Origin of the sequence: Streptomyces sp. NPDC049040 (genome assembly GCF_043197715.1) — a bacterium.
GTDB lineage: Bacteria > Actinomycetota > Actinomycetes > Streptomycetales > Streptomycetaceae > Actinacidiphila.
Genome location: NZ_JBICTO010000003.1, coordinates 126,643 through 184,111, shown reverse-complemented (window position 1 = coordinate 184,111; position 57,469 = coordinate 126,643). Strand labels below are relative to the sequence as shown.

At 72.8% G+C, this 57,469-nt stretch carries 44 protein-coding genes (2 of these 44 running past the window's edge); 28 read left to right on the top strand and 16 right to left on the bottom strand.

Features of this window, described 5'->3' with window-relative positions; genetic code table 11:
- A protein-coding gene (locus tag ACGFMP_RS10095) for a TIM-barrel domain-containing protein (protein ID WP_393671564.1) crosses the window boundary here: on the top strand, window positions 1–1,841 show its 3' portion. It extends 175 nt beyond the left edge of the window; the window shows 1,841 of its 2,016 coding nt (coding positions 176–2,016); the start codon falls outside the window, past its left edge; it ends in the stop codon at window positions 1,839–1,841.
- The gene (locus ACGFMP_RS10090; RefSeq protein ID WP_393671563.1) at window positions 1,838–3,658 is read left to right on the top strand and encodes a beta-xylosidase; all 1,821 of its coding nucleotides are present in this window, start codon (window positions 1,838–1,840) and stop codon (window positions 3,656–3,658) included. Before ACGFMP_RS10095 ends, ACGFMP_RS10090 begins: the two co-directional genes overlap by 4 nt.
- A gap of 69 nt (window positions 3,659–3,727) precedes the next feature.
- Here ACGFMP_RS10090 and ACGFMP_RS10085 read toward each other — a convergent pair whose 3' ends face one another.
- The 3 genes from ACGFMP_RS10085 to ACGFMP_RS10075 form a co-directional block, all read right to left on the bottom strand.
- Window positions 3,728–4,636, bottom strand: coding sequence for a SigB/SigF/SigG family RNA polymerase sigma factor (locus tag ACGFMP_RS10085; RefSeq protein WP_393671561.1), 909 nt, complete (start codon window positions 4,634–4,636; stop codon window positions 3,728–3,730).
- Between the two features lie 65 nt (window positions 4,637–4,701).
- Entirely contained in the window at window positions 4,702–5,685 is a 984-nt protein-coding gene (locus ACGFMP_RS10080; protein WP_393671560.1) for an acetylxylan esterase, read from the bottom strand.
- Window positions 5,686–5,974: 289 nt separating this feature from the next.
- A complete protein-coding gene (locus ACGFMP_RS10075; protein WP_393671559.1) occupies window positions 5,975–6,550 on the bottom strand; it encodes a GNAT family N-acetyltransferase in 576 nt (191 codons plus the stop codon).
- Between the two features lie 252 nt (window positions 6,551–6,802).
- Between ACGFMP_RS10075 and ACGFMP_RS10070 the strand changes: the two genes are divergently transcribed.
- The 3 genes from ACGFMP_RS10070 to glgC all read left to right on the top strand — a co-directional run bounded on the left by ACGFMP_RS10070 (window position 6,803) and on the right by glgC (window position 9,783).
- The gene (locus ACGFMP_RS10070; RefSeq protein WP_393671558.1) at window positions 6,803–7,228 is read left to right on the top strand and encodes a nitroreductase family deazaflavin-dependent oxidoreductase; all 426 of its coding nucleotides are present in this window, start codon (window positions 6,803–6,805) and stop codon (window positions 7,226–7,228) included.
- Window positions 7,229–7,289: 61 nt separating this feature from the next.
- Complete coding sequence (glgA, locus tag ACGFMP_RS10065; protein WP_393672128.1) at window positions 7,290–8,456, top strand: glycogen synthase; 1,167 nt, start codon at window positions 7,290–7,292, stop codon at window positions 8,454–8,456.
- A 109-nt stretch (window positions 8,457–8,565) separates the two neighbouring features.
- Window positions 8,566–9,783, top strand: coding sequence for a glucose-1-phosphate adenylyltransferase (glgC, locus tag ACGFMP_RS10060; RefSeq protein WP_393671557.1), 1,218 nt, complete (start codon window positions 8,566–8,568; stop codon window positions 9,781–9,783).
- Window positions 9,784–9,804: 21 nt separating this feature from the next.
- Here glgC and ACGFMP_RS10055 read toward each other — a convergent pair whose 3' ends face one another.
- Window positions 9,805–12,891: a GH92 family glycosyl hydrolase gene (locus ACGFMP_RS10055; RefSeq protein WP_393671556.1), complete on the bottom strand. Its 3,087-nt coding sequence runs from the start codon at window positions 12,889–12,891 to the stop codon at window positions 9,805–9,807.
- A 316-nt stretch (window positions 12,892–13,207) separates the two neighbouring features.
- On the opposite strand from ACGFMP_RS10055, the gene ACGFMP_RS10050 reads away from it, so the two are divergent.
- The 4 genes from ACGFMP_RS10050 to ACGFMP_RS10035 all read left to right on the top strand — a co-directional run bounded on the left by ACGFMP_RS10050 (window position 13,208) and on the right by ACGFMP_RS10035 (window position 17,348).
- Entirely contained in the window at window positions 13,208–14,050 is an 843-nt protein-coding gene (locus tag ACGFMP_RS10050) for an ATP-binding cassette domain-containing protein (protein WP_393671555.1), read from the top strand.
- Entirely contained in the window at window positions 14,047–15,090 is a 1,044-nt protein-coding gene (locus ACGFMP_RS10045) for an ABC transporter permease (RefSeq protein WP_393671553.1), read from the top strand. The genes ACGFMP_RS10050 and ACGFMP_RS10045 overlap by 4 nt, the downstream gene beginning before the upstream one ends.
- A gap of 111 nt (window positions 15,091–15,201) precedes the next feature.
- Window positions 15,202–16,191, top strand: a complete 990-nt coding sequence (locus tag ACGFMP_RS10040) for an ABC transporter substrate-binding protein (protein WP_393671551.1) — start codon at window positions 15,202–15,204, stop codon at window positions 16,189–16,191.
- 149 nt (window positions 16,192–16,340) lie between these two features.
- Complete coding sequence (locus ACGFMP_RS10035; RefSeq protein WP_393671549.1) at window positions 16,341–17,348, top strand: LacI family DNA-binding transcriptional regulator; 1,008 nt, start codon at window positions 16,341–16,343, stop codon at window positions 17,346–17,348.
- A gap of 196 nt (window positions 17,349–17,544) precedes the next feature.
- Here the strand turns inward: ACGFMP_RS10035 and ACGFMP_RS10030 are convergent, their stop codons facing one another.
- The gene (locus tag ACGFMP_RS10030; RefSeq protein WP_393671548.1) at window positions 17,545–18,381 is read right to left on the bottom strand and encodes an aldo/keto reductase; all 837 of its coding nucleotides are present in this window, start codon (window positions 18,379–18,381) and stop codon (window positions 17,545–17,547) included.
- 384 nt (window positions 18,382–18,765) lie between these two features.
- Between ACGFMP_RS10030 and ACGFMP_RS10025 the strand changes: the two genes are divergently transcribed.
- Both ACGFMP_RS10025 and ACGFMP_RS10020 read left to right on the top strand, forming a co-directional pair.
- Window positions 18,766–19,806, top strand: coding sequence for a LacI family DNA-binding transcriptional regulator (locus tag ACGFMP_RS10025; RefSeq protein ID WP_393672127.1), 1,041 nt, complete (start codon window positions 18,766–18,768; stop codon window positions 19,804–19,806).
- A 78-nt stretch (window positions 19,807–19,884) separates the two neighbouring features.
- Window positions 19,885–21,966 (top strand): SpoIIE family protein phosphatase, encoded by a 2,082-nt coding sequence (locus ACGFMP_RS10020; RefSeq protein ID WP_393671546.1) that lies wholly within the window; start codon window positions 19,885–19,887, stop codon window positions 21,964–21,966.
- A 239-nt stretch (window positions 21,967–22,205) separates the two neighbouring features.
- Here the strand turns inward: ACGFMP_RS10020 and ACGFMP_RS10015 are convergent, their stop codons facing one another.
- Entirely contained in the window at window positions 22,206–22,817 is a 612-nt protein-coding gene (locus ACGFMP_RS10015) for a LysE/ArgO family amino acid transporter (protein ID WP_393671545.1), read from the bottom strand.
- Window positions 22,818–22,885: 68 nt separating this feature from the next.
- Here ACGFMP_RS10015 and ACGFMP_RS10010 point away from each other — a divergent pair, with 68 nt between their 5' ends.
- The gene (locus ACGFMP_RS10010) at window positions 22,886–23,815 is read left to right on the top strand and encodes a LysR family transcriptional regulator ArgP (protein ID WP_393672126.1); all 930 of its coding nucleotides are present in this window, start codon (window positions 22,886–22,888) and stop codon (window positions 23,813–23,815) included.
- Here ACGFMP_RS10010 and ACGFMP_RS10005 read toward each other — a convergent pair.
- Both ACGFMP_RS10005 and ACGFMP_RS10000 read right to left on the bottom strand, forming a co-directional pair.
- Window positions 23,796–24,746, bottom strand: a complete 951-nt coding sequence (locus ACGFMP_RS10005; protein ID WP_393671543.1) for a GNAT family N-acetyltransferase — start codon at window positions 24,744–24,746, stop codon at window positions 23,796–23,798. The two genes, ACGFMP_RS10010 and ACGFMP_RS10005, sit on opposite strands and share 20 nt — an antisense overlap.
- Before the next feature lie 97 nt (window positions 24,747–24,843).
- On the bottom strand, window positions 24,844–25,104 hold the full coding sequence (locus ACGFMP_RS10000; RefSeq protein ID WP_393671541.1) for a hypothetical protein: 261 nt from the start codon (window positions 25,102–25,104) through the stop codon (window positions 24,844–24,846).
- Window positions 25,105–25,212: 108 nt separating this feature from the next.
- On the opposite strand from ACGFMP_RS10000, the gene ykgO reads away from it, so the two are divergent.
- Window positions 25,213–25,335, top strand: a complete 123-nt coding sequence (gene ykgO, locus ACGFMP_RS09995; RefSeq protein WP_033172643.1) for a type B 50S ribosomal protein L36 — start codon at window positions 25,213–25,215, stop codon at window positions 25,333–25,335.
- Between the two features lie 313 nt (window positions 25,336–25,648).
- Here the strand turns inward: ykgO and ACGFMP_RS09990 are convergent, their stop codons facing one another.
- On the bottom strand, window positions 25,649–26,347 hold the full coding sequence (locus ACGFMP_RS09990; protein ID WP_393671540.1) for a TetR/AcrR family transcriptional regulator: 699 nt from the start codon (window positions 26,345–26,347) through the stop codon (window positions 25,649–25,651).
- A 42-nt stretch (window positions 26,348–26,389) separates the two neighbouring features.
- On the bottom strand, window positions 26,390–27,859 hold the full coding sequence (locus ACGFMP_RS09985) for an MFS transporter (protein ID WP_393671539.1): 1,470 nt from the start codon (window positions 27,857–27,859) through the stop codon (window positions 26,390–26,392).
- A 265-nt stretch (window positions 27,860–28,124) separates the two neighbouring features.
- On the opposite strand from ACGFMP_RS09985, the gene ACGFMP_RS09980 reads away from it, so the two are divergent.
- Window positions 28,125–28,850: a class I SAM-dependent methyltransferase gene (locus tag ACGFMP_RS09980; protein WP_393671538.1), complete on the top strand. Its 726-nt coding sequence runs from the start codon at window positions 28,125–28,127 to the stop codon at window positions 28,848–28,850.
- 49 nt (window positions 28,851–28,899) lie between these two features.
- Here the strand turns inward: ACGFMP_RS09980 and ACGFMP_RS09975 are convergent, their stop codons facing one another.
- Window positions 28,900–30,405 (bottom strand): PHB depolymerase family esterase, encoded by a 1,506-nt coding sequence (locus ACGFMP_RS09975; RefSeq protein WP_393671537.1) that lies wholly within the window; start codon window positions 30,403–30,405, stop codon window positions 28,900–28,902.
- Window positions 30,406–30,680: 275 nt separating this feature from the next.
- Between ACGFMP_RS09975 and ACGFMP_RS09970 the strand changes: the two genes are divergently transcribed.
- Window positions 30,681–31,508 carry a 3-hydroxybutyrate dehydrogenase gene (locus ACGFMP_RS09970; protein ID WP_393671536.1) on the top strand — a complete coding sequence of 276 codons (828 nt, stop codon included), beginning with the start codon at window positions 30,681–30,683 and terminating at the stop codon, window positions 31,506–31,508.
- Between the two features lie 83 nt (window positions 31,509–31,591).
- A complete protein-coding gene (locus tag ACGFMP_RS09965) occupies window positions 31,592–33,577 on the top strand; it encodes a helix-turn-helix domain-containing protein (protein WP_393671535.1) in 1,986 nt (661 codons plus the stop codon).
- A gap of 103 nt (window positions 33,578–33,680) precedes the next feature.
- Here ACGFMP_RS09965 and ACGFMP_RS09960 read toward each other — a convergent pair whose 3' ends face one another.
- Entirely contained in the window at window positions 33,681–35,282 is a 1,602-nt protein-coding gene (locus ACGFMP_RS09960; RefSeq protein ID WP_393671534.1) for an FAD-dependent monooxygenase, read from the bottom strand.
- 352 nt (window positions 35,283–35,634) lie between these two features.
- On the opposite strand from ACGFMP_RS09960, the gene ACGFMP_RS09955 reads away from it, so the two are divergent.
- From ACGFMP_RS09955 to ACGFMP_RS09945, 3 genes are all read left to right on the top strand, one after another.
- Window positions 35,635–37,158 (top strand): MerC domain-containing protein, encoded by a 1,524-nt coding sequence (locus ACGFMP_RS09955; RefSeq protein ID WP_393671532.1) that lies wholly within the window; start codon window positions 35,635–35,637, stop codon window positions 37,156–37,158.
- Between the two features lie 162 nt (window positions 37,159–37,320).
- The gene (locus ACGFMP_RS09950) at window positions 37,321–37,728 is read left to right on the top strand and encodes a cupredoxin domain-containing protein (RefSeq protein ID WP_393672125.1); all 408 of its coding nucleotides are present in this window, start codon (window positions 37,321–37,323) and stop codon (window positions 37,726–37,728) included.
- A gap of 39 nt (window positions 37,729–37,767) precedes the next feature.
- Entirely contained in the window at window positions 37,768–38,199 is a 432-nt protein-coding gene (locus ACGFMP_RS09945) for a hypothetical protein (protein ID WP_393671531.1), read from the top strand.
- Between the two features lie 13 nt (window positions 38,200–38,212).
- Here the strand turns inward: ACGFMP_RS09945 and ACGFMP_RS09940 are convergent, their stop codons facing one another.
- Window positions 38,213–39,058: a UbiA family prenyltransferase gene (locus ACGFMP_RS09940; protein WP_393671530.1), complete on the bottom strand. Its 846-nt coding sequence runs from the start codon at window positions 39,056–39,058 to the stop codon at window positions 38,213–38,215.
- A gap of 712 nt (window positions 39,059–39,770) precedes the next feature.
- On the opposite strand from ACGFMP_RS09940, the gene ACGFMP_RS09935 reads away from it, so the two are divergent.
- The 3 genes from ACGFMP_RS09935 to ACGFMP_RS09925 are packed head-to-tail and all read left to right on the top strand — an operon-like array spanning window position 39,771 to window position 42,359.
- Window positions 39,771–40,823, top strand: a complete 1,053-nt coding sequence (locus ACGFMP_RS09935; protein ID WP_393671528.1) for a type III polyketide synthase — start codon at window positions 39,771–39,773, stop codon at window positions 40,821–40,823.
- Between the two features lie 10 nt (window positions 40,824–40,833).
- Window positions 40,834–41,346: an isoprenylcysteine carboxyl methyltransferase family protein gene (locus ACGFMP_RS09930; RefSeq protein ID WP_393671527.1), complete on the top strand. Its 513-nt coding sequence runs from the start codon at window positions 40,834–40,836 to the stop codon at window positions 41,344–41,346.
- Window positions 41,343–42,359 carry an NAD(P)/FAD-dependent oxidoreductase gene (locus tag ACGFMP_RS09925; RefSeq protein ID WP_393671526.1) on the top strand — a complete coding sequence of 339 codons (1,017 nt, stop codon included), beginning with the start codon at window positions 41,343–41,345 and terminating at the stop codon, window positions 42,357–42,359. The genes ACGFMP_RS09930 and ACGFMP_RS09925 overlap by 4 nt, the downstream gene beginning before the upstream one ends.
- 51 nt (window positions 42,360–42,410) lie before the next feature.
- Here ACGFMP_RS09925 and ACGFMP_RS09920 read toward each other — a convergent pair whose 3' ends face one another.
- Window positions 42,411–43,964, bottom strand: coding sequence for a glycoside hydrolase family 43 protein (locus tag ACGFMP_RS09920; protein WP_393671525.1), 1,554 nt, complete (start codon window positions 43,962–43,964; stop codon window positions 42,411–42,413).
- Complete coding sequence (locus ACGFMP_RS09915) at window positions 43,961–47,221, bottom strand: glycosyl hydrolase 115 family protein (protein ID WP_393671524.1); 3,261 nt, start codon at window positions 47,219–47,221, stop codon at window positions 43,961–43,963. Before ACGFMP_RS09915 ends, ACGFMP_RS09920 begins: the two co-directional genes overlap by 4 nt.
- A gap of 251 nt (window positions 47,222–47,472) precedes the next feature.
- On the opposite strand from ACGFMP_RS09915, the gene ACGFMP_RS09910 reads away from it, so the two are divergent.
- Window positions 47,473–48,564: a LacI family DNA-binding transcriptional regulator gene (locus ACGFMP_RS09910; protein ID WP_393671523.1), complete on the top strand. Its 1,092-nt coding sequence runs from the start codon at window positions 47,473–47,475 to the stop codon at window positions 48,562–48,564.
- Here ACGFMP_RS09910 and ACGFMP_RS09905 read toward each other — a convergent pair.
- Window positions 48,486–49,331: an MIP/aquaporin family protein gene (locus ACGFMP_RS09905; RefSeq protein WP_393671521.1), complete on the bottom strand. Its 846-nt coding sequence runs from the start codon at window positions 49,329–49,331 to the stop codon at window positions 48,486–48,488. The genes ACGFMP_RS09910 and ACGFMP_RS09905 overlap by 79 nt on opposite strands.
- Before the next feature lie 228 nt (window positions 49,332–49,559).
- Here ACGFMP_RS09905 and ACGFMP_RS09900 point away from each other — a divergent pair, with 228 nt between their 5' ends.
- From ACGFMP_RS09900 to ACGFMP_RS09880, 5 genes are all read left to right on the top strand, one after another.
- Window positions 49,560–51,779, top strand: a complete 2,220-nt coding sequence (locus tag ACGFMP_RS09900; RefSeq protein WP_393671520.1) for an NADP-dependent isocitrate dehydrogenase — start codon at window positions 49,560–49,562, stop codon at window positions 51,777–51,779.
- Window positions 51,780–51,971: 192 nt separating this feature from the next.
- On the top strand, window positions 51,972–53,060 hold the full coding sequence (locus ACGFMP_RS09895) for a sugar ABC transporter substrate-binding protein (RefSeq protein WP_393671519.1): 1,089 nt from the start codon (window positions 51,972–51,974) through the stop codon (window positions 53,058–53,060).
- A 300-nt stretch (window positions 53,061–53,360) separates the two neighbouring features.
- Window positions 53,361–55,589, top strand: coding sequence for a hypothetical protein (locus tag ACGFMP_RS09890; protein WP_393671518.1), 2,229 nt, complete (start codon window positions 53,361–53,363; stop codon window positions 55,587–55,589).
- Between the two features lie 96 nt (window positions 55,590–55,685).
- Window positions 55,686–56,876 carry a sensor histidine kinase gene (locus tag ACGFMP_RS09885; protein ID WP_393671517.1) on the top strand — a complete coding sequence of 397 codons (1,191 nt, stop codon included), beginning with the start codon at window positions 55,686–55,688 and terminating at the stop codon, window positions 56,874–56,876.
- Window positions 56,873–57,469: the 5' portion of a LytR/AlgR family response regulator transcription factor gene (locus ACGFMP_RS09880; RefSeq protein ID WP_393671516.1), read on the top strand. Its footprint extends 162 nt past the window's final position; the window shows 597 of its 759 coding nt (coding positions 1–597); its start codon is at window positions 56,873–56,875; its stop codon lies beyond the right edge, outside the window. Before ACGFMP_RS09885 ends, ACGFMP_RS09880 begins: the two co-directional genes overlap by 4 nt.

Below are 57,469 nucleotides of genomic sequence, written 5' to 3'. Positions count from 1 at the left end.
ACGCCGCGATCGAGGTCCACGACAGCCACGCCGTGCTCGCCAACGGGCTGCTGCGGATCACCGTCGGCGCGGCCGACGGCCTGGTCACCGCGACCCGCACCGACACCGGCGAGGAGCTGCTGCGCGAGGAGCCGCCGCACTTCTGGTGGCCCGGCGCCCGGCACTTCGAGTCGGTGGGTGGCGGCCTGCACCGCATCGAGCAGCGGTTCGCCGCATACGACGGCGAGCGCGTCCACGGCCTGGGACAGCACGGCCACGGCCGCTTCGACCAAAAGGGCACGGTGCTCGAACTCCAGCAGCGCAACGGGGAGGTGTCCATCCCGTTCGCGGTCTCCAGCCGCGGCTACGGCTTCCTGTGGAACAACCCCGCGGTGGGCCGGGTGGAATTCGCGCTGAACGGCACCCGCTGGGTCGCCGACCGGGCCAGGCAGCTCGACTACTGGCTCACCGCGGGCCGCACCCCCGCCGACATCCTCGGCCACTACGCCGGCGCCACCGGCCGCGCCCCGGCCTTCCCGCACTGGGCGTCCGGCCTGTGGCAGAGCAAGCTGCGCTACCGCAACCAGGCCGAAGTCCTCGACGTGGCCCGCGAGTACGCCCGCCGCGGCCTGCCGCTCTCGGTGATCGTCATCGACTACCTGCACTGGCGCAACCTCGGCGACTGGGACTTCGACCGCCGCGACTGGCCCGACCCGCGCGGCATGGTCGAGGAGCTGCGCGAGATGGGCGTGGAGGTGGCGGTCTCGGTCTGGCCCTCGGTGAGCCCGCTGTCCGAGGGCTACGCGCAACTGCGGGACGCGGGGCAGCTGGTGGCCACCTACAGCGGGGCGACCGTGCACGCCGACTGGCCCGACACCGAGGAGGCGCCCGAGGGCATCGGCGTCGCCTTCTACGACGCCACCGACCCGGCGGCCAGGGCCGCCCTGTGGGACCGCCTCCAGGAGAACTACTACAAGCTGGGCATCCGCGCCTTCTGGCTGGACGCCTGCGAACCCGAGATGCGCCCGGGCCACCCCCACAACCTCGACTACGCGGCGGGCAGCGGCTCCGAGGTGGCCAACCTCTACCCGCGCGAGCACGCCCGCGGCATCCACGAACACCTCACCGCCCAGGGCGAGACCGAGGTGCTGTCGCTGGTCAGGTCGGCCTGGGCCGGGTCGCAGCGCTACGGCGCCGCGCTGTGGTCGGGCGACATCCCCGCGACCTTCGGGGCGCTCGCCGACTCGGTGCGGGCCGGGCTCAACGTCGCGATGAGCGGCATCCCGTGGTGGACCACCGACATCGGCGGCTTCCACGGCGGCGACCCGGACGACGAGGACCACCGCGAACTGATGGTGCGCTGGTTCCAGTTCGCCGCCTTCTGCCCGCTGCTGCGGCTGCACGGCCACCGCGAGCCGCGGGTCTTCCACGGGCCGATCGGCGTCGGCGGCGGCCCCAACGAGATCTGGTCGTACGGCGAGCGGGCGCAGTCCGCGATGACCGCCGCTCTGCGGCTCAGGACGCGCCTGCGGCCCTACCTGCACGAGCAGCTGGCGGCGGGCCGTGCCGAAGGGCTGCCGCTGATCCGCCCTCTGCTGCTGGAATTCCCCGCCGACGAGGCCGGCTGGGACGTCGACGACCAGTTCCTGTGCGGCCGGGACCTGCTGGTGGCCCCGGTCGTCCGGCAGGGCGCCACCGAGCGCCGCGTCCACCTGCCGGCCGGCGCCGAGTGGCGGGACCTCGCCACCGGCGCCGTCCACCCCGGCGGGCGGTCGGTGACCGCCGCCGCCCCGCTGGACATCGTCCCGCTCTTCCTCCGCGACCACGCAGATCCCTTCACCCCCCTCAGGGAGAAACGATGAAACGCTTCACGACAAGGAAGTCCGCCGCCCGTACCGGATGGCGCCCCTGGACGCTGCCGGTGGCGGCCGCGCTCGGCGCCGCCGCCCTGGCGGCGGCCACCCTCAGCCCGGCGCCCGCGGCGGCCGCCGACTCCGAGGTCGGCATCGACCTGGCCGCCCAGGGCGCGGCCCCCACCGCTGTCGGCTCCGGCTTCCTCTACGGCCTCAGCCAGGACGGCTCCGCGCCCTCCGACGACCTGCTCCAGCCGCTCAAGCCCGCGCTCTTCCGCGGCGGCGGCGCCCGGATCGCCGGCGGCGGCTGGCTCGGCGACGGCTACACCGCGGGACCCGGCTACCGGATACGGATCGGCTCGGCGCTCTCGCAGGCCCGCCGGGTCACGGCCGCGCCCTACCACGCCGCCTACCACCTGCTGGTCTCCGACGTGTGGGGCGCGGACACCACCCAGCCGGCGAACACCGTCTACCCCTGCGACAACGGCGACTGCTCCAACTGGGCCGCTTTCATCGACCGGATGGTCGCCGACGTGCAGGCCTCAGGAGTGCCGGTCGCGTACGACATCTGGAACGAGCCCGACGGCACCGGCTTCTGGCAGCGGGGTGTCAACAGCCCGCAGTACTACCGCATGTGGGACACCGCGGTCCGGGAGATCCGCAGGCTCGCGCCGTCCGCGCGGATCGTCGGCCCCTCCTACAGCGGCTACAACCACGGCTGGCTGGACTCCTGGCTCGGGCAGGCCAAGGCGGACGGCACCCTGCCCGACGTGCTCAACTGGCATTTCGGCAGCGACCCCGCGGCCGACGCGGCCGACGCGCGCGCCCTGGAGTCCGCGCACGGCATCTCCCCGCTGCCGCTGACCATCAACGAGTACCTCTTCTCGCAGCAGCAGAACTCCGCCTACACCGCCTGGTTCCTCGACCGGCTCTCCGCCTCCGGCGTCACCGCCGCGGCGCACGCCATCTGGTCGGACTGCTGCGGCGCCGGCACGCTGGACTCGCTGCTGGCCGGCGGCCGCCGCACCGGGCAGTGGTGGGTCTACCAGGCGTACGCGCGGCTCGGCGGCCGGCTGCTCGCCACCACCGGCAGCGGCGGTGTCACCGTCGCCGCGGGCTCCGATCCGGCGGCCCGCCAGGTGCTGGCGCTGCTCGGCAACAACTCGGGCCAGGGCGGCACCACCACGGTCACCGTCCGCAACCTGTCCGCGGCCTCCTGGCTGATCCACAACGGCGCCGTGCACGCCACCGTCCAGCGCATCCCCGACCAGAGCCCGCTGGACGCCCCCGTCACCGTCTTCGACGGCGACCTGACCCCCGACGGCGGCACCCTGCACGTCCCGGTGAACCGCACCAGCGGCTCCGACGCCTACACCGTCGCCCTCACCCCCGGCAACGGCAGCAGCGGGCCGGTCGACCCGACGGTGGTGGTCGACGGCACCGTCACCGACACCTCGCAGGCCGACCACTTCGGCTACGGCGCCGACTGGGGCGTCACCACGGGCGTCGCCGACATGTACCAGCAGACCGCCGACTGGTCCTACACCGGGGGCGCGGTCGCGACCTTCTCCTTCCGCGGCACCCGGGTCGCGCTGCACGCGGTACGCGACACCGACCAGGGCATCATGTCGCTGTCCCTGGACGGGGGCTCACCGGTCACCGTCGACGACTACGCGGCAGGCCGCAACGCGTCGGGCGTGGTGTGGACCAGCCCGCAGCTGGCCGCGGGGCCGCACACGCTGACGATCACCAACACCGGGCAGCGCAACCCCGCGAGCGGCGGGACCAACATCGCCCTCGACCGGGCCGACGTCACCCCGTCCTGACCCCGTACCCACCGCACGGGTCGGCCGGACCTCCCGCTGGGGGGGTCCGGCCGATCGGCGTGCGCGGGGTCAGTCCTCGGCCAGCAGCCCCGAGCGGAGCCGGGCGACGACCCGGCTGAGCAGCCGCGAGACGTGCATCTGCGAGCAGCCCAGCTCCTCGCCGATCTGCGCCTGGGTCAGCTCCTCGCCGAACCGCAGCCGCAGCAGCAGCCGGTCGCGCTCCGGCAGCTTCCCGATCAGCGGGGCCAGGGTGTGGAAGTCCTCGAAGAGGTCGAGCGCCGGGTCGCACTCGCCGACGGTGTCGCCGAGCGAGCGGCCCTCACCCTCGCTGTCGCTGTCGCTGTACGGCAGGTCGATGGAGCCCGCGGTGTAGCCGTTGGCGGCCACCAGGCCCTCGATGACCTCCTCCTGCGACAGCTCCATGTGCGCGGCCAGCTCCGCGACGGTCGGGTCGCGGTCCAGCCGCAGCGACAGGGTCTCCTTGGCCTTGCTCAGGTCGACCCGCAGCTCCTGGAGCCGCCGCGGCACGTGCACCGCCCAGGTGGTGTCGCGGAAGAAGCGCTTCATCTCCCCGACGATGTACGGCACCGCGAAGGTGGTGAACTCCGTCTCGCGGGACAGGTCGAAGCGGTCGATCGCCTTGATCAGGCCGATCGTGCCGACCTGCACGATCTCCTCGTGGTCGGTGGCCGGCCGGTTGCGGTAGCGGCCGGCGGCGAAGTGCACGAGCGACAGGTTCATCTCGATCAGGGTGCCGCGGGCATAGCTGTAGGCCGCGGTGCCCTCCTCCAGTTCCTGGAGGCGGTCGAAGAAGAGCCGGGAGAGCATCCGCGCGTCCTGCGGCGCCACCGCCGAGGCGTCGTCGATCAACGGCAGCCCGCCGGTGGCGGCTTCGGGCCCGCTCGGCCACCGCGCGTCCTGCGCCGCGGTGAGCGTCGCCGCGGCCGACCTGTCCGTGCTCTCAAACTGCTCCACCATTGCGGTCACGTCATCGCCTCGCCCTCGTACGACTGGTGCCGGGCTGCTTCCCCGGCAGCGCTGACCTATGCATCCGGCTTACCCGCCAGCTTGCCGGGCAACCACCGCAGCTGGGCGGCTTGCTGGTGCGGCCCCCCGCCCTCGTGGCCGTTGAAGTCGTAGACCTCGATCGCCTTGTCCTGGCCGGCGTAGGCGTTGAAGGCGGCGAAGACGGTGGACGGCGGGCAGGTCTCGTCCTCCAGCGCGGTCGAGAACAGGGCGGGTGCCCGGCCGCGGGCGGCGAAGTGCACGCCGTCGAAGTACGCCAGGGTGTCGAGTGCCCGTGCCTTGCGGTCGCGGTGGACCGAGAGGTAGGTGCCCACCTCGCGGTAGGGCAGCGTGTCGGTGAGGGAGATCGCCCGCGGGAAGTCGCACAGGAACGGCACGTCAGGGGCGATCGCCGCCAGGTCGGGCACCAGGCCGCCGACCGCGATCGTGATGCCGCCGCCCTGGCTGACGCCCGCCGCGACCGTGCGCGACGCGTCGACCAGCGGGTGGGAGCGGGCCGCCTCCACCGCGCGCACCGCGTCGGTGAACACCCTGCGGTAGTAGAAGTCGTAGGGGTCCTCGATGCCGCGGGTCAGGAAACCGGGGGTGGCGGGGCCGCTGCCGACCGGGTCCTCGGTGTCGCCGACCGACCAGTTGGCGCCCTGGCCGCGGGTGTCCATCACAAAGTGCGCGTAGCCCGCCGACGCCCACAGCAGATGGGTGTGCGCGAGGCCGCGGCCGCCGCCGTAGCCGATGAACTCCACCACAACCGGCAGCGGCTCGGTCGTGCCCGCGGGGACGGTGAACCAGCCCTTGACCGGGTGGCCGCCGAAGCCGGCGAAGGTCACGTCGTAGGTGTCCAGGGTCGTCAGTCCCGTCTGCACGCGCTCGAAGGCGGCGGCGAGGTCGTACTGCCGCGCCTGGCCGAGGGTGTCGGTCCAGAACTGGTCGAAGTCCGCGGGCTCCACCGAACTGCTGCGACGGTCGCGGAGCTGGTCGAGCGGCAGGTCGAAGAGGGCCATCGGAGTCCTTCGCGGTCGGGCGGTGGTCGATCAATGACACCGTACGTCCTGGCGAGCCGCTCAGAAAGCCCTTTCTTAACCGGTTGATCCGGCGCCCGCGCGAAAGGACGGCCGGACGGATACCGCGCGGCGTGCCGCGGGATCCGTCCGGCCGTCCCGGTCGTGCGCAAACGCGAGGAATGGGGGGATGGTCAGCGCTTGGTGTCGCCTTCGCCGGCGGGCCGGCCTCGGCCCGGGTCGGTCGTGCAGCCGCCCTTGCGGCAGTTCACGTCGGGGCAGGACATGGTGGTCACCTCTTCTCTGCGCGGTCTCTGTTGGCTGCGAGGTCGTCGGGTACACAGTCGAAGAGCAGCTTGTCGACCCGCCTGCCGTGCCACAGGGCGGCGTTCCGCAACCGCCCGGCGGCCCGGAAGCCGGCCTTGGGATAGGCGTTCACCGCGCGGATGTGGGGCGCCGGCACCTGGAGCCACACCGAGCTCAGCGAGGCGATCGTGAACGCCCACTCGAGGGTGAGCGCGGTGGCTTCCGCCGCGTAGCCCCGGCCGCGCTGCTCCGGGGCGATCACCAGGGTGAACTCGGCGCTGTTGACGGACTGGTCGACACTCAGGGCGGTGCTCCCCACCGGGGTGCCGCCCGGTGCGGTGATCACTTCGAAGAGCTGGTAGTGAGAGGAAGTGTGGGCGGTGCGGAAGCGCGCGCGGAAGACCTCCCAGGACACCGGCCAGCGGGCGCCGAAGCCGACGACAGTCGCCGGGTCCGTCTCCCACCGGTGGTATTCCTGCATCATCTCTTCCCTCGCCAGTGCCAACGCCAACCGTGTCCCGGCGCGCAGCGGGACGGGTGCGGTCGGTGGGGTGTTGGTCATCACGTTCTGTCTCTCCTACGTGTGCCCGGCTTCGGCCGTCGCAGCCGTCCATAAAGCGTCATTCCGCTCGCGGCCGGACCGGGGCAGATCCGCGGTATTGCCGCCGGGGCGGCGCGCATGTGCTTCAGGAATACGCCCCCGCAGGTCGCAGACCGCGACCGGTCGTCGCCGCGGGTGAGCCCGTCCGGCCCCAACCGTCGCTTCGATAGGCTGACATCCCATCAGTCATCCTTGGACATAAGGGAGAGGTAAATGAGCGGCGCAGGGGACTACAACGCGCAGATCGTGGCCGAATTCCGTGCCAACCACGGCAAGGTCGGAGGGAATTTCGAGGGAGCCCCGCTGCTCCTGCTGCACAGCATCGGAGCGCGCACCGGGCGGAAGTTCGTCAAGCCGATGATGTACCTGCGCGACGGTGACCGCTATCTGGTGTTCGCCTCCAAGGGCGGCGCCCCCGAGAACCCCGCCTGGTACCACAACCTGGTGGCGAACCCCGACGTCGAGATCGAGGTCGGCGACGAGACCGTGGCGGTCCGCGCCGAGGTGCTGACCGGTGAGGAGCGGGACCGCAAGTACGCCGAGCAGGCCGCCCTCTACCCGGGCTTCGCGGACTACCAGAGCAAGACCACCCGGGTCATCCCGGTCGTCGCGCTGGTTCCGGACCCCTCCGGGCGGTAGACCGCCGCGGATCGGGGGAAGGCAAGGGGGACGAACGCGTCGAGGACGGGAGAGGGTGCCGGTGAAGGTCGGGCTGCTGACCCGGGAGTATCCGCCGGATGTCTACGGCGGTGCCGGGGTGCACGTGGAGTTCCTGGCACGGGAGTTGCGCGAACTCGTCGATGTGGAGGTGCACTGCTGGGGCGAGGCGGCCACCGAGGGCGGCGTGGTCAGACACCGGGCGCCCACCTCGCTCGACGGCGCCAACGACGCGCTGCGCACCCTCTCCGTCGACCTCGCCATGGCCGCCGCCGTGCAGGGCCGCGACCTGGTGCACTCCCACACCTGGTACGCCAACATGGCCGGGCACATCGGCAAGCTCCTGCACGGGATACCGCACATCCTCACCGCCCACTCGCTGGAGCCGCTGCGGCCCTGGAAGGCCGAGCAGCTGGGCGGCGGCTACGCCGTGTCCGGCTGGGCCGAGCGCACCGCGATGGAGTCCGCCGACGCGGTGGTCGCGGTCTCCGACGGGATGCGCCGGGACATCCTCGGCTGCTACCCGGAGCTGACCCCCGAGCGCGTCCACGTCATCCGCAACGGCATCGACACCGCCGCCTACCGCCCCGACGAGCGCACCGACGTGCTCGGCAGGATCGGGATCGACCCCGACCGCCCCTACGTGGTCTTCGTCGGCCGGATCACCCGGCAGAAGGGCGTGCCCCACCTGCTGCGGGCCGCCAGGCACCTCGACCCGGCGGTGCAGCTGGTGTTGTGCGCGGGTGCGCCCGACACACCAGCCCTGGACCGGGAGTTCCGCGGTCTTTTCGACGAGCTGAACGCGGTGCGCGACGGGGTGCATTGGATCCCGGCGATGCTGCCGCGCCCCGCCGTGGTCCAACTCCTCACCCACGCGGCGGCCTTCGCCTGCCCCTCGGTCTACGAACCGCTGGGCATCGTCAACCTGGAGGCGATGGCCTGCGGCACCGCCGTGGTCGCCTCGTCGGTCGGCGGCATCCCCGAGGTCGTCGACGACGGCCGCACCGGGCTGCTGGTGCCCTACGACGAGGAGAACCCGGCCGACTTCGAGGCGGGACTCGCCGCCGCGCTGAACCGGCTCGTCGCGGACCCGGCGCAGGCCGCCGCCTTCGGCGCCGCGGGACGGGAGCGCGCGGTGCGGGAGTTCGGCTGGGACACCGTCGCCCGCCGTACGGTCGCGCTTTACGAGAAAGTGCTCGCCGCCGGGTAGACAGCCGGGCGGAAGGTGGTGCGAATGCGCGGTTCGGGGCACAGGTACAGCACGGCCGCGGGACGGTTCGGCAGGCGGCAGGGTGGGACACGACCCAAGGGGGACGTCTATGCGCGGTGGACCTTCGGTGCTTGGCATAGTGCTGGCGGGCGGCGCGGGCAAGCGGCTGATGCCGCTCACCGCCGACCGGGCGAAACCGGCGGTGACCTTCGGCGGCACGTACCGGCTGGTGGACTTCGTCCTGTCCAACCTGGTCAACGGCGGCATGATGCGGATCTGCGTGCTGACCCAGTACAAGTCGCACTCCCTCGACCGGCACGTGACCACGACCTGGCGGATGTCCAGCCTGCTGGGCAACTACGTCACACCGGTGCCCGCCCAGCAGCGGCTCGGCCCGCGGTGGTACCTGGGCAGCGCCGACGCGATCCTCCAGTCCCTCAACCTGGTGCATGACGAGCAGCCCGACTACATCGCGGTCTTCGGCGCCGACCACGTCTACCGGATGGACCCGCGGCAGATGCTGGCCCAGCACCTGGAGCACGGCGCGGGGGTCACGGTCGCGGGCATCAAGGTGCCGCGCAGCGAGTCCGCGGGCTTCGGGGTGATCACACCCGCCGCGGACGGCATCGGGGTGGAGCGGTTCCTGGAGAAGCCCGCGGACCCGCCGGGGCTGCCGGGCGACCCGGCGCACGTCTTCGCTTCGATGGGCAACTACCTGTTCACCACCAAGACGCTGATCGACGCCCTGCACGAGGACGCCGAGGACCCGCAGTCCGTGCACGACATGGGCGGCAGCATCCTGCCCAGGCTCACCGCGGCGGGCGTCGCGCAGGTCTACGACTTCGACACCAACCACGTGCCGGGCGAGACCGCCCGCGACCACGGCTACTGGCGGGACGTCGGCACCCTGGACGCCTACTACGACGCCCACATGGACCTGATCTCCGACCAGCCCGCCTTCAGCCTCTACAACCGGCGCTGGCCGATCTACACCCACCCCGGCCAGCTGCCGCCCGCCAAGATCGCGGCGGGCGGCATCGTGGGGGAGTCGGTGGTCAGCCCCGGCTGCGTGATCCGCGGCCAGGTCACCCGCTCGGTGCTGTCGCCCGGGGTGGTGGTGGACGCCGGCGCCGTGGTGCAGGGCTCCGTGCTGCACGACAACGTGCGCGTCGGGCGCGGCGCGATCGTCCGCGGCGCGGTGCTCGACAAGAACGTGGACGTGCCGCCCGGTGCCACGATCGGCGTGAACCCCGACCGCGACCGTGAGCTGTACACGGTATCCGCGGCCGGGGTCATCGCCCTGGGCAAGGCCCAGCTGGTCACATGACGAGCCCGGTGGTGCCGGGGGTCAGCTGACGGTCCACTGCTGGTTGGTGCCGCCGTTGCAGGTCCAGATGTCCAGCTGGGTGCCGTTGGCGGTGTTCGAGCCGGGTACGTCGAGGCACTTGTTCGCCGCGGCGTTGATCAGCTGCTTCCCGCTGACGGTCCACTTCTGGGCGCTGGTGTTGTTGCAGTCCCACAGCTGCACCACGCTGCCGTCCGCGGTGCCGCTCGATGCGTCGTCCAGGCACTTGCCCAGCGCCTGGACAGTGCCGTCGCTGCCGACCGTCCACTGCTGGGCGCCGGAGCCGTTGCAGTCGTAGAGCTGCACATGGGTTCCGTTGGCCGTGGCGGAGTTGGCGATGTCCACGCACTTGCCCGCCAGGCCCGTGATGGCGTGTGCGCCGCCGCCGGTGGACTGGCCGTAGACCTCCAGTTCGTAGATGCGGGCCGCGGTGTTGCCGCCGGTGTTGCTGGGCGCGGAGATCGCCAGCCGGACGTAGCGGGCCTGCCGCGGGGTGACGGTGTTGTAGGTGCGGCTGGAGCGGTTTCCCGTGACCGTCGCCGCGGTGGTCCAGGTGCTGTTGTCTGTGCTGGTCTGGATCTGGAAGGCACCGGTGTTCCAGCTGGTGTTCTCGCCGCCGAGACCCGCGTGCTTGACCACGAAGGACCCCACGGTCTGGGCCGATCCGAGGTCGACGGTCAGCGTCGGATTCGCCGCCAGCGAGCACCACTTGCTGTTGTTCTTCAGCGAGTTGTCGACCGCCTTGTCAGCGGACTCCGCCGTCGCGCACGCGGCGGACGAGGTGACCGCCTTGCCCTGGGCGAGGTTGGTGCCCAGGCTCGGTGCGGTCGGCACCGGGGTGGCCCCGTCCTGGAAGGACGGCGGCACGTCCGCCGCGCCGGTGCCCCAACTGCTGCTCGGCGTGCCGCCCATGGTGTAGTCGAGGGTGCCGCCGCCGGCGATGTCCGGGTAGCGCAGGAAGTTGTGGCTGGTGGCGGTGCCGTTGACCTTCAGGCCCTGCACGTAGCCGCCGCTGCCCGCGGAGTTGATGGTGATGTTGCCGCCGGGGCGCTGCAGCAGCACCGACGGGAACTGCGGGCCGTTGACGGCCAGCGTGTCCGCGCCGGGGGTCGCCGGGTACATCCCCAGCGCCGCCCACACGTACCAGGCGGAGGTCGCGCCGAGGTCGTCGTTGCCGGGCAGGCCGCCGGCGCCGGTGGTGAACGACTCGGTCATCACCTTGTGCACCGCGTCCGCGGTGCCCGCAGGGTCGCGGGCGAAGTTGTACGCCCACGGCACGCCGTGCTCCGGCTCGTTGCCGATGTAGTAGTAGGGCAGCGACTGGCCGGCGTTGACCTGTGTGAAGTGGTGGTCAAGCCGCTGTGCGGCGGTGCTGGGGCCGCCCATGGCGTTGATCAGGTCGGCGAAGTCGTACGGCACCATCCAGGTGTACTGCGCCGCGTTGCCCTCGGTGAAGTTGCTCTGGCTGGCCGGGTCGAGCGGCCACGACCAGCTGCCGTCGGAGTTGCGCGGCTGCACGTAGCCCGACTCGGTGCTGAAGGTGTTCCGCCACCACTGGGCGCGGGTCATGTGCGTGGTGTAGCTGGAGGTGTTGCCGAGCGCCTTGGCGAACTGCGCCACCGCGAAGTCCGACGCGCTGTACTCCAGCGAGTCCGAGGGCTCGCTCAGGAAGTGCTGGCTGGTGTACGCGCCCTGGTTGCCGCGGATCGGCGAGCCCTGCGCCGTGCCGCCGTTGGAGGCCTTCTCCATCAGGGACAGCGCCGCCGCGGTGTCGAAGTCCCGTACCCCGAAGGCGTACATGCTGCTGACGATGATCGGCCCCGGGTCGCCGGTCATCACGAAGTCCTCGTTGGTCTGCTGCGACCACTTGGGCAGCAGGCCGCCCTGCTGGCCGTCCAGCACCATCGACTTGGCGATGTCGGCCGCCTCCGTCGGCGCGATCAGCGCGACCAGTGCGGCCCAGGAGCGGTAGATGTCCCAGCCGGAGTAGTTCTGGTAGACGGGCCGGGACGAGTTGTGCACCGCGCCGTCGAAGCCCCGGTAGTCGCCGTTGACGTCACTGGAGATGTTCGGGCTCTGGAAGACGTGGTAGAGCGCCGTGTAGAACTTCTTCAGGTCCGCGGTCGCGCCCCCGGTGACCTGGGCCCGGTTGAGTATCGAGTTCCAGGACGTGTCGGCCGCGGTGCGGGTCGCGTTGAAGTCCCAGCCGTTGTTCTCCGAGGTCAGGTTGGCTTGCGCGCCCGCCACGCTGACGTAGCTCAGGCCGATCTTGGTCTGCACGGTCTGGCTGCCGGTGGTGTTGAAGGTGACGTACGCACCGGTGTTGGTGCCCGAGGTGCTGGTGGAGCCGGCCGAGACCGTACCGCCGTTCCAGGTGCCGAAGGCGGACGGGGCGCGGTCGAAGCGGATGTCGAAGTAGATCTGGTAGGTCTTCGACGAGCCGCAGAAGCCGCCGGCGGTGACGCTGCCGGTCACCTCGGAGCCGCTGATCTTCACCGAGCCGCTGCGGTTGCCTGTGGCGCTGCGGCTGGTGTTGATCAGCAGGCCGGCGCTGGTGGTCGAGGGGTAGGTCAGCCGGGCCATGCCGGTGCGGGTGGTGGCCGTCAGCTCCACGCCGGTGCCGTACTTGTCCAGCCGGTTCTTGTAGTAGCCGGGCGCGGCGGACTCGTTGGACTTGGTGTACGCCGAGGCGTAGCTCGTCCAGTTGCTCCCGGGGGAGGTGCCGACCGCGCCGGTGATGGGCATCAGCGGCAGGTCTTCGTTGTTGGGACAGCCGGCACCGTCGAAGTGGGTGAGGCTGAAGTCCTCGATGGAGCCGTCGGAGTAGCGGTAGCCGGACGGCGAGGCGGTCGGCGTGTCGGGGCTGAACTGCACGCCGCCGAAGGGCGTCACCGCCCCCGGGTAGGTGCTGCCGCCGGCGCCGCCGCCGACCGGGTTGGGCGCGTTGCTGTCGTCCGAGCCGACGAACGGGTCGACGTACTGCGTGAGGTTGGCGGTGGCGGCGTGGGCCGGGGCCGAGGCGAGGCCGCCGACGCCGAGAACGGCCAGGAACAGGGCGCTGACAGCGCCCGCGGTTCTGCTGCGGAGCACGGGAGGGAGCACAGAGGACCACCTTCTCGCGGAGGCGGCAGGCCGTGGGATGACGCACGGCGAGCGCCTCGGGGCACGGGGGGGATGTTCACACCAGAGATGTGAACGTTACCAAGCGAATCAGCATCTTGATGTGTACCTGATGTGTTGTCAAGGGATCGCGCGTGGACCGGAATTCCGGTCCCGCCCGCCCACCGGAGCGCTTCACGCGGCCTCGTGCGCAATGTATTGACAGGCCGTCAGGACGCCAGCAGAATCCCCTAACGTTTGCGAACGTTACCAACGCACCGCGTGATACGACGCTGGGAGACAGCCGATGGCACAACCACTCCTGGAAGCCAGGGGCCTGACCAAGCGGTTCGGTCACGTCCGGGCACTCCAGGAAGCCGACTTCACCGCCTACCCGGGCGAGGTCGTCGCCCTGATAGGCGACAACGGCGCCGGCAAGAGCAGCCTCGTCAAGACCCTGTCAGGCACCATGCGACCCGACAGCGGCGTGATCCTGGTCGACGGCGCCCCCGTCGAGCTGGCCAGCCCGCTCGACGCCAGGCGGCACGGCATCGAGACCGTCTACCAGGACCTCGCCCTCGCCCCCGACCTCGACGCCGCCGCCAACCTGCACCTGGGTCGCGAGCTCCACCGCGGCGGCCTGCTCGGCCGGCTGGGCGTCCTCGACCACGCCGCGATGCGCCGCTCCGCCGTCACCGCCTTCGCCGAACTCGGCGTCGACCTCCAGGACGTCGGCGCCCCGGTCGCCACGCTGTCCGGCGGGCAGCGCCAGTCGGTCGCCGTGGCGCGGGCGGTGGCCTTCGCCAACCGGATCATCTTCATGGACGAGCCGACCGCGGCCCTCGGCGTCGTCCAGCGCGGCCGGGTGCTCGACACCGTCAGACGCGTCCGCGACCGCGGCATCTGCGTGGTGCTGATCAGCCACAACATGCCCGAGGTACTGTCCGTCGCCGACCGGGTCGAGGTGCTGCGGCTCGGCCGCAGGGTGGCGCGCTTCACCGCCGCCGACACCAGCGTCGAGGAACTGGTCGGCGCGATGACCGGCGCCCTGGACGCCGGCACCGACCCGGACCCCGGCACCGACCCGGACGCCCCCACCGGCGGCCCCGGTCCCGGCTCCGTCGCCCCACGAAAGGACGGCGCAGCATGACCGCCCAGGCCCCCGTGAAGGACCGGCAGCAGCAGAGCGCCGGCAGGCCCGCCGTACCCTCCTGGCTGCGCCGGCTCGCCGCCGCCAACGAGGCATGGACCTTCGGCGTGCTCGCGCTGCTCGTCGCCTTCTTCACCGCTGCCAGGCCCAGCACCTTCCTGACCCGCTACGACATCACGCAGATCGCCACCAACGCGGCCATCTACCTGGTGCTCGGCGTCGGCATGACCTACGTGATCATCGTCGCCGGCATCGACCTGTCCGTCGGCTCGGTGCTGGTGCTGTCCGCCGTCCTGTCCGCCGAGTACACCATCCACCACGGCGGAGCCGCCTCCGGCTGGGGCACCATCGCGGTCAGCACCCTCATCGCGCTGGCCACCGGCCTGGTGTGGGGCGCCCTCCAGGGCTGGCTGGTCGCCAAGGCCAAGGTCCCTCCGCTGATCGTCACCCTCGGCGGCTTCGGCGCCGCGCTGGGCGCCGCCCAGATCATCACCGGCGGCCAGGACCCGGCCGGCGCGGTGTCCGGCAAGCTCCAGCGCAGCATCGGCTTCGGCAAGCTCTTCGGCCAGATCCCCTGGCTGGTCGTCATCGCGTTCTGCGCCACCCTGGTCTTCGGCCTCGTCCTCGCCTTCACCCGCTTCGGCCGCTACACCTACGCCATCGGCTCCAACCCCGAGGCCGCCCGCCGGGTCGGCGTCAACGTCGACGCCCACCTGGTCAAGGTCTACGCCCTGGTGGGCCTGCTGTCGGGACTCGGCAGCGTGATGTGGCTCGCCTACTTCGGCACCACCTCCATCGCGGGCCACTCCACCGACAACCTCAAGGTCATCACCGCCGTCGTGCTCGGCGGCGCCAGCCTCTTCGGCGGGCGCGGATCCGTACTCGGCACGGTCATCGGCGTCTTCATCCCCGCGGTGCTCAGCACCGGTCTGATCATCATGGGCGTCCAGCAGTACTGGCAGGACGTGGCCATCGGCGTCGTCCTGGTCGCCGCCGTCTACCTGGACCAGTTCCGCAGACGCGGCAGAGACCGCGGCTGACCGCGGCCGGTCCGCTGACCGCGACCGACCCGCTGTCCGCGGCCGGCCCGCCGACGGCGGCCGGCCCGCCGTCGCAACCCTCCACCGCCCTCCACCGAAAGGCCCTCCGCCATGCGCCCGACCAGCAGGACCAGAAGATCGACGGCATTCGCCGGATGCTGCGCCGTCCTCGCCCTGACCGCCGCGACCACCGCCGGATGCGGCGGCGACTCCGGCGGCTCAGGCTCGAAGTCCCTCGACCTCATCACCGGCGTGAAAAGCGACCCCTTCTACATCACCATGACCTGCGCGGCCCAGCAGGAGGCCAAGAAGCGCGGCGTCAAACTCACCGTCAACGGCTCCGCCCAGTGGGACGTCGCCGTGCAGCGCCCGATCATCGACTCGGTCGCCGCCACCCACCCCGGCGGCCTGCTGATCTCCCCGGTCGACACCGCGGCACTGACCCCCTCGCTCCAGCAGATACAGAACGCGGGCACCAAGGTCGTCCTGGTCGACACCGAGGTCACCGACACCTCCATCGGGGTCTCGCGGATATCGTCCGACAACGAGGCCGGCGGCAGGACCGCGGCGAAGTCCCTCGCCCAGCTGATGGGCGACAAGGGCTCGGCGATCGTGATCAGCGTCAAGCCCGGCGTGTCCACCACCGACGCGCGTATCAAGGGCTTCACCGAGGAGATGAAGGCCCACCCCGGCATCACCCTGCTCCCGGTGCTCTACGACAACGACCTGCCCGCGACCGCCGCCTCGCAGATCCAGTCCACCCTGGCCGCGCACCCCGACCTCGGCGGTGTCTTCGCGGGCAACACCAACACCGCCCAGGGCATTGCCACCGGACTCCAGGCCGCGGGCAAGCAGGGCAAGGTGAAGGTCGCCGCCTTCGACGCGGAGCCCGACGAGATCACCGCGCTCACCAACGGCACCCTGGACGTCCTGGTCGCCCAGGACCCCGGCGCCATCGGGAGGCAGGGCGTCGACCAGGCGCTGGCCGCGATCGACAAGAAGAAGGTCACCGCCAGGATCGGCACCGACATGGTCGCCATCACCAAGGCGAACATGGACCAGCCCGACATCAAGAAGTTCTTCTACCAAGCCGCCTGCTGATCAGGGGGAGCCCGGTCGCGTGATCAGGGGGGAGCCCGGTCGCGCCCGGAACCCGCCTGCCATCATCGACGCACGAGCCGGCCGGCCGCCGGTCACCGCCTTTCCCGCGGTCACCGGCCGGGCCGGCCGGTACAGCGACGAGGAGGCCCGTGAAACCCCCCACGATGAAGGACGTGGCCCGCGCAGCCGGGGTCAGTCCCATGACCGTCTCCCGGGTGGTGTCGGGCGAAGCGGGCGTCGCCCCCGAGACCGCCGCCCGGGTCGGCCAGGCGGTGCGCAAGCTCGGCTACCAGCGCAACGACAACGCCCGCAGCCTGCGCCAGAAGAACCTCGGCACCTCCACCATCGGCCTGGTCGTGGACGATCTGGCCAACCCCTTCTACGCCCTGATGGCCCGTTCCGTGGAGGACGAGGCGCACCGACGCGGCCACGTCGTGCTGGTCGGCAGCACCAACGACGAACCGCGGCGCGAACGCGAGGTGATCGCGGCCTTCACCGCCCGCCAGGTGGACGGCCTGATCATCGTCCCCACCATCGGCAGCCACGGATTCCTCAAACGCCCGATGGACGCCGGCACCCAGGTGGTGTGCGTCGACCGCCCCGCCAAGGGCCTGGCCGTCGACACCGTCACCGTCGACAACCGTGCCGCGGCCGGACGGGCCGTCACCCACCTGCTGGGCCACGGCCACACCCGGATCGCCTACCTCGGCGACCGCTACGACATCTGGACCCAGGCCGAGCGCTACGCCGGCTACCTCGACGCGCTCGCCGCCCACGGCATACCGGAGGACCCGGCCCTGGTCCGGCACGAGTTGCGCTCCCACCCGCAGGCCCGCGACGCGCTGGCCGTGCTGCGCACCCTGCCCGACCCGCCGACCGCGCTCTTCACCAGCAACGACCTGATCACCCTCGGCGTCCTCGACGGCCTCGACCACCCCGCGCCGATGGCCCTGGTCGGCTTCGACGACCTTCCGCTCGGCGAACGGCTCACCCCGCCGCTGACCGTGGTCAGCCAGGACCCGGTCGCGCTCGGCGGGACCGCGGCCAACCTGCTTTTCTCCCGTATCGCGGGGGACCGTTCCGCGCCGCGGTCGGTGGTGCTGCTCACCCGCTTCGTCGTCCGCGCCTCGGGCGAGTTCCGTACGGCGGCAGGCTGACCGCTCCGGCGGCCGGCAAGGTCGGCAGGGTCGCCTGACCGCAAGTCGGCGCGGCCGGCGGTCTGCCGAACCGGCGGGGGCGCACGATGGGGGCGCATTTTGCGCCGGCGTGCGCGAGGCGCGTGCACCGGCGCGCAGGCGGACAGACGGATATGGGGACAGGGCGGACAGGGCGGACAGGCGGGCGGCGGGAGCGTCAGCCCGGGATCCAGGAGAAGGTGTCCGGGTCGAACCCGGTGCGCTCACCCCGGTCGAGCGCGGTGATCGCCGCCATGTCGTCCGGGCTGAGCTCGAAGTCGAAGAGCCGGGAATTCTCCTCGATCCGGGCCCGCGTCACCGACTTGGGGAAGACGATGTCACCTCGCTGGACGTGCCAGCGCAGCGTGACCTGCGCGGGAGAGCGCTCCACCCGCTCGGCGATCGCGGTGATCACCGGGTCGTCCAGCACCTTGCCCTGCGCGATCGGCGAATAGGCCTCGATCGTGATGCCGTGGGCGTTACAGAAGGCGCGGACCTCGTCCTGCGCCAGATACGGGTTCACCTCGATCTGGTTGACCGCGGGGACGGTGTCGGTCTCCGCGAGCACCCGCTCCAGGTGCGCCCGGGTGAAGTTGGAGACCCCGACGGCCCTGGTACGGCCGGAGCGGCCCATCTCCTCCACCGCCTTCCAGGTCTCCACGTAGTCGCTGACCGTGGGCAGCGGCCAGTGGATCAGGAAGAGGTCCACGTAATCGATGTCCAGGTCGGCCAGGGTGCGGTCGAAGGCCGTGAGCGCGTCGTCGCGGGCGTGGAAGCCGTTGTTGAGCTTGCTGGTGACGAACACCTCGCCGCGCGGCAGCCCGGAGTCCCTGACGGCCTGCCCGACCTCCTTCTCATTGCCGTACATCTCCGCGGTGTCGATGTGCCGGTAGCCGATCTCCAGGGCGGTGCGCACCGCTTCCCGGGTGTTCTCCGGCTCGATCTGGAAGGTCCCGAAGCCCAGTTGGGGAATCGAGATGCCGTTGTTGAGCGTGACGTCGGGAATCTGGGTCATGGGTTCTTCCCCTTGCTCTCCTTGGCTGTCCGTGCGTGGTCGTGTCCCTGCCGCCCGGGCGGCAGGCGCGGCGCGGCAACCGCCGTCCTCGGCCCCGCGGCCGGAGTGCGCCCCCTCACCCACCGTAAGGGTGGTCCGCGCGATCGTCCTGCGGGCAGCCCCGGGGCAGCCCCGGGGCAGCCCCGGGGCAGCGCGGGCACCGGTGCCCCGCACTCTCCGGAGAGCGCTCTCACGGCACGCGGCGACCCGATACGCTGTGGCCTGCCCGGCCGTCGGCCCGCCGTCCGCACCGGTCCGCGCTTCCCGTATGTGCTCGTGCCGGCCCGCGTTCCGCCCTGCGTGCCGTCCCGTGTCCCGCCGTGCGAAGGAGACATCCCGTTGCCCGTGCCGCCCCCCGCCCCACGACCCACGCTCGAAGCCGTCGCGGCCAGGGCCGGGGTGTCGCGAGCCACCGTGTCACGGGTGGTCAACGGGGGAGCGGGGGTGCGCGGCCCGCTCGCGGAAAGGGTGCGGGCAGCGGTGGCCGAGCTCGGCTACATACCCAACCAGGCCGCCAGGACCCTGGTCACCCGGCGCAACGGCGCCATCGCGGTGGTCGTCGCGGAACCGGAGTCCCGGTTCTTCACCGACCCCTTCTTCGCCCAGCAGGTGCGCGGCATCAGCCGGGAGCTGGCCGCCCATGACAACCAGCTGGTGCTGCTGCTCACCGGGGGTGCGGCGGACCACGACCGGGTCGGCCGCTACCTGACCGGCGGGCACGTGGACGGCGCGCTGATCTTCTCGCTGCACGCCGACGACTCGCTTCCGGTGCTCGCCCGCAAGGCCGGCGTGCCCACCGTGATCGGCGGCCGCCCCACCTGGCCGGACCCCGACGCCCGGCGCCGCACCCTCTACGTCGACTGCGACAACCGCGGCGGCGCCCGGGACGCGGTACGCCGCCTGGTCGGGCTGGGACGCCGCCGGATCGTGCACATCGCGGGCCCGCTCGACCAGCCCGCCTCGGTGGACCGGCTCGACGGCTTCCGCGACGTGCTGCCCGGCATCGGCCCGGCGATGATCGCCGAGGGCGACTTCACCCCGGAAGGCGGCGCCCGGGCCATGGAGCAGCTGCTGGAGCGCTCTCCCGACCTCGACGGGGTCTTCGCCGCCTCCGACGTGATGGCCTCCGGCGCGCTGCGGGTGCTGCGGGCCCGCGGGCGGCGGGTGCCTGACGACGTGGCGGTGGTCGGCTTCGACGACATGGTGTCGGTGGCGGAGTGGACCGACCCGCCGCTCACCACCGTCAGGCAGGACATCGAGGAGATGGGCCGGCTGATGGCCCAGCTGCTGCTGCACGCCCTGGAGCCGACGTCCGACCCTGACGGTGTGCCCGCGATGTCCTCGATCATCACCCCCACCCGGTTGGTGGTCCGCGCCTCCGCGTGAGCCGGCCGCGGCCGTCGCGGACGCGGCGGGGCCCGGTTTCAGCGCGCCCCCCGCCCGGCGGCGCGCGATGATCGGAGGATGAGGCGTAGCGGCCACGAGACGGGCGTGCCCGAACTCGAACCCGAGGTGTTCGACAGCGCCATCGTTCCCATCGCGATCACCGCGGGCAGCGAGCACCTGCTCGTGTACTACAACGACGCCTTCCGCGAGCTCTTCGGCCTGCGCACCCTGGGCGCCCCGGCCGCCCGGGCCTTCGACGCCGCCGAGGCCGCACCCTTCGTCGCCATGCTGGACGCGGTCTTCCGCGACCGCACCGCACGCCAGGTGACCTCGCCCCGCGCCACGGGCGACAGCATGATCGGGGCCCCGGGTGTCCGGCACTTCGTCTACAGCTGCTCGCCCGTGGTGTCCCGGCACGGCCCAGGGGTGCTCGCGGTGGCCATCGACACCACCGCCCAGGTGGCGGCCACGGAACGCGCCGAGCTGCTGTCCGAGCAGCAGAACCAGGCGCTGCAGCGCTACGAGGCGCTGATGTCCGCGGTCAGCCAGATCGTCTGGCTGATGCAGCCCACCGGCGAGATCCAGGAGCTGGTCGGCGGCTTCGAGGAGTTCACGGGCATCCCGTGGCGGCCGGTGATCGACCAGGACTGGCTGTCCGCGGTCCACCCGCACGACCGCAGCCGGCTGGTGCACACCTGGCGGGAGGCGGCCGAGGACACCCCGTCGATGTTCGTGTGCACCTTCCGCATGCGCACCGCGTCCGGCATCTACCGCCACGTGCAGTCCAGGGCGGTGCCCATCGTGCGGGCCGGGGCCATCGCCGAGTGGATCGGCGCCACCGCGGACGTGGAGGACCAGTGGCGCAACCGGCTGCGCGAGCAGCTGCTGGCCAGGGTCGCCACCGTGGTCTCGGCGAACGACGTGCCGCAGGCCTTCGCGGCCGTCACGAGCGCAGTGGTGCCGGAGCTGACCGACGTCTGCGCCGTCTTCCTGCTGCCGTCGGCGGGCCTGCCGGGCGAGGGCAGCACCTTGACCGCCACCCGGATCGCCGCCACGGCCCGCGAGGGACTGCCCCCGCTGCCGCCGCTGAGCGGTGAGCCGCGGCCGGTCGGCCCCATCGCCCGGCAGGTCGTCGAGAGCCGCCGCCCCAGGCTGTTCACCTTCCCCGCGGGCGAGCCTCCCGCGGGGGTGCTGCCGGACCTGTCCGCGGCATGGCTGCGGGCGGCCCGTGCCACCAGCATCACCCTGGTGCCGATAGTGATCGACACCGCGGTCGTCGCCTTCGCCGTCGCCGCGGGCTGCGCGGACGGCCCGCCGCCGGCCCCCGCCGACCTCCAGATGCTCGGCGAGGTGCTCAACGAGGTGCGGGACCCGCTGCGGCAGGCCATGGAGTTGCAGCGCACCCGGCACACCGCGCTCACCCTCCAGCGCGCCCTGCTCACGCCCACCCCCCGGGTGCCGGGCGCCGAACTCGCCGCGCACTACCAGCCGGCGAGCAAGACCGTGGAGATCGGCGGCGACTGGTACGACTCGCTGCTGCTGCCGGACGGCTCGGTCACCCTCAGCATCGGCGACATCGCGGGCCACGACCTGGAGGCGGCCACCTCGATGAGCCAGCTGCGCAGCATGCTGCGGGTCATCGCCTACGACAGGTCGCCCCGCAACACCCCGTCGGAGAGCCTGGCCAGGCTCGACCGGGTGGTCGAGGGGCTCGACATCGCGCCACTGGTCACCGCCGTGCACGCACGGCTGGAGCCGCGGCCCGGCGGCGGCTGGCACGCGGCCTGGTGCAACGCCGGGCATCCGCCGCCGCTGCTGCTGCCCGCCGCGGGGCCGGCGCGCTTCCTCGACGGCGGGGAGCCCGAGCTGCCGCTGTGCGTGGCGCCCTGGACGGCCCGCAGCACCTGGCACTGCGAGTTGCACGTCGGCGACACCATGCTGCTCTACACCGACGGGCTGATCGAGGTGCCGGGCACCGACCTGACCGAGGGCATGGCCGCGCTGGCCGCCCACGCAGAGGAGGCCCGCGCGCAGGGCATGCCGCTGGCGGCGCTGTGTGCCCGGCTGCTGGCGGCGGCCGCTGACCGGCGCGACGACGCGGCGGTGATCGGCTTCCGGCCGGTCCAGCGCGACCGGGTACGCCTCGACCGCCCTGCCTGACGGCCACCACCGGCCCCGGCGCAGCCTCTGACGGCCACCACCGGCCCCGGCGCAGCCTCTGACGGCCGCCACGGCCCCGGCTCAGGCCAGGACCGTCGCCCACCGGCCCCGGCTCAGGCCAGGACCGTCGCCCACCGGCCCCGGCTCAGGCCAGGACCGGCGCCCACCGGGCCATGGCACAGCCCTGACGGCTGCCAGCCGGCCCGGCTCAGGCCAGGACGGGCGCCACCGGCCCCGGCTCAGGCCCGGACCGCCATCAGCAGGCCCAGGGTGATCATCGTGCAGGCGATGGCGATGTCGAGCACCCGCCAGGAACCGGGCCGGGAGAAGGGCCGCTCCAGCAGCCGGGCGCCGAAGCCGAGCCCGCTGAACCACATGACGCTGCCGAGCGCCGCCCCCGCGCCGAAGGGCCAGCGCGCCCCGCCGTAGCCGCCCGAAACCGAGCCGAGCAGCAGCACGGTGTCGAGGTAGACGTGGGGGTTGAGCCAGGTCATCGCCAGGCAGGTCAGCACCGCGGCGCGCAGCGAGCCCCCCGCCCCGCCGCCGGCCTCGAGCCGCTCGGGCCGCAGCGCGCGGCGGGCGGCCAGCAGGCCGTACGCCACCAGGAAGGCGCCGCCGATCCAGCCGGTCACGGTGACCGCGGACGGCCAGGCCCTGATCACCGATCCGACCCCGCCGACACCCACCGCGATCAGTACGGCGTCGGACAGCGCGCAGATCGCGACCACGGCGGCGACGTGCTCGCGGCGGATGCCCTGGCGGAGCACGAAGGCATTCTGCGCGCCGATCGCCACGATGAGCGACAGGCCGGTGCCGAGGCCGGCGAGGGCCGCGAGGAGTGCGGTGGTCATGGGCCGAGGTTAGAAAGCACGGCTCCTTCAGTCCAGCTAATGTTTCTTAGCTAACATTAGTACTTGTGATGATGACCGGGCTGCCGCTCGACCAGGTGCGCACCTTGCTCGCCGCCGTCGACGAGGGCACTTTCGAGGCTGCGGCGGAGGCGCTCCATGTGACGGCGTCCGCGGTCAGCCAGCGGGTCAAGGCGCTGGAGCAGCGCACGGGCCGGGTCCTGCTGCTGCGCTCCAAGCCGGTACGGCTGACCGCCTCCGGCGAGATCGTGGCGCGGTTCGGCCGGCAGCTGGCCCGGCTGGAGCAGGACGCCGTCGCGGAACTGGGCCTGAGCGAGGCGGCGGGGCCGCCGACGCTGTCGGTGGGGGTCAACGCGGACTCGCTCGCCACCTGGTTCCTGCCCGCGCTCGCCGAGACCGTGCGCACCGTCGACGTCTGCTTCGACCTGCACCGCGACGACCAGGACCACACCGCGCTGCTGCTGCGCCAGGGCCGGGTGATGGCCGCCGTCACCTCCTCGCCCGAGCCCGTGCAGGGCTGCTCGGTACGCCCGCTCGGCCGGATGGTCTACCGGGCCTTCGCGACCCCGGCCTTCGCGGCCCGCCACCTCGCGGGCGGGCCGCTGGCGGAGCTGCTGCCCGCCGCGCCCGTGGTGCTCTTCGACCGCAAGGACGACATCCAGGACGGCTTCCTGCGCCGCATCGCCCCCGGCCGCCTCGTGCCGGGACGGCCCCGGCACTACGTCCCGGCGTCCGAGTCCTTCGTGGGCGCCGTGGTCGCGGGTCTCGGCTGGGGCATGCTCCCCGACGCCCAGGCCGCCCCGCACCGCGCCGCGGGCACCCTGGTCGACCTCGCCGCGGGGGACACCATGGACGTCCCGCTCTACTGGCAGCAGTGGAAGCTCGACTCGCCGCCGCTGGCCGCCCTGGCCGCGGCGGTGGCCCGCACCGCGGCCGCCGCCCTGTCGCAGGACCCGCAGGTCAGGACCAGGTCATCGTGAGGGTGCGCTCGAAGTCGACGTAGCCGGCGCGCGCGAAGGCGCGGGCCATCGGCGTGTTGCCCAGGTCGGTGGACGCCCGGATGCGGGGGGCGCCGTCGGCGGCCAGCAGCCGGGTGCCCTCGGCCAGCAGGTCGTCGATCAGGCCCTTGCCGCGATGGGCGGGGAGCACGGCGATGTAGGCGATGATCGGGTTGTAGTCGTTGCGGGCCGGGATGACGAAACCGGCGGGGGAGCCGTCGGGCAGGGTCGCGACCTGCCACCACTCGCGCGGGCTGGTGAAGCGGCCGAGCTCGTCGTCGTGGTGCGCGGTCGCCGCCTCGCGGGCCGTCATGGTGGCCAGGTCGGCGCGGCTGTGGGCGTCGAGCGTGCCGTCCAGCGCCGCGGTCATCAGGTCGATGACCTCCTCGGTGCCGGCCATCGGCCGGAAGGCCAGCCGGGTGCTCGGCGCGGGGACCGGGGTGCCGGGCCGCCACTCCAGCCGCAGCCGCTCCACGAAGAGCCGGGCGCCGGTCCGCTCCAGGACGGCCATCCGGTCCTCGACGGCCTGCCTGGTCGCGGCGACGTCCCGCCAGTCGGGCGGGACGAAGCGGTTGTACTCGGGCGGCCGGGAGCCTGCCGGGAGGACCTGGGCCATGGCGGTGCGCACCAGGTGCTCGGCGACGTCCAGCAGGGCGCCGTCCCCGGCACCGTCGTCGATGTCGAGGACGTCGAGGTAGAGCGGGGTGTCCTCGCCCGCGCGGCCCCACCAGGCCACCCGGGCCAGCAGGCGGTCGCCGCGCAGTGCGACCCACATCCAGCCGGGGCGGCGGCGGCCGCCTGCCAGGTCGTCCGCGAACTCGTGGTCCAGGACATAGGGAAGCCGTGAGAAGAGGCCCAGCTCCTCGGGCCCGGTGATCGGGCGGACGGTCAGGTCGTCGGGTACCGGTGTCAAGCTGTGCGCTCCGCGGGGAAGAGGTGTCGGTTCGTCCGCGGCAGTCAACACCGGAAGCATCCTGGGCGCGAGGCCTTTTCCGCCGCCCGGCGAGCCGCTATTCCCCCATCGCCCCCGGTGTGGTGAAGTCCGGGCTCGAGTAGCCGGGGGCGGAGAATCCGGCCTCGTCGGGGACGAGGTCGTCGGCGTCCTCCGCCTCGTAGTCGGGGCCTTCGAAGGGCGGGACGACGTAGTCCGGCGGGGTGTAGTCGCCGATCGCGGAGTCGGGTCCTGAGAAGTCCGGGCTGGAGAAGTCGGGGCTGGAGAAACCGGGCGAGAAGTCCGGCTCCTCCTTCGGGGGCTGCGATGCGTCGCTCATGCCGTCTCCTCCGTACGGGCGGCGGCGCGCGGAATGAATCCGGGGGCGCCGCCGTTGTGATGCGTGCACAACAAGTATGCCGAGCGCACGAAGAGAAAGGCGCCTCCCATGAAAGTACGCAATTCACTGCGGTCGCTGAAGAACCGCCCGGGCGCCCAGATCGTGCGCCGGCGCGGCAAGGTCTACGTGATCAACCGCAAGGACCCGCGTTCCAAGGCCCGCCAGGGCTGACCCGGTACGGCGGCTGTGCGGCCCGGCCCCGGCGTACGCGCCGGGGTCTTCGGCTGCCGCGGCATCGCACCGGCATGTGGCGCCGGTGCGATGCCGGAAGGCCCCCTGACCGCCGCGGCCGCGCGCCGGGTGTTCGGCGCGCGACATCGCTGGCGGGGGTCGGTACGGGTCTCCGCAGCGCCCCGGGACACCGCGGACCCCCGGCTCCTGGAACGGCCGTTGATCTTGCCGCCTCCACTATGCCGTGCCGGGGCGGTTGGGGTCCAGACCACCTGAAGTGAATGTTGGGAATACCGCGCACACCGCGCGGACATCAGCCGTCCTCGTCCGCGGCACCTGTACCGATCCGGCGCAGCTGCGCCCGCGTCACCGCGGGCGGGCTGTCCTGGGGGACCCGCGCCGTGCGCAGCCCGGCCAGCTGGATGTCCAGATGCCGCCGCCACGCGTCCGGTACGACGGCGCCGCTGGTCTCGACGATGCCGCGCAGCCCCCAGATCAGCGCCATGATGTCGCCCAGCTCGACGCCGCCCGCCACCCGGCCCGACTCCTGCGCCTGGACCAGCAGTTCTGCGATCCGGTCGCGCAGCAGCTCGACGCAGGACACCTTCGAGTGGCCGACCAGCTTGTCGGCGTAGCCGCGGTGCTCGCTGAGCGAGCGGCCGATGACCCGCAGGAAGGTCTCGAGGCCTGAACCGTCGGGCAGCGCCAGGGCGCGCCGCGCCACTTCGGTGAGTTCGCGCAGCATCTGCCCGGCGATCTCGTCGACCAGCGCCTCCTTGTTGGGGAAGCGCCGGTAGACCGTGCCGACGCCGACCCCGGCGCGCGAGGCGATCAGCTCCATGCTGGCGTCGGTGCCGAACTCCGACAGCACCTCGCGCGCCGCCTGCACCACCAGCTGGTGGTTGCGTACGGCGTCCCGCCGCAGCGGCCGGGCGGGCGGGTCCTGGCTCTCAGGAGCCGGCACCGGACCCGGTGCCGGCTCCGCTTCCTCCGGGCGTGCGTGTCCTGTCATCGTCACTCGCTCACTCCCGCCGGGTCCCCGCCGCCCCGCAGCTCATTCCGGCTTGTCACCCACGACGGTACCGCCGGGGACCAGCGCCAGCTCCGGGTGCTGCGGCTCGTCGGCGAAATCGATCGTGCGGGTGCGCCGCGTGACCGGGATCAGCGTCGCCGCGACGGCCGCGACCACCATTGCCGCGCCCAGCATGGCGAACCCGTGGGTGTAGCCGGCCTCCCGCGGCAGGCCGTCCGCGGCCGGGCTCGCGGTGACCACGCTGGCCATCAGCGCCGCGCCGATGGATCCGCCGATGGTGCGGATGTTGGCGTTCATGCCGCTGGCCACACCGGTCTGCGCGGCCGGGACCGCGCTGACGATGAGGCTGGACATCGCGGCGAAGGTCAGTCCGAAGCCGGCGCCCATGACAGCGGTGGCCACGTACAGCTCCCAGGTGCTGGTGTGCGCGAAGGCCAGCAGCGCCATCGAGACGGCGCCGATCAGCGAGCCCATCAGGACGACCTTCTTGCCGCCGATGCGGTTGGCCAGGCCGTTGGCGCCGAGGCCGACCAGGAACATCATCACCGACATCGGCAGCAGGATCAGCCCGGACTGGGTGATGCTCGCGCCGAAGCCGTAGCCGGTGGACTTCGGGGTCTGCACGAATTCAGGCAGGAAGGCGAAGACCGCGTACATTCCGACGCCGACCAGCAGCGCCACCAGGTTGTTGGTCCACACCGCGGGGCGGGCCATCATCTTCATGTCGATCAGCGGCGTCGCCGCCCGCAGCTCGACCAGCACCCAGCCCACGGCGAGCACCACGGCGGCGGCGATCAGGCCGAGTACCTTGCCCGAGCCCCAGCCCCAGGCCGGAGCCTCACTGAGCGCGACGAGCAGCGCCACCAGCCAGGCCGACAGCAGGATCGCGGGCGCCCAGCTGATCCGGCCGGCCGTTCGCACCGGCGACTCGGGGACGAAGAAGTGCGCCGCGATCGCCGACACCAGGGTCAGGATCATCGGCAGCCAGAACAGCCAGTGGTAGTCGAGCGCGTTGACGATCGGCCCCGCGAGCACGATGCCCAGGCCGCCGCCGACCGCGAGGATGGAGGCGATCAGGCCGACCGCCTGGTTCAGCTTCTCGCGCGGGAACTCGTCGCGGATGATGCCGAAGGCCAGCGGCAGGACACCGCCGCCGATGCCCTGGATCGCACGGGCGATGATCATCACCTGGACGTTGGTGGCCAGCGCCGCGAGCAGCGATCCGGCGGCCAGCGCGCCGAGCGTCGCGACGAAGACGCGTTCCTTGCCGATCATGTCGCCGACCCGGCCCATGATCGGCGTGAATATCGAGGCCGACAGCAGATAGGCGGTCAGCACCCAGGTCACGGTGTTCTGGTCGGTGTGCAGGTCGGCCTGGATCGTCGGCAGCACCGGGGTGACCAGGGACTGGAGCAGCGCGTACGCGGTCACACCCGCCGCAAGGACCGCGAACGTGACCTGGTGGTGTGTGCGCCGGGTCTCGGACGCCATGGAACTCCTTCACAAGATGAAACGGAACGATCATTCCGGAACCCCAGGATAAGGGTTCAGGAATGACGATTCCGTTTCATGACGATGAGGGAAACCGCACACCTGGCACGGGAATTTTCCTGGCGCCCGCGCACGCCGCCGGTGACCTGGGGCTTCGGGCCTGGTTGCGGAAGTGCTGTCCCGTGAAGCTGTGGGAGCGCTCCCATGGTGTCACGCGCCGCCACGGCCGCCCTCCGGCGCAGATCGACCGGCCTATCCTGGCCGGGTGTTCTCACCCGAGGGACCCACCGTGCGCGAGCTGGCCGTCCAGGCGCTGTCCTCCGTCGACCGCGGCTACGACCTGCTCGCCCCGACCTTCGACCACACGCCCTTCCGCACCCCCGACCGCTTCCTCGACGCGACCGCCACCGCCCTCGCCCCGCTCGGCCCCTTCGACGCCGGGCTCGACCTGTGCTGCGGCACGGGCGCCGGCCTGCGGGTGCTGGCCCCGCTGTGCCGCGAGCGGCTGACCGGCGTCGACTTCAGCGCCGGAATGCTGGAGCGGGCCCGCGCCGCCGCGGCGCCCGGCGGCGGCCCGCGACCGCAGTGGGTGCGCGCCGACGCCCGCGCACTGCCCTTCGAGGCGGCCTTCGACCTGGTGGTGAGCTTCGGCGCCTTCGGGCACTTCCTGCCCGCCGAGCGTCCCGGGCTGTTCACCCAGGTGCGCAGGGCGCTGCGGCCCGGCGGCCTGTTCGCCTTCCCGATCGGCGCGCCGCCGCCGGTCGCCTCGCCCTGGTACTGGGCCGCGGCCGGCTTCGACGGCGTGATGCGGGTGCGCAACGCGGTGCGGCGGCCGCCCTTCGTCATGTACTACCGCACCTTCCCGCCGTCCGCCGTGCGCCGCGACCTCGCGGCGGCCGGCTTCGACGTGGCGCTCACCGCGCTCGACGAATTCGGCCGCCGCCGGGACGGCAGCCCGCGGGCCGGCCTGATGCTGGCCCGCAGGACCTGAAGGGCCGGCGGGCGCGGGTGTGCCCCTTCGTCCGGGCCGGCCGTCCCCGTCAGCAGCCGCCGTCCGCGATCACGTAGTAGTCGGGGCCGGTCTCCTTCAGCGTGTGCGTCGTGAACACGTTCCACAGGCCCATGTTCTGGCCGGAGCCGTCCGCGTAGGTGTACCCGCCGCTCTGGTGGGCACGGCCCGCCGCCACCTGGCTGTAGTTGCTGGCGGTGAAGCACTGCCCGGACCCGCCGCCGCCCGACCCGGTCGTGGTCGCGCCGACCGCGGTGGACGCGGGTCCCGCGGTGCCCGAGGAGTCGACGGCGGCGACGGTGTAGCTGTACGCCGTGCCCGCGGCCAGCCCGGTGTCGGTGTACGACGACGACGTCGGCGAGCCGACCTGCATGCCGCCGCGGAAGACCCGGTAGGAGGCCGCGCCGGAGACCGCGGTCCAGCTCAGCGACACGCTGCTGCCCGTGGTGCCGGACACGGCGAGCCCGGTTGGCGCGGGCAGCGCGCCGCCGCCACCGCCACCCGGCGGGGTCGAGCCGTCCAGGCCCCAGAACCTGGCGGTGTAGTAGCTGGAGCAGATGGTGTCCAGGTAGTACGAGCCCGCGGTGCCGCACTGCTCGGCGCCGGAACCCGGGTCCACCGCGAGGCCGTGCCCCATGCCGGCGATCTGGTAGAGCTGCACCGCCGGCGCGCCCGACGGGTCGTCGTAGACGCTGAGGGTCGTGCCGCCCGGCAGGGACTGCGTGGACGACGCGGTCTGCCCGATGCCCCACACGTTCGTCCACTGGTCGCGCAGCTCGGTGGCGTTGACCGGCTGGACGGTGGTGTCCGAGGCGCCCTGCCAGATCGCCACCCGCGGCCAGGGGCCGGCGTAGCCGGGATCGGAGGCCCGCACCTTGTCGCCGAGCTGGGCGGGTGTCAGGTTGAGGCTCCCGTACTGGCAGGTGGAGGCGGCCGCCTGCGAGGTGGCGCACTGGGCGGGCAGCCCGGAGTCCACGGAGCCGCCGGCGAAGATGTCCGGATAGTCGGCGAGCAGGTCGGCGGTCATGCCGCCGCCCGCGGACAGCCCGGTGACGTAGACCCGGTCGCCGTCCGAGCCGTACTGGGTGACCGCGTGCGACACCATCGAGACGACCGAGGCCGCCTCCCCCTTGCCGCGGGAGTCCTTGGCGGGGTCGAACCAGCTGAAGCAGGACAGCGCGTTGTTGGACGCGCTCGTCTGCGGCAGTACCAGGGCGAAGCCCCACAGGTCGGCGTACTTCTGCCAGCCCGAGTGGGAGAAGTAGTCGCTCGCGGACTGCCCGCAGCCGTGCAGCGCGACCACCACGGGCGCCCCTGCCGGCAGCCCGGCGGGCGCGTACTCGTACATCGCGAGGCTGCCCGGGTTCGAGCCGAAGGACGTGACCTGGGTCAGGCCGGCCGCGGTGGCGGGCGCGGCGCCCGCGACCGCGCCGAGGCAGGCGGCGACCAGCGCGAGTACGCCCAGCACCGCGGTGGAGATCCGGCGGCGGACGGTGCCCGGCCCTGGGGCGGGGCGGGGGAGCGGAGAGCTGTTCATGGCGCACTCCTCATGGGGGGATCCTTGTGGCGTTGGACGGTAGGACCGCGCTGTGCCGGCAGACACGTGACGGACCGCCATGCCGGTGCGGCGGAAGTGGCGGGCACGGCCATTGCGCGGCCGCCGTGCGCCGGAGGCGTGCCGGGCCCCTGGCGCCCTGCCCGCGTGCAGCCGCACCGGTGGCCGCGACATGGCTGCGGTCCCCACCCCGGGCCGGGGAAGTATGGGCGCAGGACACGTGTGCGCTGTGCCGCAACCTTCCTAGCGTGGCCGCCATGGAGAGCACTCAGCGCCCGGGCCCCGGCCGGGGCCCCGCGGCACCGCCGGCCGCCGCCACCGTCGCGGGACCGGCCGGCGGGCTGTTCCTCACCGGCCGCACCGCCCTGGTCACCGGGGCCGCCGCCGGGATCGGCCGCGCCTGCGCGGTGGCGCTCGCGGCGGCCGGCGCGAACGTCTACGTCGTCGACAGGGACGCGGCCGGTGCCAAGGACGCGGCGGCGGAGACCGGCGGGACCTGTGTGGTCGCCGACCTCTCCGACCCCGGAGCCGTCGACGCGCTGCCCGCAGACGCCGACATCGTCGTCAACAACGCGGGCCTCCAGCACGTCGCGCCCGTGCACGAATTCCCGCCGGAGCGCTTCACGCTGATCCAGCGGGTGATGGTCGAGGCGCCCTTCCGCATCCTGCGCAGGAGCCTGCCGCACATGTACGCCGGAGGCTGGGGCCGGGTGGTCAACATCTCCTCGGTGCACGGCCTGCGCGCCAGCCCCTACAAGTCCGCCTACGTCGTCGCCAAGCACGGGCTCGAAGGGCTCAGCAAGACCGTCGCCCTGGAGGGCGCGGAGTTCGGCGTGACCAGCAACTGCATCAGCCCCGGCTACGTCCGCACCCGGCTGGTCGAGGACCAGATCGCCACGCAGGCGCTCGCGCACGGCATCCCGGAGGCCGACGTCGTCGCCCAGGTGATGCTGGACCGCACCGCCATCAAGCGGCTCATCGAGCCCGCCGAGGTCGCGGCCGCCGCGCTGTGGCTGTGCTCGCCGCACACCGGTTACGTCACCGGCACCTCGCTGCCGCTGGACGGCGGCTGGACCGCGCACTGACCCCTCGTGAGGCCGGGACGTGCGCGTTCCCGTGCGGCCCGAGCTCTGGGACGCCGCGCGGCAAGGTGATTGGATGACCGCTCATGGCAGACAGCCCCGCCCCGATCGCCCGCCCGCTGAGCCGGCTGCTCGAACTCATCGCCGAGGACGCGCCCGCGGAGGCGTACGGCGCGCTCGCCGCGCGGGCCAGGGCCGGCGGTGCGAGCGCCGCCGACCTGGCCGAGCTGGAGCAGGCCACCGCGACGGCCCTGCGGGTCCGCGGGATCCTGCGCCAGCACCGGCGCCGGGAGACCGAGCTGGCCGCGCTCTTCGACACCGCGGGCGACCTCGCGGCGCTGCGCGACCTGGACGCCGTCCTGCAGTCGATCGTCCGCAGGGCGCGGATGCTGCTCGGCACCGACACCGCCTACCTCACCCTGCGCGACGACGAGGCCGGCGACACCTACATGCGGGTCACCGACGGCTCGGTCTCGCCGCTCTTCCAGAACCTGCGGCTCAGCTACGGCGACGGGCTCGGCGGACTCGTCGCCCAGACCGCCCGCCCCTACGCCACCCCCGACTACCGCACCGACGAGCGGTTCCGGCACACCGGCTCCATCGACGAGGGGGTACTCGACGAGGGCCTGGTCGGCATCCTCGGAGTGCCGCTGCTGCTCGGCGCCCGGGGCGGCGGACCCGGCGGTCCCGGCGGGGGTGGACAGGGCGGCGGACCCGGCGGCGGCACCGCGGGCGGAGGCGACGTGATCGGCGTGCTCTTCGCCGCCGACCGCACCCCGCGGCCCTTCTCGCCCGACGAGGTCGCGCTCCTGTGCTCGCTGGCCGCGCACGCCGCCATCGCCATCGACACCGCGCGGGCCATCACCGACCTCGCGCAAGCCGGAGCCGTCATCCGGGAGCACGCGGCCGCGATGCAGCGCGCGGAGGAGGCCCACGACCGGCTCACCGACCTGGTGCTGCGCGGCGGCGACCTGTCCGAGGTGGCCGGGGCCGTCGCGGGCCTGCTCGACGGCGCCATCACCATCCACGACCCGGAAGGCCGCACCCTCGCCGCTGTCGGCCGCGGCGGCGGCCCCTTCGAGGACGTACCGCCGCCGGCCCCCGTGGACCCCGCCACAGGTGGGGGCGAGCCGCCCGCACCCACCGCCCGCGCCGAGCACCGCGACGGGCGCTGGACCTGCGCGGTCCTCGCAGGACAGGAGCTGCTGGGCAGCATGGTGCTGCACGGGCGCGGCCGGCTCGACGACTCCGACCGGCGGCTCTTCGAACGGGCCGGCGTCGTCACCGCACTCCTGCTGCTGCTCAGCCGCTCGGTCGCCGAGACCGAGAACCGGGTGCGCGGCGAGCTGATCACCGACCTGCTGACCGCGCCGGGGCGCGACCCCGTCGGCCTGGTGGTACGCGGCAGGCGGCTCGGCATCGACCTCAGCCGGCCGTGCCTGGTGCTGGTCGCGCAGGGCCCGGCCGGCTCCCACGACCGGCTGGCCGCCACCGCGGGCCGCTATCTCTTCGGCAGCGACGGCATCAGCGCGGAGCGCTCGGGCACGGTGGTGCTGCTGCTGCCGCACGACGGTGCCGCGCCGGGCGCGGCGGCCAGGGCCGCGGCGGCCCGGCTCAGCCAGCTGACCGGCACCCCCGTCACGGTCGCCGCGGCCGGCCCCGCGTCCGGGCCGCAGGCCCTCGCCGACGCGCACGCGGAAGCGGTGCGGTGCCTGCGCGCGCTGTGCGCGCTCGGCCGGGTGGGGGACGGGGCGGGGGCGGCCGAACTCGGCTTCCTCGGGGTGCTGCTGGGCAGCGGGCGCGACGTCACGTCCTTCGTCGGCGCGACGCTCGGGCCGCTGCTCGCCTACGACGCCAAGCGGGGGACGGAGCTGGTGCGCACGCTCGGCGCGTACTTCGCCTGCGGGGGGACGCTGACCCGCACCAAGGACGAGCTGCATCTGCACGTGAACACCGTGGTGCAGCGGCTGGACCGGATCCAGGCACTGCTCGGGCCCGACTGGAACGAGCCGGAGCGCGCGCTCGAACTCCAGCTTGCGCTGCGGCTGCACATGCTGGCGGCGCCGTCCTGAGAGCCGTACCGCGATCGCCGGGCGGGGTCCCCTGCGTCGATTCGGGCACGGCCCGCCACCGGGTCGAAGGCCACGGTCCGGCGCACGCGGGGACGGGCGGCGGTCAGGCGAAGGTGCGGGCCAGATGGCGGGCGAGCACGGCAGGGGAGGGGCGGGGGAAGCGCGCGGAGATGTGGGCGTCGGGGCGGACCACGACGGCTTCCGGCGGCCGGGCGCCGTACCGGCGGCGGAATTCGCCGTCGCGGTCGTGGACGCGCGGCACCCCGAGCCCGTCGCCGGGCGCACCGGGCGCCAGCACGGCGAAGACGTTGAGGCGTCCGTGCGCGGCCTCCCGCGCCGCCGTCGCGCAGGCCCGCAGCTCCTCGGCCGAAGACCCCGCGTCGGCGTACAGCAGCAGCGTGTGGTGCGGGCTGCGCAGCAGGTCGAACAGCCGCACCGGATAAGCGGCGATGTCCCCCGTGAGCCCCCGGCAGTCAGGCGCGCGATCGCCCGGCCGCGGCTCGGGGCCGCCGGGGTCGGGGTCGACCAGCGGGCTGTCCCGGTAGCCGATCAGCAGCTGCGCCTCGCGCAGCACCACAAGGCCGATCTCCTCCGGCGCCTGCCTGCCCTCTCCGGGGCGCGGGAAGGTCCGCCTGACGACGTCCTCGCCGACCGGGTGCCGCTCGGCGTGGTAGCTGGCCGGCAGCCCGTCCGCGGCCACGCCGTGGATGGCGAGGGCCAGCTTCCAGGCAAGGTTGTAGGCGTCCTGCACTCCGGTGTTCATGCCCTGCGCGCCGGTCGGCGGGTGGACGTGCGCCGCGTCGCCCGCGAGGAAGACCCGGCCGGCTCCGTAGCGCTCCGCCAGCCGGCGGCCGGTCCTGAAGACGGACGACCAGCGCAGCGACCGCGCCGTGGTGGGCTGCGGCGACAGCCGGTCGAGCATCGCCTGCACGTGCCGCAGCTCCGGGGCGCGGTCGGACTCCACACCGTGCGCCGCCTCCGCACCCGGCGGGTCGTGCGCCGCCGACAGCTCGGGCGGGACCGGCATCGTCATCCGGTAGCGGCGCCGGCCGGGCAGCGGTACGCACACCAGCAGGTCGTCGGCGCCGCCGCCCCGGCGCAGGGAGCGGACGGCGTAACCGGACGGCAGATCCCAGTCCACCTCGACATCGCCGAGCATGTGCTCCTCCGGGAGTGCGTCGCCCTCGAAGGAGAGCCCGAGCTCCCGCCGGGTACGGCTGTGCCCACCGTCGCAGCCGATCGCGTAGCGGCACTCGACCGTCTCGGTGCCGCCGGCGGTGCGGAGCCGGGCGCGCACCGTGCCGGAGTCCTGTTCGAGGCCGAGCAGTTCCGTGCCGCGCTCGACCCGGCCGCCGTACGCCTCCAGGTGCACGGTCAGCAGCCGCTCGGTCGCGTCCTGCGGCAGCGCGGCGAAGCCGTAGGGCACGTCGGGCGGCAGCGTGAGGTCGACGCGCGGCTCCGGCTTCCTGCCGACGTAGCCGAGCACGCCGTGGAGCGGCACCGCGGCGTCGAGGACGTCGCGCACCAGGCCCATCGCGTCCCACACCTCGAGGGTGCGCGGCCGCAGACCGACAGCCCTCGCGTACGGCTGGGGCTGTGCGAGCCGGTCCACGATGCGGCAGTCGACGCCGCGACGGTGCAGCTCCAGGGCCGCGGTCAGCCCGACAGGGCCCGCCCCCACCACCAGTACCTCGGTGTCGCCCATGATCACTCCCCGGCGTCGGGACGGTGCGCCCCCGCACCGCTCGTACACCCCGCCCATCCAGCCTGCGCCCGGCCACGCCGGGTCGCATCTCCTTGCGCCCGGACGCAACCGACAGGCCTGTCCGCGCATCAGATATAAATGGGCCTTCGCGTCGGCGGCACGGCCGCCTCGACGCGTTCCATGGGTGGGGACCGATGTCTCGGGGGGTTGTGTCATGAGCTGGAGTCAGCAGGGCGGAAGCGGTGGTTACGGGGGAGGCGGCTATCCGCCGCCGCCACCCCCGCCGGGCGGCGGATACCCGCCTCCCCCCGGCGGCGGGTATCCGCCCCCGCCGCCTTTCGGACCGCCGCCGATGCCCGCCGCGCCGCCGGTGCCGCGCGAGCCGGCCGACCCGCTGCGCGCGGTCGCCGTGGGTGTGCTCAACCTCAGCGGGCTCGGCATCGGCTACCTGCTGACCCGCCGCTGGATAGGCCTCGCCGTCGCCCTCATCGGGACGGCCTTCTTCCTGGTCGCGGCGCTGCCGGCCGACCCGGACGGCGTGTCCGGCGGGGTCCTGGTCACGTATGTGGTCTTCCTGCTGCTGACCGCCGTGCACGGGGCGCTGCGCGGCCTGCGCACCCGGCTGTCCTTCCCGCCGCAGACGCCGCTCGCGCTGCTGCTCGGGCTGGTGCTGCTCGCGGTGCCCGCAGGCGCGGTCGTCTACTACGACGGCGCCAAGGACGACGCGACCCAGGCGATGCTGCTCGACCGGCTGGACAAGGCCGACCAGCTGGTGGCGACCGCGAAGGCCAAGCCCTTCCTGAGCGCCAAGTCCGAGTACGACTCGGCGCTCGGCTCCTACAACGACCTCGACAGCAAGCACGCGGGCTCGAAGGCCGCGAAGAAGGTGCCGGACCGGCTCCAGACCTTCTACACGGCCGTGGGCGCCCCTTACGACCAGAAGAAGTACTGCGACGCGATAGAGCCGCTGAAGTACCTGCGGACGGTGCCCCAGCACATCGGCGACAAGGCGCTCGGCCCGCTGGCCGGCTGGCCCGACGACCGGCTCGCGACCTCGCTCTACGAGTGCGGCATGACCGAGCTGACCTCGCCCGCACCCGACTCCGCCAGCGACGGCGGCAAGCTCGGCGAACTGCTCACCACCTTCCCCAAGTCGGCCCAGGCGGGCAAGGTGGAGCCCGCGATCAAGGCGAACATCGACGCCACCGCGAAGGGCCTCGGCGGCAAGGACCCGTGCGGGACCACCGACAAGCTGCGCACGCTCGGCGAGGACGCCGCGGCACTGCCCGGCGAGAAGGCGGGCATCACCGACGCGCTGAGCGCCGACTCCCGCAGGGTCGACGGCTACGTGGAGACCGGTACGTACAACTGCGGCCTCTCGCAGTACCGCGGCGGCAGCTTCGACGAGGCGCTCACCACGATGAACGGGTTCACCAAGAAGTACCCGCACAACACGCACCGCCCGCTCGCGCTCAAGATCGCGATAGCCGCCGAGATCGCCACGAAGGTGCCCGCCGCAGGCAAGAAGGTGCCGTCGATGGGCAGCGGCGGCTCCATCAGCGTGACCTTCACCAACGACAGCCCCGACGCGGTCGAGATCCTCTACACGGGACCGGTCACCGGCAGCTTCACCCTCAAGGGGTGCAGCGGCTGCTCGCGCTACTCCAGTGACTCGCTGGCGCAGAGCCTCGCGTGCAAGGGCAGCGGCAAGCACTACGCCAAGCGGACCCTGCACCTGCCCACCGGGACGTCGTACATCATGCAGAAGCCCATCGACGACGCCGACTCCGCGACACCCATCGCCGACACCCACCAGTTCAGGAGCGGGTACATCTATACGGAGTGCGCGTACGTATTGGAGTCGTACAGCTTCTGATCCCCGCTGCGGCACAGGTCCCGAACCCCGCGCCGCCCGCCGAAGCGCAGCCGTTGGCGTGAAAACGTCCCCCGTGCGGCCGCTGCGGCGGGCGGCGCGGGCGTGCGGGGCGGAACCTGGCCGGGAGGCGGCCGCAGGGGCGCCACGACCGGTGAGGTGGACATGGTGGGTGCGGCGCGGGGCCTCAGGGGGCGGTCGCCGGGAGTGCTGGGCGCGGTGTGCCTGGTGCTGGTGCTCACCGGCTGCTCCGACTCCGGCTCCGGCGGGTCCGGCTCGACGGCGAGCGCGTCGGCGTCCTCGCCCGCGGCGGGCGGTGGCGCGAACCGGATCGGCATCAAGAACTTCGCCTTCGGCCCCGGCACGCTCACCGTCAAGCCCGGCTCCGTCGTGACCGTCACCAACAACGACTCGACGACCCACACCCTGACGGCGACCGGGGCCAAGGCCTTCGACACCGGGGACATCGCCGCGGGCAAGACGGTGACCTTCACCGCGCCGGCCAAGGCCGGGTCGTACCCCTACATCTGCACCATCCACCCCTTCATGAAGGGCACCCTGACCGTCGGCTGACGCCGTGACGACGACCGACGAGGACACCGAGGAGCCGTGATGGAGTACCGCGTGTGGGTCTGGGCCACCCGAGTGATCGCCGCCGCGGGACTCGCGGTCGACGCGTACGTCCACGCCGACCTCGCGCCGCAGTACGACGCGGTGGACGCCACCTTCAGCCAGGGCGACCTCTTCCGCGCCGAAGCGGCACTCTCGGCGCTCGCCGCGCTGCTGATCCTGGTCTGGCGCCGCTTCCTCGGCGACGCCTTCGGCTGGCTGGTCGCGGCGGGCGGCTTCGCGCTGCTCGTCGTCTACCGCTACGTCGACGTCGGCAAGCTGGGGCCGCTGCCCAACATGTACGAACCGGTCTGGTACACGGAGAAGAAGGTCGTCGCCGTCGCGCAGTTGGTGGCGGTCGCCGCTGCGAGCGTGCTGATCGTCGTGGACCTGTTCGACCGGCGCGCGCGGCGGCACCGGCCGACCGTGGAGTGACCGCCCGGCGGGCTCAGGCCGGGGCCAGCGAGCCGCCGTGCAGCACCAGCAGGCCCACCGCGGTGACCGCCATGGCGAGGGTGGCCAGGAACGGCAGCCGGCTGCCCGCCCGGGCACCGGCCGAGGCGGCCGCGGTGGTCGCCGCCGCCAGGGCGCAGGTCAGCGCGAGCGCCGCCCAGCCGGTTCGGCCGACCGGGCCCGGCGGACCCAGCACCAGCACCGCGCACGCGGCGAGCAGCGGGAGCGGGGCCAGCACGCGGGTGCGCCTGCGGCCCAGGCGCTGCGGCAGCCCGCGCACGCCCGCGGCCAGGTCGGCGTCGATGTCCGGCAGCACGTTCGTGAAGTGCGCGCCCACGCCGAGCAGGGCTCCCGCCGCCATCGCCCACCCGGGCGGCCACGGCCGGCCGGGCAGACCCAGCGTCACGAAGGCCGGCAGCAGCCCGAAAGCCAGCGCGTAGGGCACCCAGGAGGCGGCGGTGCGCTTCACCCCGAGGTTGTACGCCCAGGCTGCCGCCACGCCGGTGAGGTGCGCCGCCCCCGCCCAGCGGCCCGCGGCCAGCGAGAGGGGGACGCAGGCGGCCAGCGCGACGGCCGCCGCCGCCGTGACCGCCTCCCGCGGCGCCGCACCGGTGGCCAGCGGCTTGTCGGCGCGGGCCGCCGCGGTGTCACGGGCCGCGTCCACCAGGTCGTTGCACCAGCCGACGGACAGCTGCCCGCACATGACGGCGGCGCCGATCAGGGCGCAGGCCGCCGGGCCGCGCCCCGACGCCACCGCGAGGACGGTCACCAGCGCGGTGACCGCGACGGTCGGCTCGGGGTGGCACGCCCGCACCACCGCAACCCCCCGACGATCTCCCACCCCCTCACCCTAGGCGCCCGCCCCCTTCCCCCCGCCCCACCCGGCCCACCCCATCCGAGTGACGCCGGGGACGCGGGCAACTGGCGCCCGGCCCGGATGTGCCGTCAGCAGCAGTCGCGCCGCCAGGGGGCACCGCCTTGAGGGGCGCGGGGAACTGCGCGCCCGGCCGGGATGTGCCGTCGGCAGCAGTCGCGCCGCCAGGGGGCACCGCCTTGAGGGGCGCGGGAACTGGGCGCCCGGCCGGGATGTGCCGTCAGCAGTAATCGCGCCGCCAGGGGGCACCGCCTTGAGGGTCGCGGGGAACTGCGCGCCCGGCCGGGATGTGCCGTCGGCAGCAGTCGCGCCGCCAGGGGGCACCGCCTTGAGGGGCGCGGCGCCCAGCCCCGACGTGCCGTCAGCAGTAATCGTGACCCCAGGGGGCACCGCCTGAGGGGTGCGGGGAACTGCGCGCCCGGCCCGGGCGTGCCGTCAGCAGTAATCGTGACCCCAGGGGGCACCGCCTGAGGGGTGCGGGCAACTGCGCGCCCGGCCCGGGCGTGCCGTCAGCAGAATTCGCGCCCGCATGGGGCGGGCACCCCCCTGGGGGGCGGCGCCCGGCCCCGACGTGCCGTCAGCAGGAAACGTCACCGCGGCCGCCCCGCAAGGGGCCCGGTGCCCCGACACACCGGCCCAAGCCACCAGGATTCGCCCGACTCGTACATATGATGCGCCAATGACCCGAATCGGCGCCGTGCACGCGGTGCTTCCGCCGTATCGGTACGAGCAGTCCGAGATCACGGAAGCACTCGCGGGGCTGGGCGCCGCGTCCAGGACCGCGCGCGGCGTGCTGGACCGGGTGCACGCGGCATCCGCGGTGCGTACCCGCAGGCTCGCCCTGCCCCTGGAGCGCTACGCGACCCTCCGCGGCTTCGGCGAGGCCAACGACTGTTTCATCGAGGTCGCCCAGGAGCTGGGCGAGGAGGCCATCGGCGGCGCGCTGGCAGCCGCCGGCGTCAGGCCCGACGAGGTGGACCTCGTCATCTTCACCTCGGTGACCGGCATCGCCGCCCCCTCGATCGAGGCCAGGATCGCCGCCCGGCTCGGGCTGCGGCCCGATGTGAAGCGGCTGCCGGTCTTCGGCCTGGGCTGCGTCGCGGGGGCGGCGGGACTCGCCCGGCTGCACGACTACCTGGAGTCCCGCCCGCAGGGCGTCGCGGTGCTGCTCTCGGTCGAGCTGTGCTCGCTGACGCTCCAGCGCGACGACACCTCCGCGGCCGGCGTCGTCGCGGGCTCGCTGTTCGGTGACGGCGCCGCCGCGGTGGTGGCGGTCGGCCGGGACCGGGCCGCCACGGGTCCCGAGGTGGTGGCGACCCGCAGCCGCCTCTACCCCGGCACCGAGCGGCTGCTCGGCTGGGACATCGGCGACGACGGCTTCCGCATCGTGCTGGGCAGCGACCTGCCCGACCTGGTCATGCGCCATCTCGGGCCCGAGGTGCGGGACTTCCTGGCCGACCATGACATCAAGCCGCGGGACGTGGCCGGCTGGGTCTGCCATCCGGGCGGTCCGAAGGTGCTGGAGGCGGTAAGGGAGACGCTTGGACTGCCGGCCAGGGCGCTGGAGACGGCCTGGCGTTCGCTCGCGGAGGTCGGCAACCTCTCGTCCGCCTCGGTGCTGCACATCCTCGGCGACGTCCTGGCGGGTGACCGGCCGCTGCCCGGCAGCCCGGGCCTGCTGATGGCGATGGGTCCCGGCTTCTGCTCCGAACTCGTCCTTCTGCGCTGGTAGGTGGAGCCCGATGCCCTCATACACCCTGCTGGTCCTGCTCGTTGCCTTCGAGCGGGTGATCGAGCTGAACACCGCCCGCCGCAACGCGGCCTGGAGTTTCGACCGCGGCGGCCGGGAGCACGGCAGCGGCCACTACCCGGTGATGGTGCTGCTGCACACCGGGCTGCTGGCCGGCTGCCTGGCCGAAGTCCACTACGGCGGGCGGCCGTTCGTCGCCGCGCTCGGCTGGCCGATGCTGGCGCTCGTGGTGGCCTCGCAGATCCTGCGCTGGTGGTGCGTCTTCGCGCTGGGGCCGCGCTGGAACACCCGGGTGATCGTCGTGCCCGACCTGCCGCTGGTGGACCGCGGACCGTACCGGCTGATGCGGCACCCCAACTACCTGGCGGTGGTGGTCGAGGGCGCCGCGCTGCCGCTGGTGCACGGGGCGTGGATCACGGCGCTGTGCTTCACCCTGGCCAACGCGCAACTGCTCAAGGTCCGGCTGCGCTGCGAGAACGCGGCGCTCGGCCTGGCGCCCGCGTGATCGACCTGCTGGTCGCGGGCGGCGGTCCCGCGGGGCTCGCCACCGCCATCCACGCCGCCAGGGCCGGGCTCGAGGTGGTGGTCGCGGAGCCGCGTCCCGGGCCGGTCGACAAGGCGTGCGGCGAGGGCCTGATGCCGTCGGCCGTACGGTCGCTTGCCGCGCTCGGCGTCGCCCTCCCCGGCCAACCGCTGCACGGGATCCGCTACATGGACGAGCGGCACCGGGCCGAGGCCCGCTTCCGCACCGGCCACGGGCGCGGGGTGCGGCGCACCGAACTCCATGCCGCGCTGGCCGCCACCGCGGCAGGACTCGGCGTGTCCGTGCTGCCGTTGCGCGTCGACGGCGTCCGGCAGGACGGCGCGTCGGTGACCGCCGCGGGCATCACCGCCCGCTATCTGGCCGCGGCCGACGGGCTGCACTCGCCGATCCGGCGCGCGCTGCGGCTGGCGGCGGCCCCCGACCCGCGGCCGGCCCGCTACGGACTGCGCCGGCACTTCGCCGTACCCCCGTGGTCGGACTGCGTCGAGGTGCACTGGTCGGCGCGCGCCGAGGCGTATGTCACCCCGCTCGGGCCGCAGCTGGTCGGTGTCGCGGTGCTGACCGGCGAGCGCGCGCCCTTCGCAGGGCAGCTGTCCGCCTTCCCGCGGCTGCTGGAGCGGCTGACGGCCGGCGCGGTGACCCCGGTCCGCGGTGCGGGCCCGATGCGGCAGCGGGTCCGCACCCGGGTGGCGGGCCGGGTGCTGCTGGTGGGCGACGCGGCGGGCTACGTCGACGCGCTGACCGGCGAGGGCATCGCGATCGCCCTGGCCACCGCGGAGCAACTGGTGCGCTGCGTGGTGGCCGGCCGGCCGCAGGACTACGACCGGGCGTGGTGCCGCGCGTCGCGCGACCACCGGCTGCTCACCGGCACCCTGCTGTGGCTGCGCGGCCGCCCCTGGTCGGCCCGCCGCATCGTCCCGGCGGCGAGCCGCTGCCCCGCGCTCTTCGCCGCGGCCGTCAACCGGCTGTCCTGACCCGGTCCTCGGGTGGGGCCGCCGCGAGGTCCGCGGCGGCCCCCGGGTCCGTCAGCCGGAGGCCGGCGCGTAGCGGAACCAGTCGTAGTCCGCGTGGCCGGTGCCGTCCGCCGGGCCGGTCGCGTACGGGCCGAGGTAGACGCCGGTGAAGCCGCCGGCGACCTGGCTGCTCAGGAAGCGGCCGTCGACGGTGGCGATGTCGCGGGCGCCGTCGGGGGACTGGGTGCAGGAGAAGGTGTAGTCCTGCCCCTTGGCGCGCACCCCGAGCCGCAACGGGCCGGAGCGTACCGGAAGTTCGCCCCGTACCGTTTCGGTGCCCGCGTTGCGCTCGGTGACCCGGACGACGGTGCCGCCGTCGCCGGTCGCCGTCACCAGCACGGTCACGTGGTGGCCGGGGGACTGGAGCACCGCGAGGCCCGCGGCCTCTCCTGGGGCGCCGGGGGTGAAGTCGAGCGCGGTCTCGGCGGCGAAGTCGATGTGCTGCTGGCGGCGGCAGACGAAGGCGGGGGTGCTCTGCTCCGAGAGCGTGCGCGGGAGCAGCCGCAGCCGCAGGTGCCCGGGCCGCTCGGCAAGGCTGTACGCACCGGTCCCGGGCGCCCGCAGGGTGTTCCAGCCGTCGTCGAGCACTTCGGCGTCGAAGTGGTCCACCGGGTCGGGCGCGGGCCAGGGGTGCGCGGGCAGCGCCACCTCGGCCTGCTCGGTCAGCCGCCCCTCACCGGGGTTGAACACCGGCCAGCCCTGCTCCCACTCGACCCGGGCCAGATGGGTCTCCCGCCCCAGGTTGGCGTGCCGGCCGCCGTACATCCGGGAGGCCAGCAGCAGCGCGTACCAGTCGCCGCCCGGCGTCTGCACCAGGTCGGCGTGCCCGGCACCGGACAGCGGATAGCCGAGGCCGAGGTGGCGGTGGGTGAGCACCGGGTTGCCCGGGTGGTTCTCGTACGGCCCGTCGACCTGCCTGCTGCGGGCCACGGTGACCGCGTGCTCGTACTCGGTGCCGCCCTCGGCCAGCAGCAGCACGTACCAGCCGTCGTGCCGGTAGAGGTGCGGTCCCTCCGCCCAGCGGGCGTCCAGCAGCGCGCCGCGGAACAGCACCCGGTCGGGTCCGGCCAGCGCGCCGGTCGCCACGTCGAAGCCGCGCATCCAGATCTCGGTGCGCCCTCCGGTGCCGGGTATCTCGCGGGTGCCGAGCAGGTACCCGGAGCCGTCGTCGTCGAAGAACAGCGACGGGTCGAAGCCGGGGGCTTCCGGCAGCCACACCGGGTCGGACCACTTGCCGGCCGGATCGTCGGCGGAGAGCAGGAAGTTGCCGGAGGTGCCGAGCCCGTCGACCAGGGTGCACACCAGGTGGAAGCGGCCCGCCGCATGGCGGAGCGTGGGCGCGTACAGGCCGCCGCTCGCCCGCACCCCGCCCAGGTCCAGCTGCCCGGCGCGGTCGACGGCGTGGCCGATCGGCCGCCAGTGCACCAGGTCCCTGCTGTGGTGCAGCGGGATGCCGGGGAAGTAGGCGAAGGAGGAGCTTGCCAGGTAGTAGTCCTGCCCGACCCGGCACACCGAGGGGTCGGGGAAGCAGCCGGGCAGGACGGGGTTGTTCGCGGTGACGGTCATCGGCTGTGCTTGTCCTTGGTCGAGTCGGCGCGATGGCTCTCCGGCGGGCCCAGGTGGCTGGGCCGCAGGCCGCCGGTGTCCACCACGAGCTTGTGCAGCACCACGGTGGGGTCCACGGCCCAGAAGGCCAGCACGTGCCGGCCGGGCCGGTCGATGCGGTGGGTGGTCGTGGTGACGTTGACGTTGTCGGAGGTGTTGCGCTCCCACTGGCGGTTCATGGTGCCGTCGTCGGCGCCGGTCGCCGCGGTGGCGTTCACCGTCTGCGGCGCGTCGCCGTCGAAGGAGACGGCGTACTGCAGGCCGCCGCGCCCGAAGATGTCGTTGCGCGGCGAGAGGTACGCCCGGACGGTGACCTCGCCCGCGGAGAACAGGGTGAGGTCGTATTCGAGGCGCGCACCGGCGCCGCCGGGGACCTGCCGGGGCGCGGTGACGGGGGAGGGCCGCATGCCGGAGCCGGTGCGCCCGATGTCGGTCAGGCAGATCCAGGACACCCCGCCGCCGGTTATCGCGCGCGAGTGGTGCGCGGCCTCGATCGAGACCAGGCCGCCGGCCTCGACGAAGCCGGCCGGCGCCGGACGGGGCACCGCGGGGTTGTCGATCACCGCCTGCACCCGGACGGCGGCGCCGCCGGGACCGGTGACCTCGATCGGCACCGTGGTCCTGCCCTTGGGCGCGCGCGACCAGTCCACCCGCAGGGTGGCGCGCACCTGCTCGCGCACCCGGCCGGCGGGGCGGTCGACGGTCAGCCAGCGCTCCGCGGGCACGATCCGGTAGTCGAAGGGTGCGGCGCCCCGGTTGAACACCTCGATGTACTGGGCGGGTTGGGTCTGGTAGGGGCTGAAGGAAGGCAGCACGGCGGGACCGCTCTGCTGCGGCCACCATCCGTCGGAGCCGTCGATCGCGACGCCCATCGCGGCCGCCGCGGGCAGCTCGACCCGCTGGAGCGCGGGGAAGATGACGTCGGGGATGGCCTGGTTGTCGAGCTCGGGTTCCTGCCAGGGCGCGTTGGGGCCGTAGCGCTCCACGTCGCCGTAGTCGATGTGCGGCTGGGTCTGGAAGCCCTTCCACCTGCCGCCCGCCACCTGGTTGTTGAAGCGGTCCGCCAGTGCCAGGTCGTCGGCGAACCTGGCCTCCGCGGTGGCGGCAAGCGTGTTGGCGGCGGCCCTGCCCTGCGCCGCGTAGTGGAGGCTGGTGAACTGGGCCTCGCGCAGGGCGTAGAGGTTCGCGGTGGCCTGCACCTCGTAGAGCACCAGCTCGTAGTAGGCGTCCTGCGCGGACTGCGGCAGCGCGCGGCCGATGCTCTGCGCCGTCGCGGCCAGCGCGGCCCATTCGGCGGTGACGGACTCCAGCTCGCGGTAGGAGGTCAGCGCGAAGGGCGTGGCCCGGTCGTCGTAGACCACCGCGGACGAATCGTGGGCGACGTCCTTGGCCGGGTCGAGGGTGATCCTGCGGTTGAGCAGTTCCGGCTTGCGGCGGCTCTGGAGGTGGGCGTAGGTGTGCAGCACCTCCGCGATGGCCGCCGCGTGCCGCGGGCCGAAGTTCTCGGCGGCGTAGCGCCGTTCCCACTCCGCGATGTCCGCGATCTGCCAGCGCTCGGGGTTCCACGCGTAGTCGAGGAAGAACTGCGTCGGCAGCTCGTTGCCCTTGAGGTCGCCGACGTTGGTGACCCACAGGTTGCGCACACCGTAGGCGTACGTCTGGTGCAGCTGGTCCCACATGTTGGGCAGCGAGGTGGTGTCCACCCACTTGTAGTTGCGCCCGCCGCCGACGTAGTCGAAGTGGTAGTACAGGCCGTAGCCGGCGCTCCGCGGCGGCAGTGCCGGGTCCGGGACCCTGCGGATGTTGCCCCAGTTGTCGTCGGTGAAGACGACGGTCACGTCGTCGGGCGCGTGCAGACCGCTGTCCCAGTAGCGCTGCACCTCCTTGTACATCGTCCACACCTGGGGGATCGCGGCGAGGTCGGTGCCGGTGACGTCGGCGAGGATGGCCCGCTGGGCGGTGATGATCTCGTTCATCAGCTCGATGCCGTCGCCGTCGGCGAGACTGGTGTCGCCGTTGCCGCGCATGCCGAGGGTGACCACCCCTTCGAAGCCCTGGTCGGCCATCCGCCGGATGCCCGCGGTCCAGTAGGCCCTGAGCGCCTCCGCGTTGTGCCGGTAGCTCCACTCGCCGGTGCCGCCGTAGGGGTCGTGGCCGGGGGTGGTGATGTTCCCCGCCTTGTCGCGGACCGCGGGCACCGCGTGCCGGTTCCACTCCTCGATGCCGCGCATCATGGGTGCCTCGTGCGAGGTGCCCATGACGACGCCGTACGCCGCCGCGGTGGCGTGGTTGAGCGGGTCGTCCTCGGCGAAGGCCCGGCCCCACACCGCGGGCCACAGGTAGTTGGCCTTGAGCCGGAGCATGACCTCGAAGACCTTCCCGTAGAAGGCGTGGTTGAAGCCGCCCGGGTAGCCGGGCGCGAGGCCGGGTCCGAAGGTGGCCGGCGCCCAGGTGCCGAGTGACGGGTTCTCGTCGTTGATGAAGAAGCCGCGGTATCTGACCGCGGGGGTGCCCTGGGTGTGGGCGCCGGGCAGCGCGTAGAGGGCGTCCTGCCGCTGCGGCCGGACGTCGTCCCAGTAGACCCAGGGCGACACGCCGATGCCGCGGGAGACGTCGTAGGCGCCGAAGATCGTGCCGCGCTGGTCGCTGCCGGCGATCACGAAGGCGCGGTCGACGCCGGGCAGCGGGTGGTCGACGACCTGTTCGAGCGAGGTCTCCCACTTTCCCGCGATCCCCGAGACGTCCAGCCTGCCGGCTGCGACCAGGGCGTCGATGAGCGGGCTGCGGCCGATGGTGCCGATCAGCACGATCTGCCGGTCCGCGGGCCGCGTCCCGGCCGGCAGCACCGACACCCGCGGCCGTACGCCGGTGACGCGTTCGAGGTCGGCGGCCAGGTCGCCGGCCACCCGGACGACGCCCCCGTGGTCGTCGGCGCTGACCACCAGGGGGGTCGCCGTACCCGCCGCGACCAGGGGGAAGCTCCCCGGGCGGTGGTCGGTGGTGATGTACGCGCCCGGGTCGGTCGGCCGCGGTCCGCCGCCGGGCGGCCGGCCGGTGCCGCCCGCCGCGCCGGCTTGCGCGGCCGGGCCGAGGGTGCTGCCGAGGACCGTGGGCAGGGCCGCGAGGCCGATCCCGGCGCCGACCACCGACCTGCGGTTCGGCCCGCGGCCGGGCGGACGGCCGGTGGCGCCGTCCCGCTCCGCGTGCTGCCTGTCCATAGCGTCCGCCACTGCAGTCCCTCACTGTGATTCCGCGTCGTGACCCGGCTTCCGCAGTCCCTTGCGGTGCCACCGGATCTTCGAAACTTGCGTGATCCTCCCGGAAGTTTCGAGTGACGTTAGAAGTGCGGACGGGCCCCGTCAACCCTCGGACCGCCGGGCCGGTGCCGGGACACCGGAAAGCCGGTGCGCCTTTCCTGCGGGGCGGGGGCGCTGCCTATGCTGGGAGCCCACTGCGACAGGAGGCACCGGTGGCGTCAGACAGCGCGGGCCGGGTCACGATCGCCGACATCGCCCGCGAGGCAGGCGTGTCGCTGCCCACGGTCTCCCGGGTGCTCAACGGGCGCAGCGATGTGGCGGCCGCCACCCGCCGCCGGGTCGAGGACCTGCTGGCCGAGCACGGCTACCGGCGCAGGGCGGCCGGCGCCGCGAGCCGGGCCAACCTCATCGACCTGGTGTTCAACGACCTCGACAGCCCCTGGGCGGTGGAGATCCTGCGGGGGGTGGAGAAGGTCGCCCACGCCGCGGGAGTGGGCGCCGTGGTGTCCGCCGTGCACCACCAGGCCGCGTCCGCGCAGCAGTGGCTCGTCGGGGTGCGGTCCCGCAACTCCGACGGCGCGATCCTGGTCACCTCGCAGCCGGCCCCGCAGCTGAACGCGGAGCTGCGCAGGCTCGGCATGCCGCTGGTGGTGATCGACCCGGCGGGGGTGCCCACCTACGACGTCCCGACCATCGGCGCGACCAACTGGGCCGGCGGCCGCAGCGCGGTGCTGCACCTGCTCTCGCTCGGGCACCGCAGGATCGGCATCATCACCGGGCCCCCCGCGCTGATGTGCAGCCGGGCCCGCCTCGACGGCTACCGCGCGGCCCTGGAGTCGGCGGGCGTCGAGGTGGACGACGACCTGGTGCGGGTGGGCGACTTCTCGCACGAGTCCGGTTTCACCCTGGGCTCCGCGCTGCTCGACGGCCAGGACCGGCCGACCGCGGTCTTCGCCTCGAGCGACCAGATGGCGCTGGGCGTCTACGAGGCCGCCAGGCAGCGCGGCCTGCGGGTGCCGGACGACCTGAGCGTCGTCGGGTTCGACGACCTGCCGCAGGCCCGCTGGTCACCGCCGCCGCTGACGACGGTGCGGCAGCCGCTCGCCGAAATGGGCGCCGCGGCTGCCGACATGCTGCTCCAGCTCGTACAGGGCAGGACCCCCGACGTGCTGCGGGTGGAGCTGTCCACCAGCCTGGTGGTCAGGGACAGCTCCGCCCCGCCGCCTCAGGTCTCCGAGGCAGGCACCCGGCCGGCCGGCTCCGGCTCCGCGGTGGGCAGGAACCTGCCGACGAAGATCTTGTAGACCGCGCCGCCCACCAGGCCGCCGATCAGCGGCCCCGCGATCGGCACCCACCAGTAGAGATTGCCCCATTGGTCCCGCCAGGCGGTGCCGTACCCGGTGATGTAGCTGGCCAGCCGCGGGCCGAGGTCACGGGCCGGGTTGATGGCGTAACCGGCGTTGGCGCCGTAGGCCATGCCGATCGCGACCACGATCAGGCCGACGATGAACGCGCCGAGGTTGGCACCGGGCGGGGTGTTGAGCACGTCGGTGACCGCGAGGATCAGCATCAGCAGGATCGCGGTGCCGATCACCTGGTCGCGGAACGCCCCCCATTCGTGCACCCCGGCGGTCAGCGACCCGTTGCCGGGCAGCGTGGCGAAGACGGTCTGCGTCTTGATCGTGTGCCCCGGGTCGGCGTGGCCCAGGATCTCGGTGTAGTTCCACCGCACGATCAGGGCGGCGACGAAGGCGCCGAGGAACTGGGCGGCCCAGTAGGGCACGACCTTCTTCCAGGAGAAGCCCTTGAAGGTCGCCAGCGTCAGCGTCACCGCGGGGTTGAGGTGGGCGCCGGAGAGCCGGGCCGCCACGTAGACGCCCAACGTGACGCCCAGGCCCCAGGCCCAGGAGATGGAGTCGTGGTCGCCCAGACCGCCCTTGGGGTCGGTCAGGTCGCCGCCGGCGGCGACCTGGGCCACCACGCCGACGCCGATCAGGATCAGGATCATGGTGCCGGCGAATTCCGCCGCCATCTCCCCGAACAGCCCCGAGCCCCGTGCACGTGTCGCCATGGCTACCGCTTCCCGCCGGCTGTCGCAGCCGGCTGTGGCTTGTCGGTGGTTCTGCACCGTTCCGGTACGTGATTGCTCCACCGAAACACGCGCGGGTGCCCATGGCGCGCGGGGTTAGGCCGTCCGCCGGACCCGGCGTGCGCGCCCCGTCGTCGAGGTCCTGACGGCCACGGGATATCTTGATATCAAGCAATGTTTGCAATGCTGGAAACTGGAGCGGAGTAACCGGTGGCTGACTCGACCATCATCTATACGCACACCGACGAGGCGCCGGCCCTGGCGACGTATTCGTTCCTGCCGGTGATCGAGGCATACGCCTCCACGGCGGGCGTCACGGTCGAGAGCCGTGACATCTCGCTGGCGGGCCGGATCATCGCCGCCTTCCCCGAGTTCCTCGAAGCCGGGCAGCGGATCGACGACGCCCTGGCGGAGCTGGGCAGGCTGGCCGGCACCCCCGGCGCGAACATCATCAAGCTGCCGAACGTCTCGGCGTCGATCCCCCAGCTCAAGGCGGCCGTCGCCGAGCTCCAGCAGCAGGGCTACGCGCTGCCCGACTACCCGGACGACCCGAAGAGCGACCAGGACCGCGACGTCCGGGCCCGGTACGACAAGATCAAGGGCAGCGCCGTCAACCCGGTGCTCCGCGAGGGCAACTCCGACCGCCGCGCCCCCGCCTCGGTGAAGAACTACGCCAAGGCCCACCCGCACCGCATGGGCGCCTGGAGCCCCGAGTCGAAGACCGGCGTGGCCACGATGGGCGCCGACGACTTCAGGAGCACCGAGAAGTCCGCGGTCATCGCCGCCGACGGCACCCTGCGCATCGAGCTCGCCGGTGACGACGGCACCACCACCGTGCTGCGCGAGTCGGTGCCGGTGCTGGCCGGCGAGGTCGTCGACGCCTCGGTGATGCGGGTCGCCGCGCTGCGCGAGTTCCTCACCGCCCAGGTCGCCAAGGCCAAGGCCGACGGCGTGCTGTTCTCCGTGCACCTCAAGGCCACCATGATGAAGGTCTCCGACCCGATCGTGTTCGGCCACGTCGTGCGGGCCTTCTTCCCCAAGACCTTCGCCGCGCACGGCGCCGCCCTCGCCGCCGCCGGCCTGACCCCGAACGACGGTCTCGGCGGCATCCTCAAGGGCCTGGAGTCGCTGCCCGACGGCGCCGCGATCAAGGCGTCCTTCGAGGCCGAGCTCGCCGAGGGCCCCGAGCTGGCGATGGTCGACTCCGACCGCGGCATCACCAACCTGCACGTGCCGAGCGACGTCATCGTGGACGCCTCGATGCCGGCCATGATCCGCACCTCGGGACACATGTGGGGCCCCGACGGCCAGGAGGCCGACACCCTCGCGGTGATCCCGGACAGCAGCTACTCCGGCGTCTACCAGGTCGTCATCGACGACTGCCGCGCCCACGGCGCCTTCGACCCCGCCACCATGGGCTCGGTGCCCAACGTGGGCCTGATGGCGCAGGCCGCCGAGGAGTACGGCAGCCACGACAAGACCTTCGAGGTCCCGGTCACCGGCACCGTCCGGGTGGTCGACGGCAGCGGCGAGGCCGTGCTCGAGCAGGTCGTCAGCGCGGGCGACATCTTCCGGATGTGCCAGACCAAGGACATCCCGATCCGCGACTGGGTCAAGCTCGCCGTCACCCGCGCCCGCGCCACCGGCAGCCCCGCGGTCTTCTGGCTGGACGAGAGCCGCGCCCACGACGCCAACCTGATCGCGAAGGTCGGGGAGTACCTGCCCGAGCACGACACCGACGGGCTGCGGATCGAGATCATGACGCCGCGGGACGCGACGGCCTTCTCGCTGGAGCGGATCCGCCGCGGCGAGGACACCATCTCGGTCACCGGCAACGTGCTGCGCGACTACCTCACCGACCTCTTCCCGATCCTGGAGCTGGGCACCAGCGCCAAGATGCTCTCGGTCGTCCCGCTGATCAACGGCGGCGGCCTGTTCGAGACCGGCGCGGGCGGCTCCGCGCCCAAGCACGTGCAGCAGCTGGTCAAGGAGGACTACCTGCGCTGGGACAGCCTCGGCGAGTTCTTCGCGCTGGCCGCCAGCTTCGAGCACCTTGCCGCCTCCACGGGCAACGCGCGGGCGCAGATCCTCGCCGACACCCTGGACCGCGCCACCGGCACCTTCCTCAACGAGGACCGGTCGCCCAGCCGGCGGCTCGGCGGCATCGACAACCGCGGCAGCCACTTCTACCTCGCGATGTACTGGGCGCAGGAGCTGGCCGCGCAGACCGACGATGCGGCGCTCGCGGCGGCGTTCGAGGGCCTCGCCAAGACCCTCACGGAGCAGCAGGAGGCCATCGTTACCGAATTGATCGCTGTCCAGGGATCGCCGGTCGACATCGGCGGTTACTACCGGCCCGACCCCGCCAAGGCGGCCGCCGTGATGCGCCCCTCGGCGACGTTCAACCAGGCCATCGCCTCGCTCGCCTGATCGGACCCCCCGGGGCGGTACCCCCGGAAACACCTCGGTCACCCCGGCAGAATCGTCACCTGCCGGGGTGACGGTGTCTCATGGAGTGATCATTTCGGTGATTTACTTCTTGACGCGCGGCCTGCCATCCGAGTTGACTCACCCGCACTTGGGCCGCGTCGTGGCGGCCCTCTCAGGGGAGGCACCGCCGCAATGAACGCGATATCGCGCCGTCTTGTCGTGGGGAGCGCCGTGATCACGCTGGCGCTGACCATGGCCGCGTGTGGCAAGGCCGGCGACGACGACAAGTCGTCGGACAGCAGCAAGGACAAGAGCATCGGCCTTCTGCTGCCCGACACCGTGACGGCCCGGTACGAGAAGTTCGACCGGCCGCTCATCACCAAGAAGATCCAGGAGCTGTGCTCCGACTGCTCGGTGCAGTACGACAACGCGGGCGGCGACGCGGCCAAGCAGGCGCAGCAGGTCAGCACCATGATCGCCAAGGGCGTCAAGGTACTGATCCTGGACGCGCAGGACGCGGTCGGCATCAAGTCCTCCGTCCAGGCCGCCGTCGACAAGGGCATCAAGGTCATCGCCTACGACCGTCTGGCGCAGGGGCCGGTGTCGGCGTACGTCAGCTACGACAACCAGAAGGTCGGCGAGCTCCAGGGCCAGGCGCTGCTGACGGCCATGGCCGGGAACGCCAACCCGCAGGCGAAGATCGTGATGATCAACGGCGACGACGCCGACCCCAACGCGGCCGAGTTCAAGGCCGGTGCCCACAGCGTCCTGGACGGGAAGGTGACCATCGCCTACGAGCAGTCCGGCCTGTGGAAGGACACCGTCGCCAACCAGAAGGTCAAGGCGGCGATCACCTCCATCGGCGCGGCCAACATCAAGGGCGTCTACTCGGCCAACGACACGATGGCCGGCGGTATCGCCACCGCGCTCAAGGGCGCCGGCATCAACGTCCCGCTGACGGGCCAGGACGCGGACCTCACCGCGATCCAGCGGATCCTGCTGGGAGCCCAGAGCTCGACCGTCTACAAGGCGGCCAAGCCCGAGGCGGAGAACACCGCGCAGATCGCCGTCGACCTGCTGGAGGGCAAGGACTTCAAGTCCATCGCCGACACCACCAAGAAGAGCGGGTCGGGCAACGAAGTGCCGTCCAAGCTGCTGGAAGCGGTCTCGGTGACCAAGGAGAACATCAAGGACACCGTGGTCGCCGACGGTACGTACACCGCGGGGCAGATCTGCACCGCGGACTACGCGTCGGCCTGCGCGGCCGCCGGCATCAAGTAAGTCCCGTACCGGGCCGGCCCAGCGGCCGGCCCGGTACGCGCGACCGGGGGACCCGAGCGGGAGGATCGCGCCGAGCGCGTGAATCCCGCTCAACTTCTTGACGGCCCGCCATGGCCCCTTGACACTGCCATACGGATCAGGGGCATCCCCTATCCGCAGATTGAGAGCGTTTTCAATCGGCTGAATCCAAGGGTCATGGGCCAGCCGTGGCCTGAAATGTGCAGTGCTGAGCGCGATTCCACCCCCACATCCGCGCTGACCTGGTGTTCACGGTGTGAACCCAGGGAAAGGACTCCACTCATGCGCAGAACCTTCCCCCCAGGCCGGACCCGGCAGCGGCCGCGCGTCCACCGGCCCGTCGCCCTGCTCGCCGCTTTCGCCCTGGCCCTGGCCGGGCTGCTGGGCCTGATCGGCACCATCGGCAGTGCCTCGGCCGACGCCTCCGACTACACCCAGAGCGTCAGCGAGCCGAGCAGCACCCAGGCGAAGCTCACCTTCACCCCCACCACCCCGGCCGGCTACGTCATCGTCCACTACAAGGTGGGCGGCGGCGGCCAGTTGAACGTCCAGATGGCGGCGTCAGGCAGCAGCTGGACGTACACCGTCTCGCCGATCACCGCCGGGACCGTGCTGACGTACTCCTTCACGTACACCAAGAACGGGCCGCAGTACGACACCCCGCAGTTCACGTACACCCAGGGCAGCGGCGGCAGCACGAGCACGGGCACGAGTTCCGGGACCAGCACGGGCACGAGCACCGGGACGAGCACCGGCACCAGCACCGGGACCAGCACGGGTACGAGCACGGGCAGCACCGGTGGCTCCACCACCCCGCCGCCGGGGAACTGCCCGACGCAGTCGGACACCCCCAACTTCGGTCCCAACGTGCACATCTTCGACCCGTCGATGGGCAACGCCGCCATCCAGGCGCAGCTGGACGCGCAGTTCAACCAGATGAAGGACACCAACTCCGCCCAGTTCAGCGAGAACCGGGTCGCCGACCTGTACAAGCCGGGCACGTACAACGTGACCGACAACGTCGGCTTCTACACCTCGGTGGCCGGCCTCGGCCAGAACCCCGACGACGTCACCATCAACGGCGACGTCACCGTGGACGCCTTCAACGCCTCCGACGCGGGCAACGCCACCCAGAACTTCTGGCGCAGCGCGGAGAACCTGGCCATCAACCCGTCGAGCGGCACCGACCGCTGGGCGGTCGCGCAGGCCGCGCCCTTCCGCCGGATCGACGTGCACGGCAACCTCGCGCTCTACCCGGCCAGCTACGGCTACGCCAGCGGCGGCTACATCGCCGACAGCAAGGTCAGCGGCCAGGCGTCGTCGGTGTCCCAGCAGCAGTGGTACACCCGGGACAGCAACCTGGGCAGCTGGGCCGGCGGCGTGTGGAACATGGTCTTCTCCGGGGTGAACGGCGCCCCCGGCAACACCTTCCCCAACCCGCCGGAGACCACCCTCGGCACCACCCCGGTCTCCCGTGACGTGCCCTACCTCTACATCGACGGCAGCGGCAAATACCGGGTCTTCCTGCCGTCGCTGCGCACCAACGCCTCCGGTCCGAGCTGGGCGAGCGGCAGCACCCCGGGCAGCTCGCTGCCGATGAGCCAGTTCTACGTCGTCAAGGCCGGCGACACCGCGGCGACCATCAACAACGCGCTGGCCTCGGGCTGCAACCTCTTCGTCACCCCCGGCGTGTACCACCTGAGCCAGACGCTCAACGTGACCAAGGCCGACACCGTGGTGCTCGGCATCGGCTACCCGACCTTCGTCCCCGACAACGGCGTCACCGCGATGCAGGTCGCCGACGTCAACGGGGTGCGGCTCAAGGGCCTGCTGTTCGACGCGGGCACCACCAACTCCCAGGCCCTGCTCACCGTCGGCCCGTCCGGCTCGTCCGCGAGCCACGCGACTGACCCGACGACCGTCCAGGACGTGTTCTTCCGGATCGGCGGCGAGCGCGCGGGCAAGGCCACCAACAGCCTGATCGTCAACAGCAGCAACACGATCATCGACCACATCTGGGCCTGGCGCGCCGACCACGGCACCGCGGGCACCGTCGGCTGGGGCACCAACACCGCCGACACAGGACTGACCGTCAACGGCAACAACGTGCTGGCCACCGGGCTGTTCGTCGAGCACTACCAGAAGTACGAGGTGGTGTGGAACGGCCAGGGCGGCAAGACGATCTTCTTCCAGAACGAGAACCCCTACGACCCGCCCAACCAGGCGGCCTGGAAGAACCCGGCGGGCCAGAACGGCTACGCCGCCTACAAGGTCGGCACGAACGTCACCACCCATGAGGCCTGGGGACTCGGCAGTTACTGCTACTTCAACGTCAACCCCGCGGTGAACAACTACCACGCCTTCGAGGTGCCCAACACCTCAGGGGTGCGGTTCCACTCCGTACTGACCGTCTCGCTCGGCGGCGTGGGCACCATCAGCCACGTCATCAACGACACCGGTGCGGTCACCGCGTCCAACACCACCCCGAGCAACGTCGTCAACTTCCCGTAACGGGAAGCCGATCCCGCGCGGGCCGTCCGCCCGGCCAACCGGCCGGGCGGACAACCCCGTGCACGCACCGCGCCACTTCCGGCGGCCGGGGCGATAATGCCGACCATGAAGTCGGTGATCACCGTGGTGTCCGTGACTGCGGTGATCGCGGGCGCCGCGGCCGCGCTGTTCTGGCTGGTCCGCGGGCGCCGCGGCTTCGGCACCCCGGTGGAGCGCGCGGCCTTCGCGGCGCTGCACGAGGCGTCGCTGGCCGCCCCGTTGCTGCGCGACGGGCTCAACCGCGAGTCGGCGCGCAAGGCCGCCCGCCACCTGCGGGCGCTGCTCGCCACCCCCGCGCTGGCCGTCGTCGGCGCCGGCGAGCTGCTGGCCTGGGACGGCGCAGGCCGCCACCACACCGCGCAGGCCGTCGCCCACACCGCCGACGCCATCGACGCGGGACGCCCCTGGCTGGTGCCCGCCGAGACCATCGACTGCGGCGACCTGGACTGCCCGGTCCGCTCCGCCGTGGTGGTGCCGCTGGTGGTCGACGGCCTGGTCGTCGGCGCCCTCGCCGTCTACACCCGGCAGGTGTCGGCCGGGCTGGTGCGGGCCGCGGGCGAGGTCGCCCACTGGGTGATCGCGCAGCTGGAGCTCGCCGAACTCGACCGCTCCCGCACCCGGATGATGGAGGCGGAACTGCGCGCCCTGCGCGCCCAGATATCCCCGCACTTCGTCTACAACTCGCTCACCGCCATCGCGTCCTTCGTCCGCACCGACCCCGCGCGGGCCCGCGAACTGCTGCTGGAGTTCGCCGAATTGACCCGCTACAGCCTGCGCAAGCACGGCGAGTTCAGTACCCTCGCCGAAGAGTTGCGGTCGGTGGACCGATACCTGCGGCTGGAACGCGCCCGGTTCGGCGCCCGGCTGCGGGTCGACCTGCTGATCGCGCCCGAGGTCCTGCCGGTCGCGGTGCCCTTCCTGTGCCTTCAGCCCATCGTGGAGAACGCGGTGCGCCACGGCCTGGGTCCCAAGGCGACACCGGGCCTGATCACCATCAGGGCCGAGGACGCGGGCGCGGAGTGCCGGATCAGTGTGGAGGACGACGGGGTGGGCATGGACCCGGAGGAGGTACGGCTCCAGCTCGCCGGGGAGGCCGGAGGGGACTCGCTGGGCCTCGGCAACGTCGACGAGCGGCTGCGGGCGGTCTTCGGCGACGAGTACGGCCTGGTCGTGGAGACCGCGCCGGGCGCCGGGACCAGGATCAGCATCAGGGTGCCGAAGTACCGGAACGGAGTGCACGCCTCATGAGACCGCTGCGGATCCTGGCGGTGGACGACGAGCCGCCCGCCTTGGACGACCTCGGCTACCTGCTCCGCGGCGACCACCGGGTCGGCCGGGTGCTGGCCGCCGACAGCAGCGACGCGGCGCTGCGGCTGCTGGAGGCGGAACCGGTCGACGCGGTCTTCCTCGACATCCGGATGCCAGGCCTCGACGGGCTCGACCTGGTCCGGGTGCTGAGCCGCTTCGCCAAACCGCCCGCGGTCGTCTTCGTCACCGCCTACGAGGACTTCGCCGTCGACGCCTTCGCCCTCAAGGCCTGCGACTACCTGCTCAAACCGGTGGGCGCGGAACGCCTGTCCGAGGCGGTGCGCCGGGTGGCGGCGCTGCTCGAAGGCCCCGCGGAGCCGCGGCAGCCGGCCCCCGACCCGCTGCCCGAGCGGATCCCCGTCGACCTCGGCGGCATCACCCGCTTCGTGTCCCGCGACGAGGTGGCGTACGCCGAGGCGCAGGGCGACTACGTGCGCCTGCACACCGCGGGCCACGCTCCGCTGGTGCGGGTGCCGCTCGCGGTGCTGGCGGAACGCTGGGAGCCGCACGGATTCCTGCGGATCCACCGCAGC

Excerpts from the sequence above, each read along its gene's own strand:
- ACGFMP_RS09930 (WP_393671527.1), top strand. The coding sequence starts at position 40,834 with ATGCCCTCATACACCCTGCTGGTCCTGCTCGTTGCCTTCGAGCGGGTG.
- ACGFMP_RS09905 (WP_393671521.1), bottom strand. The coding sequence starts at position 49,331 with ATGGCGACACGTGCACGGGGCTCGGGGCTGTTCGGGGAGATGGCGGCG.
- ACGFMP_RS09895 (WP_393671519.1), top strand. The coding sequence starts at position 51,972 with ATGAACGCGATATCGCGCCGTCTTGTCGTGGGGAGCGCCGTGATCACG.
- ACGFMP_RS10090 (WP_393671563.1), top strand. The coding sequence starts at position 1,838 with ATGAAACGCTTCACGACAAGGAAGTCCGCCGCCCGTACCGGATGGCGC.
- ACGFMP_RS09885 (WP_393671517.1), top strand. The coding sequence starts at position 55,686 with ATGCCGACCATGAAGTCGGTGATCACCGTGGTGTCCGTGACTGCGGTG.
- ACGFMP_RS10070 (WP_393671558.1), top strand. The coding sequence starts at position 6,803 with ATGAGCGGCGCAGGGGACTACAACGCGCAGATCGTGGCCGAATTCCGT.
- glgC (WP_393671557.1), top strand. The coding sequence starts at position 8,566 with ATGCGCGGTGGACCTTCGGTGCTTGGCATAGTGCTGGCGGGCGGCGCG.
- ACGFMP_RS09955 (WP_393671532.1), top strand. The coding sequence starts at position 35,635 with ATGCCCGCCGCGCCGCCGGTGCCGCGCGAGCCGGCCGACCCGCTGCGC.
- ACGFMP_RS09970 (WP_393671536.1), top strand. The coding sequence starts at position 30,681 with ATGGAGAGCACTCAGCGCCCGGGCCCCGGCCGGGGCCCCGCGGCACCG.
- ACGFMP_RS09920 (WP_393671525.1), bottom strand. The coding sequence starts at position 43,964 with ATGACCGTCACCGCGAACAACCCCGTCCTGCCCGGCTGCTTCCCCGAC.
- ACGFMP_RS10040 (WP_393671551.1), top strand. The coding sequence starts at position 15,202 with ATGCGCCCGACCAGCAGGACCAGAAGATCGACGGCATTCGCCGGATGC.
- ACGFMP_RS09945 (WP_393671531.1), top strand. The coding sequence starts at position 37,768 with ATGGAGTACCGCGTGTGGGTCTGGGCCACCCGAGTGATCGCCGCCGCG.
- ACGFMP_RS10020 (WP_393671546.1), top strand. The coding sequence starts at position 19,885 with ATGAGGCGTAGCGGCCACGAGACGGGCGTGCCCGAACTCGAACCCGAG.
- ACGFMP_RS09935 (WP_393671528.1), top strand. The coding sequence starts at position 39,771 with ATGACCCGAATCGGCGCCGTGCACGCGGTGCTTCCGCCGTATCGGTAC.
- ACGFMP_RS09950 (WP_393672125.1), top strand. The coding sequence starts at position 37,321 with ATGGTGGGTGCGGCGCGGGGCCTCAGGGGGCGGTCGCCGGGAGTGCTG.
- ACGFMP_RS10000 (WP_393671541.1), bottom strand. The coding sequence starts at position 25,104 with ATGAGCGACGCATCGCAGCCCCCGAAGGAGGAGCCGGACTTCTCGCCC.
- ACGFMP_RS09915 (WP_393671524.1), bottom strand. The coding sequence starts at position 47,221 with ATGGACAGGCAGCACGCGGAGCGGGACGGCGCCACCGGCCGTCCGCCC.
- ykgO (WP_033172643.1), top strand. The coding sequence starts at position 25,213 with ATGAAAGTACGCAATTCACTGCGGTCGCTGAAGAACCGCCCGGGCGCC.
- ACGFMP_RS09960 (WP_393671534.1), bottom strand. The coding sequence starts at position 35,282 with ATGGGCGACACCGAGGTACTGGTGGTGGGGGCGGGCCCTGTCGGGCTG.
- ACGFMP_RS09990 (WP_393671540.1), bottom strand. The coding sequence starts at position 26,347 with ATGACAGGACACGCACGCCCGGAGGAAGCGGAGCCGGCACCGGGTCCG.
- ACGFMP_RS10075 (WP_393671559.1), bottom strand. The coding sequence starts at position 6,550 with ATGACCAACACCCCACCGACCGCACCCGTCCCGCTGCGCGCCGGGACA.
- ACGFMP_RS09965 (WP_393671535.1), top strand. The coding sequence starts at position 31,592 with ATGGCAGACAGCCCCGCCCCGATCGCCCGCCCGCTGAGCCGGCTGCTC.
- ACGFMP_RS09985 (WP_393671539.1), bottom strand. The coding sequence starts at position 27,859 with ATGGCGTCCGAGACCCGGCGCACACACCACCAGGTCACGTTCGCGGTC.
- ACGFMP_RS10015 (WP_393671545.1), bottom strand. The coding sequence starts at position 22,817 with ATGACCACCGCACTCCTCGCGGCCCTCGCCGGCCTCGGCACCGGCCTG.
- ACGFMP_RS10050 (WP_393671555.1), top strand. The coding sequence starts at position 13,208 with ATGGCACAACCACTCCTGGAAGCCAGGGGCCTGACCAAGCGGTTCGGT.
- ACGFMP_RS10085 (WP_393671561.1), bottom strand. The coding sequence starts at position 4,636 with ATGGTGGAGCAGTTTGAGAGCACGGACAGGTCGGCCGCGGCGACGCTC.
- ACGFMP_RS10030 (WP_393671548.1), bottom strand. The coding sequence starts at position 18,381 with ATGACCCAGATTCCCGACGTCACGCTCAACAACGGCATCTCGATTCCC.
- ACGFMP_RS09975 (WP_393671537.1), bottom strand. The coding sequence starts at position 30,405 with ATGAACAGCTCTCCGCTCCCCCGCCCCGCCCCAGGGCCGGGCACCGTC.
- ACGFMP_RS10045 (WP_393671553.1), top strand. The coding sequence starts at position 14,047 with ATGACCGCCCAGGCCCCCGTGAAGGACCGGCAGCAGCAGAGCGCCGGC.
- ACGFMP_RS10010 (WP_393672126.1), top strand. The coding sequence starts at position 22,886 with ATGATGACCGGGCTGCCGCTCGACCAGGTGCGCACCTTGCTCGCCGCC.
- ACGFMP_RS10080 (WP_393671560.1), bottom strand. The coding sequence starts at position 5,685 with ATGGCCCTCTTCGACCTGCCGCTCGACCAGCTCCGCGACCGTCGCAGC.
- ACGFMP_RS09890 (WP_393671518.1), top strand. The coding sequence starts at position 53,361 with ATGCGCAGAACCTTCCCCCCAGGCCGGACCCGGCAGCGGCCGCGCGTC.